Below are 57,671 nucleotides of genomic sequence, written 5' to 3' on the forward strand. Positions count from 1 at the left end.
CGTCGTGACGACCGTCCGTCCTCGGGTGGTGGGTTCAACCGTGACGACCGTCCGCGTCGTGACGACCGGGGTGACCGTCCGTCCTACGGCGACCGTGACCGTGGTGGCCGCCCGTCGTACGGTGACCGTCCGCGTCGTGACGACCGTCCGTCCTCGGGTGGTGGGTTCAACCGTGACGACCGTCCGCGTCGTGACGACCGGGGTGACCGTCCGTCCTACGGCGACCGCGACCGCGGCAGCCGCCCGTCGTACGGCGACCGCCCCTCCGGTGGCGGGTACCAGGGCGGTGGCGACCGTGGTGGCCGCCCGTCCTACGGCGACCGTCCGCGTCGCGACGACCGGGGCGGCCGTCCGTCCTACGGCGACCGTGACCGCGGTGGCGACCGGGGCGGCCGCTACGAGGGGCGCCGTGACGACCGCCGCGACGGTGGGTACGAGGAGCGCCGGGGCAACTACGAGCCCGTCAAGCGGCTGCCGATCCCGGAGGACGTCACCGGCTTCGAGATCGACGCGGATGTGCGCCAGGACCTGAAGAGCCTGCCGAAGACCCTCGCGGACGATGTCGCCCGCAACCTGGTGATGGTCGCCCGCCTGCTCGACACCGAGCCGGAGGAGGCCTACAACTACTCGCGGGTCGCGCTGCGGCTGGCGTCGCGGGTCGCGTCGGTCCGTGAGGCGGCGGGCTTCGCCTCGTACATGACGCAGCGGTACGCCGAGGCGCTGACCGAGTTCCGTGCCGCGCGCCGGATGACCGGTCGGGCCGACCTGTGGCCGGTGATGGCGGACTGCGAGCGCGGTCTCGGCCGTCCGGAGCGGGCCCTGGCGATGGCCGGCGAGCCCGAGGTGAAGCAGCTGGACAAGGCCGGTCAGGTCGAGATGCGCCTGGTGGCGGCGGGTGCCCGCAGCGACCTGGAGCAGTTCGACGCGGCCGTCGTGACGCTGCAGAGCCCCGAGCTGGCCTCCAACACCGTGCAGCCGTGGACCGCCCGCCTGCGGTACGCCTACGCCGAGGCGCTGATCGCGGCCGGCCGTGCCGACGAGGGCCGTGACTGGTTCGCCAAGGCCGCCGAGGCGGACACCGACGGTGTCACCAACGCGTCCGAGCGGCTCGCGGAGATCGACGGCCTGGAGTTCGTCGACACCCTCGACCCGGAGCTGGCCGAGGAGGAGCAGGCCGGCGAGCCGGCGGCGAAGCCGAAGGCGATCGCTCCGGACGAGGTCGGCGACGACCGCGTGATCTACGAGAGCGACGAGGACGTCGAGGAGTACTACGACGAGGACGACCTCGAAATCGACGAGGACGACGTCGAGGACGACGACCCGGCCCGCCCCGCGCGTGCCGAGGACGGCGACCGCCGCTAGCAACGAACGCCGAAGGCCCCACCGCGAACCCCGCGGTGGGGCCTTCGGCGTTCCTCAGCCCAGTTCCAGGCTGCGCAGCACCAGGCCGGTGGCCGGCTTGGGGCCGAACGACGTCGACTTGCGCGGCATGGTGACGCCCTGCTCGGCGAGCCGGCGGACCACGCGTTCGGCCACCGGGTGGAGCAGCACGGCGGTGCCGCCGGAGCGGGCCGCCTCGCGCTCGGCGCCCTCGGCGGAGTGCAGGTAGCCGATGTCGTCGGGGCCGTCGGGGATCTGCCAGGTGTGGTCCAGCAGGGTGGCGTGCAGTACGGTGGCGTCGAGGTGGCGCCACTCCTCCGGGCGGTCGGTCCGGACGGTGGCGGCCAGCAGGGCCTCGTCCGGGTCGCCGGCGAGCCAGAAGGCGCCGGTGCCGCCGGTCAGCAGGAAGGCGTTGCCGCCGTGCCGCTTGGCCTCGGCGAGGGCCTCCAGGGCGTTGTCCAGCGGTCCGGGCACCTCCTTGACCTGCCAGTGCTCGGCGAGTGCGGCGAGCGCCTCGGAGACCGGCAGGCGGTACAGCACCCGGTGGATGGCCCGGACCTGGAGGGGGTAGCGGGCGGTGTCGACGAGCAGGACGAGGCCGCGGTCCCAGGGGCTGCGGGGCAGGTGGCGGTGCTCGCGCTGGAGGCGCAGGTACATCTCCCACCGGTGGTGGCCGTCCGCGATCAGGGCGCGGCAGGTGCTCAGGTCGCGGGTGACGGCGGCCAGGTCGGTCGGGGAGGTGACGGCCCACAGGCGGTGGTCGGTGCCGTCCGAGGTGGTGGTGGACAGCAGGGGCTCGCCCCCGACGGCCCGTTCGACGACCTCGGCGGCGCCGCCGTTGCCGCGGTAGGTGAGCAGCAGCGGTTCGAGGTTGGCCTTGGTGGTGCGCATCAGGCCGACCCGGTCGGCGACCGGCCGGGGCATCACGTCCTCGTGGGGGAGGACCACGCCGCCCTCGCGGCCGCTGACGGCGAGGGCGCCGATCAGTCCGCGTTGCAGCACACCGCCGCCGGGGGCGCCCGGTTCGTGGGTGCGCTGCTCGTAGACGTACAGGGCGGGGAACGGGTCCGCGGCGAGGATGCCCTCGCGCTGCCACTGGGCGAGCAGCCGGGCGGCGTGCCGGTAGCGGGTGTCGCGGTCCGGGCGGTCGCCGCTGTCGTCGGGCTCGGGCCTGGGGAGGATCAGCCGGACGATGTTGTGGGGGTCGCCGGTCTCCAGGTCGAGCCGCCGGTTGGGGTCGACGACGTCGTAGGGCGGCGAGGTGACCGCGGCCAGCGTGCCCACCCGGTCGGGGACGTACCGCAGACCGCGGAAGGGGAACAGGGAGAGGCCTGCGGTGGCGACGTGCCCGGGGTCCCCGGGGCCGCCGGACGCGGGGTCGGCGCCGCTTTCGGCACTGGGTGCACTCATTGGGGGCATGTTAGTCGGGGTATGGGTGTTGGGTGATCAAAAGCGCTCGGTGCCGCTCTGCCGGATCGAGCCGGAGCTCCGGGAACGAGGTACGGCATGAGTGGTGGGCAGGAGCGGCCGACCGGTGAGGGATCGGACGGACCGGTCGAGGTGCCGACGAGCGGGGAGCCCGGCGGCGACGTGTACGACTGGTTCCGGCGGGGCGTGCGGCTGCTGGAGGAACGGCACCCGGCGGCGGCCGTCCAGCTGCTGGCGCGGGCCGCGCAGAGCGAGCCGCACTCGCTGAGCATCCGCGAGGCGCTGGCCAGGGCGGAGTTCGACGCGGGCTCCTACCGGGCGGCGCTGGAGAACTTCCGGACGGTGGCGCTGGCCGATCCCTCCGACGACTACGCTCAGTTCGGCTGGGGCGTCGCCGCGGCCCGGCTGGGTGACTTCGAGGGTTCCGTCGAGCACCTGGCGCTGGCCGTCGCGATGCGGCCGGACAACGCGCACTACCGCGCGGCGCTCCGGCAGTCCCGGGCCACGCTGGCGGCCAGGGCCGGGGCGTACGGGCCGCTGCAGCCGGGTGCGCCCGGGTACCTGGCGCCGCCGGAGGAGTAGCCGGCCGCAGGCGCGGGACGGCGCCGGCAGGCGGTGCGGCCGGGGACCCGGGCGCACCGGGCGGACGATCAGACGGACAACAGGGAGAGCACGCATGACCGACACGGCAGCCGGTACCGCACGGACCGCACCCGGGGGCAGTGACCGCGCGTTGACCGAGGCGTACGACGTCGCGCTGCTCGACCTGGACGGGGTGGTCTACGCGGGCCCGCACGCCGTGGACCACGCGGTGGACTCGCTGGCGGCCGCGCGGGGGGCCGGGATGCGCCTGGCGTACGTGACCAACAACGCGTCCCGGCCGCCGCGGGTGGTGGCGGAGCACCTGACCGAGCTGGGCGCGCCGGCCGAGGCCACCGACGTGATCAACTCGGCGCAGGCCGCCGCCCGGCTGATCGCCGACAAGGTGCCGGCCGGGGCGAAGGTGCTGGTGGTGGGCGGTGCCGGGCTGGTCGAGGCGCTGGCCGAGCACGGGCTGGTCGCCGTCCGCTCGCTGGACGAGGAGCCGCTGGCGGTCGTCCAGGGCTACGACCCCTCGGTGGGGTGGCAGCAGCTGGCCGAGGCCTCGTACGCGGTGGCGGAGGGGCTGCCCTGGGTCGCCTCCAACACCGACCTGACGGTGCCGACCGCGCGCGGCATCGCACCCGGCAACGGCACGTTGGTCGCGGCCGTCCGGACCGCGACCGGCGTCGAGCCCGAGGTCGCGGGCAAGCCGCTGCCGCCGATGCACCGGGAGACCGTGCTGCGGACGGGCGCCAGGCGGCCGCTGGTGGTCGGCGACCGCCTGGACACCGACATCGAGGGCGCCCACAACGGCGGGGTGGACAGCCTGCTGGTCTTCACCGGGGTCACCACGCCCGCGCAACTGCTGACCGCCGGGCCCGAGCACCGGCCCACCTACCTCGCCGCCGACCTGCGCGGCCTGCTCGTCGCGCACCCGGAGGTCGCGGCCGGGGACGACGGCGCCCACACCTGCGGCGGCTGGACGGCCCGGTCCGCGGACGGCGTGCTGGAACTCTCCGGCGGGGGTGCCGACCGCTACGACGGGCTGCGGGCGCTGTGCGGCGCCGCCTGGACGGCGCTGGACCGCGACGGTGCGCCCACGGACGGTCGCAAGGCCCTCGCCGAGCTGGGCTTCTGAGCCGGCGGCCGTCCCCGCCCCGGCGTTGACGGCCGATCGCGCGTTCTGCCAGGTTGGGTCGGACCAACGAGGGGGAGCCATGTCGCGCACCGTACTGACCAAGGGCGGGAACGCCCCGCTGACCGGAACGACGGTCAGCGTGACCGTCAGTGCGACCGGCGTCCCGGTGGACGTCTCGGCGCTGCTGGTGGCCCCCACCGGGAAGGTCCGGGACGACCGTGACCTGGTGTTCTTCAACAATCCGAGCCGGGACGGGGTCTCGGTCGCCGGGCCGGTGGTCACCGTGGAGCCGGGCTCGGTGCCGGCCGGCGTCGAGTCGGTGGTCGTGGTGGCGAGCGTCGACGTGGACCGCCCGGGGGTGGTGTTCGACGCCGCCGGGACACCGCGGACGGTGGTGGCCTGCGGCGGCGCCGAGCTGGAGTTCTCGCCGCCGGCCCTGACCGGGGGCGAGACCATCGTGGTGCTGGTCGAGTTGTACCGGCGGGGTGCCGCGTGGAAGGTCCGCGCGGTCGGGCAGGGGTACGCGGGCGGGCTGGCCGCGCTGGCCACCGACTTCGGGGTGGACGTGGGGGAGCCCGCACCCGCGCAGCCGTCCGCCCAGGCCCAGCCGTCCGCGCAGGCCCGGCAGCCCGTCGCGCCGCCGCCCGCCGCACCGCCCGTGCCTCCCGCGTACGGCCAGCAGCAGACCCCGGCGTACCCGCCGCCGCCCGGGTACGCCGCACCGCCCGCGCCCGCGCCCGGTCACGGTCAGCCGCCCGCGTACGGTCAGGCCCCGGGTTACGGTCAGCCGCCCGCGTACGGTCAGCCCCCTGCGTACGGTCAGCCGCCCGCGTACGGCCAGGCGCCCGGCCACGGCCAGCCCGCCGCGTACGGCCAGGCGCCGGGCTACCCGCCGCCGGCCGGCCCCGCGCCGGCGATCAGCCTGGAGAAGGTGCGTTCGGCCGCGCCCGCGCTGCTGCAGAAGTACGAGTCGGCCGGGGTGTCGCTGGCGAAGCGCGGCCTGACGGGCCAGCGGGTCGCGGTGTACCTGGTGCTCGACTACTCGATGAGCATGAAGGGCTACTACAGCGACGGCAGCGTCCAGCACCTGGCCGAGCAGGTGCTGAGCCTGGCGGCCCACCTGGACGACGACGGCAGCGTGCCGCTGGTGCTGTTCTCCAACAAGGTCGAGCTGGTCACCGACATCGACCTGGCCGGTCACCACGGCCGGATCGACGAGGCCCGCCGATCGGTGCGGATGGGCGGGACCAGCTACGCGCCCGCGATGCAGGCCGTCATCGACCTGCACCAGCGCCGCGGGGGCGGGATGCCCGCTCTGGTGATCTTCCAGACGGACGGCGACCCGTACGACCGCCGGCCGACCCAGAAGCTGCTGAAGTCGGCGTCCACGCTGCCGCTGTTCTGGCAGTTCGTCGGCTTCGGCGAGCGCGAGGACCTGACCTTCCTGGCGGGTCTGGACGACCTGAAGGACCGGGCGATCGACAACGCGGACTTCGTGGCCGTCGGCCCGCAGCCCCGGGCCTGGCCCGACGAGGCGCTCTACGACGCCCTGATGGCGGAGTTCCCGCGCTGGTCGGCGGAGGCCAGGGCGCGCGGCATCCTGCGCTGAACCGGGCGGCCGGGGACCGCCGGCCCGCCTACAGCAGGGAGCGCAGGCGGAGCAGGTCGCGGAAGCCTGCCTCCAGCTTGACCCGGCCGGAGGCCCAGGCGGAGGCGAAGTTGAGCCCGCCGCCCACCATCGCGACCAGGTCGTCGCCGGCCATCGCGAGCCGGATCTCGGCCTTGACGGCCGGGGCGCCGGGGGCATGGGTGATGTCGTGGATCGAACCGTCCCGCAGCCGGCCCGAGAAGGTCAGGTCGAGGTCGGTGATCCAGCAGCTCAGCGAGCGGTCCAGCGCGGCGGCCTTGCGGACGCCGCCCTCGGCACGGGACATGTTCCGGCTGAGCTGCTCCAGGGCCTCGCGGCACTCCTCGATGCTGGCCATGGTCTGGGCGGCTCCCGTCGGCTGGTGGTCGGCGTTCCACGCTATCGCAGCGGCCGGTGGGCCGATCGGACCGCAGGGGGCCCGGAAGGTGCAGCGGGCTCGGGGTGCCAGGAGGTAGCGTCGTGGGACAGGTGGTGGGCACTGGGCCGGGCCGCCGCGGAGCTGGGCGCCGGTGGGTGCCGAAGGAGGCGGGCGGATGCTGCGGGACGCGGTGCGGGGTGTGGTGGCGGTCGCGGCGACGATCGCCGAGGAGACCGGGAAGCGCGTGCTGACCACCGCGACCGGTCTGCTGGAGCGCGGCGGGGTCGACGTGGCGGCGGTGGAGCGGCGGATCGCCGAGCAGTTCCCGCCGTCCGGGCGGTCCCTGCAGAGTCTCGCCGAGGAGGCCGTGACGGTCGGCCGGGCGGGTGTGGACATGGCCGTCGGCGTCGCCCGGGCCGAGGCGGAGCGGGTCTTCGAGCGGGTCGGCGACCAGGTCGTCAAGATCGGCGTGGTGCTGAGCTTCCTGGAGAGCCAGCTGCGCAGCTCCGACGAGGAGGAGGAGCCCGCGGCGGACTCCCGGGCCGACCAGCCGCCGACCCGGCCCGCGCCGCGCGCCGAGGGGCTGTTCGAGGCGGGCTGGGACGACGAGGAGTGGGGCAGCCGGGCCGAGGCCGACGCCGAGGAGGTACCGGCGGACGCCTGGGCCGTACCGGAGGACGAGCCGGCGCCGGGAGAGCCGTCCGCGGGCGCGGGAACGGCCCCCCGGGAGCAGGCCCCCGCGAAGCGGGCTGCCGCCAGGAAGGCCCCGGCGAAGAAGGCCCCGGGGGAGAAGGCTCCGGGGAAGAAGGCTCCGGCCGCGAAGCGCACCGCGAAGGCTCCCACGCCCAAGGACGCCATGCCGAAGAAGGCCGGCGCGAAGAAGGCCGCTGCGGCCAAGAAGACCGTGGCGAAGAAGACCGTCGCCCGCAAGACCGTGGTTGCGGGCGCCGAGGCGCCGAAGCCGGCCGCCGCCCGCAAGACCGCCACCCGCAAGACGGTGGTGCGCAAGACCACCGTCGCCAGGCCCGAGTCGGAGCGGGGCACCGATGACTGACCCCGTCGCCCCGGCCTTGGCCCTGCCCCCGCTCCCGGCCCTCGACCCGACCGGTCACCCCGCCGTGGACGAGGCGCTCGGTCGGCTGGAGGCGCTGGACGGGGTGGAGACCGGGGCACACGCCGCGGTGTACGAAGATGTTCACCAGCGGCTGTCGGACACCCTGGCAGCGCTCGACCGCGAACGGCCATGAGTCGCGGCGGCGACAGCAGTGACGAGCAGTGGGAGCTGAAGTACCAGTGGCAGTGGCACGACGCCGACTCGACGCGGAGCTGGTCCGCCGCAACCTGGCGCGTTCGCGGGAGCACGCGAGCGAGCTGATCGCGGCCGGCCGGGTGACGGTCGGCGGCACCACCGCGACCAAGCCGGCCACCCAGGTCGAGACCGCGGCCGCGGTCGTGGTGGCGAAGGACGACAGCGACCCCGACTACGTCTCGCGCGGCGGCCACAAGCTGGCCGGCGCGTTCGCCGCGTTCGTCCCGCAGGGCCTGGTCGTCGAGGGGCGGCGGGCGCTGGACGCCGGCGCCTCCACCGGCGGTTTCACCGACGTGCTGCTGCGGACGGGCGCCGCGCACGTGCTGGCCGTGGACGTCGGTTACGGGCAGCTCGCCTGGTCGCTGCAGAGCGACGAGCGGGTCACCGTGATGGACCGCACCAACGTCCGCGAGCTGAACCTGGAGCAGATCGGCGGGGTGCCGGTCGACCTGGTCGTGGGCGACCTGTCGTTCATCTCGCTGGGCCTGGTGCTGCCGGCGCTGGCCGGCTGCTGCGCCGAGGACGCCGACCTGGTGCTGATGGTCAAGCCGCAGTTCGAGATCGGCAAGGACCGGCTCGGCAGCGGCGGCGTCGTGCGCAGCCCGGAGCTGCGGGCCGAGACGATCCGTCAGGTCGCCGGGCAGGCGGCCGAGTGCGGGCTCGGGGTACGGGCCGTGACGGCCAGTCCGCTGCCGGGGCCGTCCGGCAACGTGGAGTACTTCCTGTGGCTGCGCCGCGACGCGCCGCCGCTGGATCCGGCCGAGGCGGACCGGGCCGTCGCGGAGGGCCCCCGATAGTAGGGTGCCTGACAGGCGTCCGAACGCCGCGAGCACGACCGCGGCCGGGACCGGCTCAAGGGCGAGCGGCAGACGTGAGGGAGAGGGGCACCGGGCATGAGTGGCGGACGTACGGTCTTTCTGATCGCGCACACCGGGCGGGAGGCTGCGCTGCGCAGCGTCGAGGGCCTGGTGCACGGCCTGCTGAAGGCCGGGATCAGAATCCGGCTGCTCGCCTCGGAGGCGGTCGACCTCGACCTGCCGGAGGGCGTCGAGCGGGTGACCGGGGGCCCGGAGGCGGCGGCGGGTTGCGAGCTGATCCTGGTCGCCGGCGGTGACGGCACGCTGCTGCGCGGCGCGGAGCTGGCCCGCGAGTCGGGGCTGCCGATGCTGGGCATCAACCTCGGCCGGGTGGGCTTCCTCGCGGAGGCGGAGCGGGACGACCTCGCGGTGGTGGTCGACCGGGTGGTCGACACCGAGTACGAGGTCGAGGAGCGGATGACCATCGACGTCCTGGTGCGCACCAACGGCGATGTGGTGCACGAGGACTGGGCGCTGAACGAGGCCTCGATCGAGAAGGCGGCCCGGGAGCGGATGCTGGAGGTGGTCACCGAGGTGGACGGCCGCCCGGTGTCGAACTTCGGCTGCGACGGGGTGGTCTGCGCGACGCCGACCGGGTCGACCGCGTACGCGTTCTCCGGCGGCGGCCCGGTGGTGTGGCCGGAGGTGGAGGCGCTGCTGATGGTGCCGATCAGCGCCCATGCGCTGTTCGCCCGGCCGCTGGTGACCTCGCCGGCCTCGGTGCTGGCCGTGGAGGTGCAGCCGAAGACCCCGCACGGGGTGCTGTGGTGCGACGGCCGCCGCTCGGTGGAGCTGCCGGCCGGGGCGCGGGTGGAGGTCCGCCGGGGCCGGACCCCGGTCCGGCTGGCCAGACTGCACCGGGCGCCGTTCACGGACCGGCTGGTGGCCAAGTTCGCGCTGCCGGTGACCGGTTGGCGGGGGCGCGCGCAGACGCCCTGACGGCGGGGGAGCGGTCTCAGGCCGCCGAGGGGGTGTTCTCGGTGGTGCCGCCGTACCCGCCCCGGACGGCCCGCGCCGCCGCCTCGGCGAGCCGGGCGACGGCCTCGGGGGCGGCCGCGGGCGGGAGGGTCAGCGGGATCCGCAGGTAGTTCTCGAAGGCGCCGTCCACGCCGAACCGGGCCCCGGCCGCGACCCGGACACCGGTCTGTTCGCCGGCCCGGGCGAGGGCGCCGCCGGAGACCCCGTCGGTGGCCAGCCAGAGCGCCAGGCCGCCCGGTGGCATCGCGAACCGCCAGCCGGGCAGCTGCCGGCGGAGCTCGTCGGCGAGGGCGTGGGCGCTGGAGCGCAGCCGTTCGTGCTGGTGCGCGCGGACCTCGGCGAGGGGGTCGCCGAGCAGTTCGGCGGCGATCAGCTGTTCCAGCACCGGGGTGCCGATGTCACTGAAGGCCCGCTCGGCCGCCAACTGCCGTACCAGGGTGGGTGTGGCGCGCAGCCAGCCGATCCGCAGCCCGCCCCAGATCACCTTGCCGGCCGAGCCGACGGTGACCACCTGGGCCGAGCGGTCGAGCGCGGCGAGCGGTCGGGGGAGCGCGGACTCCGGTGTGCCCCAGCCCAGTTCGGCGGGGGTCTCGTCGACCAGCAGGACCGTTCCGGCGGCCCTGGCGTGCCCGAGCAGGGCGCGGCGCTGCTCCTCGTCGACGAGCGCGCCGGTCGGGTTGTGGAAGTCGGGGATGACGTAGGCGATCCGGGGCGCGGCGCCGCGCAGGACGCGCTGCCACTCGGCGAGGTCCCAGCGGGCCGGGCCCTGCGGCCCGTCGGGGCGGGCCAGGGCGACCGGCACCAGGCGGGCTCCGGCGCGGCGCAGCGACTGAAGGCTGTGCGCGTAGCTGGGGGCGTCGACGGCGGCCCGGTCGCCGCGTCCGAGCAGTGCGCGCTGTGCCAGGTGCAGGGCGCCCATCGCGCCGGTGGTGATCAGGATCTGGTCCGGCACGGTCGGCAGGCCGCGGGCGGTGTAGCGGCGGGCGACGGCCTCGCGCAGGACGGGGACGCCGGTGGGGTAGTGGCCGTGGCCGGCGGCGTAGGCGGGCAGCTGTTCGAGGGCGCGGGCGGCGGCCTCGCCGAGGAAGGGCTGCGGCGCGGGCAGGGCGGCGACGCCCAGGTCGACGACGTCGCCGCGCTGGTCCGGCTGGACGGGGTGCAGGGCGTCGCCGGGCGGCCGGGCGCCCTCGGGCAGGGTGGTCCAGCTGCCGGCGCCGCGGCGGCTGCGCAGGTAGCCGTCGGCCCGCAGGGCCTCGTAGGCGGTGGCCACCGTGGTGCGGCTGAGGGCGAGCTCGGCGGCCAGTTCGCGTTCGGCGGGCAGCCGGGCGCCGACCGGCAGCCGTCCCTCGGCGACCAGTGCGCGGACCTGGCCGGCCAGGGTCCGGTACGCGGGGCGGCGTCCGGGCGCCGCGGGCAGCTCGGCGGTGCGCAGCAGCCGGGCCAGGGCGGCGGGAGTGACCGTGCTGTGCCACTGCGTCATGGGGCTCACCAGTCCACTTGCTTCGGATTGGACCTGTCGCCGGTCCGATTGGACTTCCATCATGGGTCCAGTCCGAGTATCGCAGCAAGGGAGACCCGATGGCCGCCACCTACACCCCAGCCCGGTTCGCCGACGCGCTCCCGCGGCGGCTCGGCCAGCTGCTGGCCGGGCTGGTGCTCTACGGGTCGAGCATGGCCCTGATGCTGCGGGCCTCGCTCGGCGCCAACCCGTGGGACGTGCTGCACCAGGGCCTGGCCCGCCACCTCGGCCTGAGCGTCGGCGCCTGGGTGACCATCATGGGCGGCCTCGTCCTGCTGCTGTGGATACCGCTGCGCCAGCGCCCGGGCGTGGGCACGATCGGCAACGTCCTGGTGCTCGGCGCGGCGATGGACCTCACCCTCGGCGTCGTCGACGCCCCGACCGGCTGGCCCGCCCGGATCCTGCTGCTGGCCGGCGGCATCGTGCTGAACGGACTGGCCACCGGCCTCTACATCGGCGCCCGGCTCGGCCCCGGCCCGCGCGACGGCCTGATGACCGGCCTGCACCGCCGCACCGGCCGTTCGCTGCGCCTGATCCGCACCGGGATCGAACTGGTGGTGCTGCTGGTCGGCATCCTGCTCGGCGGCACCTTCGGCATCGGAACGGTGGCGTACGCGCTGGCCATCGGCCCGCTGGCGCAGTTCTTCCTGCGCTGGTGCACGGTCCCGGCCGCCGACGCGGCGACTGTGCCCGAAGCCGCCCGGAAGGGATGAACTTGGGCATCCGGGGCCGCCGCTCGTCGCGCGGTGTGGGCGGAACCTCGTAAGGTCGTCTCCGTGTTGGACGAGATGCGGATACGGGATCTTGGTGTCATCGATGACGCCGTGGTCGAACTGGCGCCGGGCTTCACCGCGGTGACGGGTGAGACCGGAGCGGGCAAGACCATGGTGGTCACCAGCCTCGGCCTGCTGCTCGGCGGCCGGGCCGACCCGGCGCTGGTGCGCCGCGGGGCCGAGCGGGCCGTCGTCGAGGGCCGGATGACCCTGCCCGGGGACTCCCCGGTGCTGGCCCGCGCCCTGGAGGCCGGCGCCGAGCTGGACGACGGCGAGCTGCTGCTCAGCCGTACGGTCTCCGCCGAAGGACGCTCCCGGGCGCACGTCGGCGGACGCTCCGTCCCGGTCGGCCTGCTGGCCGAGCTCGGCGAGGACCTGGTCGCCGTCCACGGACAGACCGACCAGCAGCGGCTGCTGCGCCCCTCCCGGCAGCGCGGCGCCCTGGACCGGTACGCGGGCGAGCACGTCGCCGAGCCGCTGGCCCGGTACCGCGAGACCTACCGCCGGCTGCGGGAGGTCTCCGCGACGCTGGAGGAGCTGACCACCAGGGCCCGCGAGCGCGCCCAGGAGGCCGACCTGCTCCGGTTCGGCCTGGAGGAGGTCGCCGCCGCCGAACCGCTCGCCGGCGAGGACGAGGAGCTGTCCGCCGAGGCCGAACGGCTCGGCCACGCCGACTCGCTCTCCTCGGCCGCGACCCTCGCGCACGCCGCCCTGGCCGGCGACCCCGCCGACCCGGAGGGCGTCGACGCCGGCACCCTCGTCGCCCAGGCCCGCCGGGCCGTGGAGGCCGTCCGTCAGCACGACGAGCGGCTGGCGGCCCTCGCCGACCGGCTGAACGAGGTCGGCTACCTGCTCGCCGACGTGGCCGGCGACCTCGCCGGCTACGCGGACGACCTGGACGCCGACCCGGTCCGGCTGGCCGCCGTCGAGGACCGCCGCGCGGTCCTCGCCCAGCTGCTGCGCAAGTACGCCGGACCGGAGGGCAGCCTCGCCGAGGTCCTGGCCTGGGCCGAGGCCGGCGCCGTCCGGCTGCTGGAGCTCGACGGCGACGACGAGCGGATCGACGAGCTCGGCGCCCAGGAGACCGCGCTGCGCGCCGAGTTGGCCGAACTCGCCGCCGAGGTGTCGGCCGCCCGGTACGCGGCCGCCGACAAGTTCGCCGCCGCGGTCTCCGCCGAACTGGCCGAACTCGCCATGCCGCACGCCCGGGTGACCTTCGCGATCGGCCAGGTCGACGACCTCTCCGGGATCGAGGTCGGCGGGCGCACCGTCGCCTACGGCGCGCACGGCGTGGACGAGGTCGAGGTCCTCCTCGCCCCCCACCCGGGGGCCCAGCCCCGCCCGATCGCCAAGGGCGCCTCCGGAGGCGAGCTCTCCCGGGTGATGCTCGCCGTCGAGGTGGTCTTCGCCGGCGCGGACCCGGTGCCCACCTACCTCTTCGACGAGGTCGACGCCGGCGTCGGCGGCAAGGCCGCGGTCGAGATCGGCCGCCGGCTGGCCAAACTCGCCCGCAGCGCACAGGTCGTGGTGGTGACCCACCTCCCGCAGGTCGCCGCCTTCGCCGACCGCCACCTGGTGGTCGAGAAGACCAACGACGGCACCGTCACCCGCAGCGGCGTCAAGCTGCTCACCGACGAGGAGCGGGTCCGCGAGCTGTCCCGGATGCTGGCCGGGCTGGAGGACTCCGAACTCGGCCGCGCCCACGCCGAGGAACTGCTCGCCGCCGCCCGCGCCCCCCGCACCGGCTGACCCCGCGGACCCCGGCCCGGTCACCACCCCCGACCAGGGCCGGGGCCTCCACCACACCTCGGGCGCAGCACATCCGCGACGCGCCCGCAGGCCCGCCCGACTGTCCAAGAACCCGCCCGACCTGGCATGGTGGCGGCTGGACATTGGCTTTCCAGTCCCGAGCGCCGAGCCGAGGGCAACCCCAGCGGCAGCGCGAGTCGAGAGATCGAGCCGGAGCGAGACGACGTGGACCATTCCGCCACCCGGGGCACCGCCGCCGCCCAGGAATCGGGGCAGCTGCACGTGGTGCTCGTCCTGTCAGCCAGCACGGGCGGCATCGGAGCGCACGTCCGCTCCCTCGCCCAGGGCCTGGTCGCGCACGGCGTCGGCGTGACGGTCTGCGCCCCCGCCGGCACCGACGAACTCTTCGGGTTCTCCCGGGCCGGCGCCCGCTACCACCAGGTCGAGATCACCCCGACGTCCGGCGCCCGCAGCGACGCCGCCGCGATCGGCGAACTGCGGCGCGCCTTCACCGGCGCCGACGTCGTGCACGCCCACGGCATGCGGGCCGGACTCCTCGCCGACCTCGCGCTGCGCACCGCCGGCCGGTTCCCCGGGCTGCGCCCGCAGACCCCGCTGGTGGTCACCTCGCACCACGCGATGCTCGCCACCGGCATGGAGCGCCGGCTCCAGCGGCTGATGGAACGCCGGGTGGTCCGGGCCGCCGACCTCGTCCTCGGCGCCTCCTCCGACCTGGTCGCCCGGGCCCGGGAGCTCGGCGCCACCGACGCCCGGCTGGGCCCGATCGCCGCCCCGCCGATCCCGCCCGGCAGCCTGGACCGCGAGGAGGCCCGGGCCGCACTGCTCGGCGACCGCCCGGACTGCCCGGTGGTGCTCGCGGTCGGCCGCCTGGTACCGCAGAAGTCCTTCGGCCTGCTGCTGGAAGCGGCCCGCCGGCTCACCGACCCGCGGCCGCTGGTCGTGATCGCCGGCGACGGCCCCGAGGCCCAGCCGCTGCGCGAGCGGATCGCCGCCGAACGGCTGCCGGCCGAGCTGCTCGGCTACCGCACCGACGTGTCCGACCTGCTGGCCGGCGCCGACGTGGTGGCGGTCAGCAGCCGCTGGGAGGCCCGCTCGCTGGTCGTCCAGGAGGCGATGCGGGCGGGCGTGCCCGTGGTCTCCACCGCGGTCGGCGGCATCCCCGAACTGGTCGGCGACGCCGCCCTGCTGGTCCCGCACGGCGACCCGCAGGCCCTCGCCGAGGCCCTGCGCGAGCTGCTCGCCGAGCCCAAGCGCCGGGCCGAACTGGCCGAGGCGGGCCGCCAGCAGGCCGCCACCTGGCCGGACGAGGCGGCCACCGTCGCCCAGGTGCTCTCCACCTACGACGAGCTGGTGCAGGGGCGCTCCTAGGGCTCGCCGGAGGGAGATGCCCCGGGGCTTTCGGGGGCGGCTCAGCGAGCGGGCTGGTCGGCCCGGTCGGTGGTGCGGGCGTCGGGCTGCGGGGAGATGTAGGCGCCGGCGCAGGCCGTCAGCCGCAGGGCGGTGTCGATCAGCGGCACGTGGCTGAAGGCCTGCGGGAAGTTGCCGACCTGCCGCTTCTCGCGCGGGTCCCACTCCTCGGCGAGCAGCCCGACGTCGTTGCGCAGGGACAGCAGCTTGTCGAACAGCTCCCGTGCCTCGCCGACCCGGCCGATCATCGCCAGGTCGTCGGCGAGCCAGAACGAGCAGGCCAGGAAGGCCCCTTCGTGCCCGGACAGGCCGTCCACGTTGTTGCCCTGGTCGTCGTGCGTCGGGTAGCGCAGCACGAAGCCGTCCTCGGTGGACAGCTCGCGCTGGATCGCCTCGATGGTGCCGATCACCCGCTTGTCGTCCGGCGGGAGGAAGCCGACCTGGGGGATGAGCAGCAGTGAGGCGTCCAGCTCCTTGCCGCCGTAGTACTGGGTGAAGGTGTTGCGCTCCGGGTCGTAGCCCTTCTCGCAGACCTCGCGGTGGATCTCGTCGCGCAGCGCCGTCCAGCGCTCCAGCGGGCCCTCGGCGGGGCTCTGCTCGATCAGCTTGATGGTCCGGTCGACGGCGACCCAGGCCATCACCTTGGAGTGCACGAAGTGCCGGCGCGGGCCGCGGACCTCCCAGATGCCCTCGTCCGGCTCGCGCCAGTGCTGCTCCAGGTAGGTGATCAGCTTCAGCTGGAGCTGGTGGGCGTGGTCGTTGCGGACCAGGCCGGTCATGTGGGCCAGGTGCAGGGCTTCCACGACCTCGCCGTAGACGTCCAGCTGGAGCTGGCCAGCGGCGCCGTTGCCGACCCGGACGGGGGTGGAGTCCTCGTAGCCGGGCAGCCAGTCGAGTTCGGACTCGGTCAGCTCGCGTTCGCCGGCGATGCCGTACATGATCTGCAGGTTCTCCGGGTCGCCGGCCACCGCGCGCAGCAGCCACTCGCGCCAGGCCCGGGCCTCCTCGCGGTAGCCGGTGCGCAGCAGCGAGGAGAGGGTGATGGCGGCGTCGCGGAGCCAGGTGTAGCGGTAGTCCCAGTTGCGCTCCCCGCCGAGGTCCTCGGGCAGCGAGGTGGTGGGCGCGGCGACGATGCCGCCGGTGGGGGCGTAGGTGAGCCCCTTGAGGGTGATCAACGAGCGGACCACGGCCTCGCGGTACGGGCCCTGGTAGGTGCAGTGGCCGACCCAGTCCCGCCAGAACCGCTCGGTGGCGGCCAGTGCCTCCTCCGCGTCGGGCGCGGCGGGGGCGGGCAGGTGGGAGGCCTGCCAGGTGAGGGCGAAGGCGATCCGCTGGCCCTCGTCGACGTTGAAGTCGGCGTAGGTGGTGAGGTCGCGGCCGTAGGTCTCGGCGACGCCGTCCAGCCAGACCGAGTCCGGGCCGGCGACGGCGACGGTGCGGTGGCCGCCGTCGGCCTGCTCGACCCGGTGCACCCAGGGGACGATCCGGCCGTAGCTGAACCGCATCCGCACGGCCGAGCGCATCCGGACCCGACCCTTGAGCCCCTCGACGATCCGGATCATCTGCGGCACGTCGGGGGTGCCGAGCAGGTGGCGGGGCGGCATGAAGTCGATCACCCGGACGCTGCCGCCCTGGGTGTCCCACTCGTGCTCCAGGATCAGCGAGTCGCCGCGGTAGCGGCGCCGGTCGCTGGGCAGGGCGGGGGCGGCGGCGGTGACCGGGACGGGGATCTCGCCGGTGTCGGTGACGGCGGTGTGCGGCGCGGAGGGGGTCGCGGGGTCGGTGACCGGCTCGGCCGGGCCGATCCGCCAGAAGCCGTGTTCATCGGTCCCCAGCAGGCCGGCGAAGACGGCCGGCGAGTCGAATCTGGGCAGACAGAGCCAGTCGACCGCGCCGTCCCTGCTGACGAGGGCTGCGGTCTGCATGTCTCCGATGAGGGCGTAGTCCTCGATACGGCCGGCCACGTGGGTCTCCAGTTCGCAAGATGTGCTCGGCGACGTCCGGTAGCGGGGCGCGAGTCTGCGGGGCCGGAGCGCTCTGGCGGGCACTGCTGAGGCCCCTGTGGGTGGTGGGGCTCGTGGTGCCAGCGTGGGCCTGTGGTGGGGCCCGGTGGGGCGAGCGGTGAACTGGTACGGGAGGTTCCGGTCGCGCATCGGGGACCGAGAGGCGTCGTCCCGACCCCCTCGCCCTCCGCGTGCTCTGCTGTCGGCGATGCGTCCGTGCAGAATACGACGATCGGCCCTGTCGGGGCACGCGCAGTTGCAGCGGTCCGCCCGCGCCCACACCAACAGATCAACTGTGGCGCGGCCCGGGGGAGGGGAAAACCACCCGGTCCGGCCATCCCGGAATGATCCTTCCGGGCCATCCCGACGACCCGTCGCGAAGGCCTCCCGGCGCCGTCCGGCGGGGTCCCGCGCAGGCGCGCCGGACCCCGGCCGAACGCGTCCCGCCCGGCTCGCTGATACCCTGGTATCCCGTGGACTGGTGGGAAAGACCACCCCGGATCCGCCGACTCGACGACCCCGCCGGGCTCACCGGCCGAGCACAGTTCCCCCGCAAAAGGGACCCGCTCCTCGCCGAATCGGTCACTGGACCGGGGCAGACCCATCCACCGAGTCACCTTCGACACGCGACCCACGGGAGCCCCCTCTTGGCACAGCCCCATTCCGGCAAGGCGTCCAGCAGCCGCGCCGTGACGACCAAGCACCTCTTCGTCACCGGGGGTGTCGCCTCATCGCTCGGCAAGGGCCTCACCGCCTCCAGCCTCGGTGCGCTGCTCAAGGCCCGCGGCCTGCGCGTGACGATGCAGAAGCTCGACCCGTACCTCAACGTGGACCCGGGCACCATGAACCCGTTCCAGCACGGTGAGGTCTTCGTCACCGACGACGGCGCCGAGACGGACCTGGACATCGGCCACTACGAGCGGTTCCTGGACACCAACCTGCACGGCTCGGCCAACGTCACCACCGGCCAGGTGTACTCGACGGTCATCGCCAAGGAGCGCCGCGGCGAGTACCTCGGCGACACCGTCCAGGTCATCCCGCACATCACCAACGAGATCAAGTCCCGGATCCGCCGGATGGCGACCGAGGACGTCGACGTGGTGATCACCGAGGTCGGCGGCACCGTCGGCGACATCGAGTCGCTGCCCTTCCTGGAGGCCGTGCGCCAGGTCCGCCACGAGGTCGGCCGGGACAACGTCTTCTTCGTGCACGTCTCCCTGCTGCCCTACATCGGCCCCTCGGGCGAGCTGAAGACCAAGCCGACCCAGCACTCGGTCGCCGCGCTGCGCAACATCGGCATCCAGCCCGACGCCATCGTGCTGCGCGCCGACCGCGAGGTCCCGCAGGCCATCAAGCGCAAGATCTCGCTGATGTGCGACGTGGACGAGGAGGCCGTGGTCGCGGCCATCGACGCCAAGTCGATCTACGACATCCCCAAGGTGCTGCACGGCGAGGGCCTGGACGCCTACGTGGTGCGCCGCCTCGACCTGGCCTTCCGCGACGTGGACTGGACCGTCTGGGACGACCTGCTGCGCCGGGTCCACGAGCCCCAGCACATCCTCAAGGTCGCGCTGGTCGGCAAGTACATCGACCTGCCCGACGCCTACCTGTCGGTGACCGAGGCGCTGCGCGCGGGCGGCTTCGCCAACAACGCGCGGGTCGAGATCAAGTGGGTCGCCTCGGACGACTGCCTGACGCCCGAGGGCGCCCAGGAGCAGCTCGGCGACGTGGACGCGATCTGCATCCCCGGCGGCTTCGGCGACCGCGGTGTCGACGGCAAGGTCGCCGCGATCACCTTCGCCCGGGAGAACAAGGTCCCGCTGCTCGGCCTGTGCCTGGGTCTGCAGTGCGTGGTCATCGAGGCGGCCCGCAACCTGGCCGGCCTGCCGGAGGCCAACTCCACCGAGTTCGACGCGGCCGCCAAGTACCCGGTCATCTCCACCATGGCCGAGCAGCTGGCGATCGTGGACGGCAAGGGCGACCTGGGCGGCACCATGCGCCTGGGCCTCTACCCGGCCAAGCTCGCCGAGGGCTCGATCGTGCGCGAGGTGTACGGCGGCGAGCAGTACGTGGACGAGCGCCACCGCCACCGCTACGAGGTCAACAACGCCTACCGGGCGGACCTGGAGAAGACCGGCCTGCAGTTCTCCGGCCTGTCCCCCAAGGGAGACCTGGTCGAGTACGTCGAGTACCCGCGCGAGGTGCACCCCTACCTGGTCGCCACCCAGGCGCACCCGGAGCTGAAGTCCCGCCCGACCCGTCCGCACCCGCTGTTCGCGGGCCTGGTCGCGGCGGCCATCAAGATCAAGACGGACGCGCCGTAACGGCACGCGCTCCGCGAGGACGGCGGTCACCCGGGAAGGCCCGGGTGACCGCCGTTCGGCGTGCCCGCCGGGCGGGGGCACCGCGCAGGCGCGAGGCTGGGGGGCGAGCAGGGCCGATTGCGGCCCCCCACCCGCCTGTCGTCCACCCCCACGGCGGCTCGATGGCCTAGATTGTGTCGTACTGACGAAAAGGGGAGTCGCGATGACCGACGTGCAGCAGGCCGAGGTGCTCCAGCAGATCCGGGACCTGGAGGAGCAGTGGCCGGTGCGGACCACCGAGACGCCGTTCCAGGGACGGGTCACCGGTGTGCGGACCGACGAGGTGCTGATGCCGGACGGCAGCTACGCCCGCCGCGACTACCAGACCCACCCGGGCTCGGTCTCCGTGCTCGCGCTGGACGACCTGGGCCGGGTGCTGATCCTGCGCCAGTACCGGCACCCGGTGCGCCAGCGGCTCTGGGAGCTGCCGGCCGGGCTGCTGGACGTCCCGGGGGAGAACCCGCTGCACGCCGCGCAGCGCGAGCTGTACGAGGAGGCGCACTGCACCGCGGGGCAGTGGCGGGTCCTGGTGGACTTCTACACCTCGCCCGGCGGCACCGACGAGGCGCTGCGGCTCTTCCTCGCCACCGACCTGGCCGAGGCCGAGGGCGAGCGCTACGCCGCGCACGGCGAGGAGCTGGAGATCGAGACCGCCCGGGTGCCGGTCGACGAGCTGGTCCGGCTGATCCTGGCCGGCGGGCTGCACAACCCCACCCTGATCACCGGCACGCTCGCCCTGCACGCCGCCCTCACCGGCCCCGGCCTGGACTCCCTGCGGCCCGCCGACTCGCCCTGGCCGGCGCGGCCCTTCGACGCCTCCTGAGCCCGCGGGGGCCCGGCGCTGTTGATCCGGGCAGGTGACCTGCCGGTTGGTAGTACCGGATGTCAGCTCGGCACCGGGGTGCGCTCGAACTACGCTTCGCGGACAGGGCCCCGAGGATCGGGCCGGGTCTGCTGGGCGACTGGTCGGGAGTGGCGCAGGTGGCGAGGAAGACGGCGACGATGGAGGCACCGCTGCCCGGGTCCGCGGAGCACGACCGGCTGCCCGCGGGGGCGGAGCCGTTCGTCGGACGCCGCACGGAGCTCGCCGCGCTGGCCACCGCCGCGGCCCGGCCGGTCCCCGGGCGCGGCCGCCTGCTGGTCCTGGCCGGCCGCCCCGGGTCGGGGCGCACCTCGCTCGCCGTGCGCTACGCCCGCTCGGTGGCCGGGGACTACCCCGACGGGCTGCTGTTCGCCCGGATGTCCGCCCCCGACGGCAGCCTGGTGCCGCCCGGCCGGGCGGCCCGCCGACTGCTGGAGCAGCTCGCGGCGGTGCCCGAGGGGCTGCTGCCGGCCGACCCCGAGGCCGAGGACCCGGCCTGCGCGGCGCTGCGCGGGGCGCTGTCCGGACGCAAGCTGCTGGTGCTGCTGGACGACGTCCGCGAGGCCGGCCAGCTGCTGCCGCTGCTCGTCGACGAACCCGGCTGCCTGGTGCTGGCCACCACCTCCGGGCCGCTCACCGGGATCGACGCGATCGACCCGGTGATCCTCGGCGGCCTCGACCAGCCGTCCGCCGTCGAACTGCTCGGCTCGTTGATCGGCGGCACCCGGATCAGCTGCGACCCGGTCGGGGCGGCCGACCTCGCCGAGGCCTGCACGGCCCGGCCCGCCGCGCTGCGGCTGGTCGCCGGCCGGCTGCGGGCCGACCCCCGGGCCGCGGTCACCGACGTGGCGGCCGAACTCGCACCCGCGGCGCCCCGGCAGGCCCCGCAGGCCCCCAAGTCGCGCGGCGCCACCAAGCCCAGGGGCCGCGGCGGCGCGCCCGACCGGCGGCAGGCCAGGGAACTGCTGCCCGTCGAGCCGGTGCCGGTGCCCGACACCGACCCGCTGGTCGCCGCCTTCGAACTGCTCTACAGGGCGCTGCCCGCGCCGTCCGCCCGGATGCTGCGGATGCTCACCCTGGCGCCCGCCCAGAGCGCCGACCTGCGGACCGCGTCCGCCCTGGTGGGCTGCCCGGCGCCGGAGGCCGGGACGCTGCTGGAGCGCCTCGCCGAGCAGGAGCTGCTGGAACGGGAGCCGGCCGCCGCCGACGGCACGGCACGCTACCGGGTGCCGGGCCGGCTGTACCCGCGGCTGGTGGAGCTGCGCACCGAGCGCGACCGCCCGGCCGAGATCGAGCTGGCCCGGGCCCGGCTGCTGGAGCGCCTCGTCCGGCTGGTCGACTCCGCCCGGCTGCTGCTGGACCGCTCCGCCGGCGAGAACCCCGACCCGCTGCCCGGCCCGCTGCGGCTGCGCACCGCGGCCCAGGCGGCCGGCTGGCTGACGGGGGAGCGCGACCAGCTGATGGTCGCCGTCCGGGACGCGATCGGGCAGGGCGACCTGGACGGTTCGGCGGGCCGGCTGGTGACGGCCCTGCTGCGGGCCCTGCCGCTGACCGGCGGCACCGCGCCGGCCGACCTGCACCAGCTGCACGAGCTGGTGCTGCGGGTGGCGGAGCGGCAGGAGGCGCCGCGCCGGGCCGCCGCGGCCCTGCTGAACCTGGGCGACCTGCAGGCCGCCGCAGGCCACTGGGAGCAGGCCGAGGACCGGTACCGGGCCGCCCTGGAGCGGGCCCGGACGGCGGGGGACGAACCCGCCTGCGCCCGTGCGCTGGAGGGCACGGGCGGCTGCCACCGGGCCCTCGGGGACCCGGTCCGGGCCGGGGACTGGTACGGCCGGGCGCTCGCCCTGCGGCAGAGCCTGGGCGACCACCGGGCCGAGGCGCGGCTGCTGGCCCGGATCGCCGAGGCGCACACCGCGCAGCGCCGCTACGACGAGGCCGACCGGGAGTACCGGGCGGCCGTCGCGGCCCTGCGCCGGGTCGGCGACGACGGCGGCGCGGCGGCGCTCTCGCAGGCCCTGGAGCGGCTGCGCAGGCTGGTCGACGGTGAGGGGAATCACCCGGTTTCGGAGTAGTGTCTGAAGTGAGGGTTTCACCCCTCTTTGACACCTAGATCGTGATGCAAGCCTACGAAACTGCCAATGTGTCCGGCAGATTTATTCAGTTTGGAAGGCTGACGGATCCGCTGGGCTTCATTACACTCGACAGCAGTCGCGCAGCGATCCGTGCCCCGGCATGTCCCGGAGGCTTCCCCGTGCGCGCCGCCCGCCGGTCTTCCCCGGCCGGGACCCCCAGGTAAGAGGGACGTGTTTAGCCGTGAAGGTCGGCATCCCCCGCGAGGTCAAGAACCACGAGTACCGCGTGGCCATCACGCCTGCCGGCGTGCATGAGCTGGTCCGCAACGGCCACGAGGTCTTCATCGAGGACAACGCCGGTGTCGGCTCCTCGATCCCGAACGAGGAGTACGTGGCGGCCGGCGCCACCATCCTCCCCACCGCCGACGAGGTGTGGGCCACCGCCGACCTGCTGCTCAAGGTCAAGGAGCCCATCGCGCAGGAGTACCACCGCCTGCGCAAGGGCCAGACCCTCTTCACCTACCTCCACCTGGCGGCCGACCGGGCCGGCACCGACGCGCTCGTCGCCTCCGGCACCACCGCCATCGCGTACGAGACCGTGCAGCTCGCCAACGGCGCCCTGCCGCTGCTCGCCCCGATGTCCGAGGTCGCGGGCCGGCTGGCCCCGCAGGTCGGCTCGTACCACCTGATGCGTCCGGCCGGCGGCCGCGGCACCCTGCCCGGCGGCGTGCCCGGCACCCACCCGGCGAAGGCCGTCGTCATCGGCGGTGGCGTCTCCGGCTGGCACGCGGCCACCATCGCCATCGGCATGGGCTACGACGTGACCCTGCTGGACCGCGACATCAACAAGCTGCGCGAGGCCGACAAGATCTTCGGCACGAAGATCAAGGCCATCTCCTCCAACTCCTTCGAGCTGGAGAAGGCCGTCCTGGACGCCGACCTGGTGATCGGCGCCGTGCTGATCCCGGGCGCCAAGGCCCCGAAGCTGGTCACCAACGAGCTGGTCTCCCGGATGAAGCCGGGCTCCGTGCTCGTCGACATCGCGATCGACCAGGGCGGCTGCTTCGAGGACTCCCGCGCCACCACGCACGCCGAGCCGACCTTCCAGGTCCACAACTCGGTCTTCTACTGCGTGGCGAACATGCCGGGCGCCGTCCCGAACACCTCCACCTACGCGCTCACCAACGCGACGATGCCGTACATCGTCGAGCTGGCCAACCGCGGTTGGAAGGAGGCGCTGCGCCGCGACGCGTCGCTGGCCAAGGGCCTCAACGTGCACGAGGGCCAGATCACCTACGGCGCCGTCGCCGAGGCCTTCGGCCTGGAGTCGGTCTCGCTGGACAGCGTGCTCGCCTGACCCCGCGCCCGCACGAACGCCCCCGGCCCGCTCCCCTCGGGCCGGGGGCGTTCGGCATGCCCGCGGCCGGGCACCCGCCGACCGGTGCCCCCGGCGGAGTGCCCCGGGCGGAGTGCCCGCGGCGGGGGAACGGACAGGGGCGGGCCGCCGGGCGGGTGACGGTGCGGTGACCTGGGGATGTCAATTTATGTGCAACATGTCACCCGCCCTGTGGACGACGGCTTCTGACTCACCCTTCCGGGAGCGTCGACGTCCGCAGAAACGTTAGGGTCACAAGCCCCGCCATCCCTTGACAGGGACCGGGTGGTGGGCCGACACATCGGGCCCACTACCGTGGATTGTGTTGCTGCGAACGCCCGAAACGGCCTAGAGTCGCAAACCGTCGGCTAGCTGCCACGCTGACGAATCGACATAGAGTCCTGGACACCCAAGGAGGTAAGACGACTTGTGAATGAGTCGACATTTGCTCCCGGGGGTGGTCAGCCAGGACTGGCGGAGCACGCTGCCGGACAGTCGAACGAGGAGCTCACCGCCCGGCAGGCCGCGGTGGGCACGGTGGAGGTCGGCTCGGTAGCGGTCCGCACCTTCGAGGCGCGCCAGCACGCCGCCGCGGCCCCCGCCGACCTCGACGCGGAGTTCGCCGCCTACGGTCTGGCCTACAACGAGCTCGGCTACGGCCCGTACGACGACCCGGACGCCGAGTACGAGCCGGACCCGGAGTACGCCGCCACCCTGGCCCCCGACGCCGCCCGCCAGCGCCGCGAGCGGGTCGGCCCGACCGGCCGCCCGCTGCCGTACTTCCCGATCCCCGCGCCGCTGGCCGAGCACGGCCCCGCGCAGATCATCGCGATGTGCAACCAGAAGGGCGGGGTCGGCAAGACCACCTCGACCATCAACCTGGGCGCCGCGCTCGCCGAGTACGGCCGCCGGGTCCTGCTGGTCGACTTCGACCCGCAGGGCGCGCTCTCGGTCGGACTGGGCGTCAACCCGATGGAGCTCGACGTCACGGTCTACAACCTGCTCATGGAGCGGGGCCTGACGGCCGATGAGGTGCTGCTGAAGACCGCCGTCCCCGGCATGGACCTGCTGCCCTCCAACATCGACCTGTCGGCCGCCGAGGTGCAGCTGGTCAGCGAGGTGGCCCGGGAGTCGGCGCTGGCGCGGGCGCTCAAGCCGCTGCTGCCCGACTACGACTACGTCATCATCGACTGCCAGCCCTCACTCGGCCTGCTGACGGTCAATGCCCTGACGGCGGCTCACAGCGTCATCGTCCCGCTGGAGTGCGAGTTCTTCGCGCTGCGCGGCGTCGCGCTGCTCACCGAGACCATCGAGAAGGTCTGCGAGCGGCTCAACCCCGACCTGCGCCTGGACGGCATCCTGGCCACCATGTACGACTCCCGAACCGTGCACAGCCGCGAGGTGCTGGCCCGGGTCGTGGAGGCCTTCGGCGAGCACGTCTTCCACACCGTCATCGGCCGGACCGTACGGTTCCCCGAGACCACCGTGGCCGGCGAGCCGATCACCACGTACGCCACCAACTCGGTCGGCGCCGCCGCCTACCGTCAGCTCGCCAGGGAGGTGCTCGACCGGTGCCGCCCCGTCGAGTGAGTCTCCCGGGGGCCGACGAGCTGTTCCGGGCCACCGGGGGGATGGCCCTGTCGCCCTCCCTCAGGTCGGCCGAGGCGTCGGCGGCCCGAGCGGAGACCGCCCGAGCGGCCGAGGCGGCCAGGAAGGCCGACTTGGCGCCCGGCACGGCCGAGGTGCCCGCCGCCCGCCCGGAGCCGCACGGCGGCCCCGCCGAGGCCGCCCAGGGGGCCGTCCGGCACGCCGGGACCGAGGAGCAGGCCGCCGACCCGACCAGGCGGCCCCGTCAGCGCGGCCGGGGCGCCCGCCGGCCCACCGGCCGGGAGCGCCACGACGAGAAGATCACGGTGTACGTCTCCGCCGAGGAACTGATGGACCTGGAGCACGCCCGCCTGGTGCTGCGCGGCGAGCACGGCCTCGCGGTCGACCGCGGCCGGGTGGTCCGGGAGGCCATCTCGGTGGTCCTCGCCGACCTCGAACAGCGCGGCGAGGCCAGCATCCTGGTCCGGCGGCTGCGCGGGCGCTGACGCCCGCCCTCCGCGTGTCGCGGGCCCCGGCGCCCGGCGCGGACCGCGCCCGGGCCAAGATGGACCCCCATGTCCAGCAGTGCCGAAACTCCGGTCACCACCGCCCCCGCGCCCGCCGAGGCCGACGGGCGCGGTGGCTTCCGGGTGCGGCTGGACAACTTCGAGGGACCGTTCGACCTGCTGCTGGGCCTGATCGCCAAGCACAAGCTGGACGTCACCGAGGTCTCGCTGTCCACCGTCACCGACGAGTTCGTCGCCCACATCAGGGCGATGGGCCCGGACTGGGACCTGGACGCGGCCACCGAGTTCCTGGTGGTCGCGGCCACCCTGCTCGACCTCAAGGCCGCCCGGCTGCTGCCCGCGGCCGAGATCGAGGACGAGGAGGACCTCGCCCTGCTGGAGGCCAGGGACCTGCTCTTCGCCCGGCTGTTGCAGTACCGCGCCTACAAGCAGGCCGCCGCCGTCCTCGCCGAGCGCTGGGCCGCCGAACTGCGGCAGCGGCCGCGCACCGCCGGCCTCGAACCCCGGCACGCCGCCCTGCTGCCCGAGGTGGTGCTGGCCGTCGGCCCGGAGCGGTTCGCGCAGCTCGCGGCCCGGGCGATGACGCCCCGGCCGGAGCCCGCGGTCTACGTCGACCACATCCACACCCCGCCGGTCAGCGTCCGCGAGCAGGCCGCCGTCCTGGTGGACCGGCTCACCGCGCTCGGCACGGCCGGCTTCGACCGGCTGGTCGCGGACGCCGGGACCACCCTCGTCGTGGTCGCCCGGTTCCTCGCGCTGCTGGAGCTCTACCGGGAACGGGTGGTCGACTTCCAGCAGCCCGAGGCGCTGGGCGAGCTCGTGGTCCGCTGGATCGCGGAGACCGACCGCCGGGTCGAGGTGACGGACGAGTTCGACCGCCCGCCCGGTGAGCCGGACGGCGCTGCGAAGGACGGTGGACAGCGGTGAGCGACCAACGGCCGGGGCGGCCGCGGCGGGCCCTGGGACTGCCCGGACAGGCCCGCCCCGAGGAGTGGCAGGAGTCCGCCCACCCGGCCGGGGAACCGGACGCCCCCGTCGCCGTCCCCGCCGCCCCGCCGGCTGCGGCCCTGCCGGTCGCCGTCCCCGCCCCGGTCGCCGTCCCCGCCCCGGTCGCCGCCCCCGCCGCGCCGCCCGTCCCCGTCCCCGCCCGGCAGACGGCCCTGGAGGTGCCGGCGCAGGCCGTGGCGCCCGCCGGGCCACCGGAGCCCGCCGGGGCCCCCGAAGGCCCCCAGGTGCCGCTGCGAGCCGCGCTGGAGGCCATCCTGATGATCGCCGAGGAGCCCGTGCCGGCGCCGCACCTGGCCGCCGTCCTGGAACGCCCCGGCGCCGAGGTGGCCGCCGCCCTGCGCGAGCTGTCCGCCGAGTACACCGACCAGGGCCGCGGCTTCGACCTGCGCCAGGTGGCCGGCGGCTGGCGCTTCTACAGCCGGGCGGACTGCGCGCCGGCCGTCGACCGCTTCGTCCTGGACGGCCAGCAGGCCCGGCTCACCCAGGCCGCACTGGAGACGCTCGCGGTCGTCGCCTACCGGCAACCGGTGTCGCGCGGGAGGGTCTCGGCGGTACGCGGTGTGAACTGTGACGGCGTGATGCGTACCCTGGTACAGCGAGGACTGGTGGAAGACGCCGGGTCCGAGCCCGAAACAGGTGCGATCCTGTATCGGACGACGAACTACTTCCTGGAACGGATGGGGCTGCGCGGCTTGCACGAGCTGCCGGAGCTCGCGCCCTTTCTGCCCGAGGTCGACGACGTGGAAGCGGAGTCCCTCGAAGGCACGGTGATCGCGGAGGCGGTCGCAGCCGCGCGAGCGGCGGGCGACCGCGACGAGGCGGGTCGGGAAGTGCGGTGAGGTCGGCCGGCACGACTTGCACATCCCACGACGGAACACGACGTACGGACATTTGATGCGTAGCAGTGGCAACGGCAGGAACAGCAGCGGCGGCGGCCAGGGCCGCAGCGGTGGCCAGGGGCGGGGCGGCCAGGGCGGACAGGGCCAGGGCGGGAGCCGGGGCGGCGGCTCGTACGGGGGCTCGTCCTCCGGCGGCTCTCGCGGCGGCTCGGGCGGCTCGGGCGGCTCGTCGTACGGTGGCGGCGGTCGCGGCGGGGCCGGTGGCTCCGGTGGCCGCGGCGGCTCGGGCGGCGGCTTCTCCCGCGACCGGCGGGACGACCGCCGCGACGACCGGCGGGACGACCGGCGGGACGACAACCGCTACCCCGACCGCCCGCTGCGCCCCGAGGAGCGCCGCTACGACCGCCCCGAGTTCGGCGGCGGCCCGAACGCGACGCCCAGCCGCGGCGGCTACACCGCCCGGCGCCCGGCGCCCGCACCCAAGCCGCGCCGCGAGGGCCAGGGCGCGCCCGGCGACCCGCGCCGGCAGCCGCAGCGCTCGCGCGAGCTCCAGGCTCGCATCGAGGACGCCGTGCTGGCCCGGCACGACAAGCCGGCCGTCAAGCTGCCCAAGACCTTCGGCGAGCCCGAGGGCGAGCGCCTGCAGAAGGTGCTGGCCCGCGCGGGCATCGGCAGCCGCCGCGCCTGCGAGGAGCTGATCGAGCAGGGCCGGGTGCAGGTCAACGGCAAGCAGGTCACCGAGCAGGGCAAGCGGGTCGACGCCGAGAACGACGAGATCAAGGTGGACGGCCTCACCGTCGCCACCCAGTCGTTCCTGTTCTTCGCGCTCAACAAGCCGGCCGGCGTGGTCTCCACCATGGAGGACCCGGACGGCCGCCAGTGCCTCGGCGACTACGTGACCAACCGGGAGACCCGGCTGTTCCACGTCGGCCGCCTGGACACCGAGACCGAGGGCATCATCCTGCTCACCAACCACGGCGAGCTGGCCCACCGCCTCACCCACCCCAAGTACGGCGTGACCAAGACCTACCTGGCCGCCATCCAGGGGCCGATCCCGCGCGACCTGGGCCGCCGCCTGTCCGAGGGCGTCGAGCTGGAGGACGGCTTCGCCCGCGCCGACAGCTTCAAGGTGATCTCCAACATCGGCAAGAACTACCTGGTCGAGGTGACCCTCCACGAGGGCCGCAAGCACATCGTCCGCCGGATGCTCTCCGAGGTCGGCTACCCGGTCGAGAAGCTGGTCCGCACCCACTTCGGTCCGATCGCCCTCGGCGACCAGAAATCGGGCTGGCTGCGCCGCCTGACCAACCCCGAGGTCGGCCGGCTGATGAACGAGGTCGGCCTGTAGCCGTCCCGCAGTCGTCCCCGGGCCCCTCCGCCGCTGGTGGAGGGGCCCGCGGTCTTTGCCGAGGCTTGGTGTGAGCCTCACCGCACGGCCTTGTCAGCGTGCGGACCCGTGGCGCAGGATGGCCACGAAAACTCGCCTCTCAGAATGGCGGAACTGCGCCACGGTCCGAAGCCGTGGCCGGGTGGGGGAAGGAGCCGCATGCTCGACGCATTCGGAGTGCTCGGCCTGGGACGACCGGACGGGCAGGTGTACGCGGAGCTGGTCACGACGCCGCAGTCCACCGCGGGGGAACTGGCCGACCAGTGCGGCCTGACGCTCCGGCAGAGCCAGGACGCGCTCGACCGGTTGGCCGACCAGGGGATGGCCACCCGCGCTCCGGTGGACCGCGACCGCTACCTGGCGGTCGCCCCGGACGTCGCGATCGGCACGCTGATCGGCCACCGCGAGGCCCAGCTGCGCAGCGCCCGAGCCGAGATGCACCGGCTGATGGACGCCTTCCGCGAGGCCTCCCGCTACACCGACCCGGCGCACTCGGTGGAGGTGCTGACCGGCGGCGAGGCCATCGCCCAGCGGCTGGAGCACCTGATCGAGACCAGCCACTACCAGGTCCGCGGCTTCGACTGCCCGCCGTACATCCAGGACCCGGTGGCCAACCTGCCGCGCCAGCGGGTCAAGCTGCGGTCCGGGATCCGCTTCCGGACGGTCTTCGACAAGGAGGCCGTCGCCTGGCCCGGCCGGCTGGAGAAGGAGATCCTGGTCGGCGTCGAGGACGGCGAGGAGGCCCGGGTCCGGCCCGCCCTGCCGATGAAGATGATGATGTCCGACGACCGGATGGCGATCATCCCGATCAGCGTCGGCGACGCCGTCCTGGACGCCGCGTACGTGATCCACCCCTCCGCGCTGCTCCAGGCGCTGGACGCGCTCTTCGAGGCGGAGTGGGAGCGGGCGGTGCCACTGCAGACCGCGATCGGGAGCGGCGACGGCACCGACGGCCCGGACGCCGACCACCTCAAGCTGCTCGGCCTGCTCGCCGCCGGACTCACCGACGAGTCGATCGCCCGCTCGCTCGGCTGGAGCGCCCGGACCACCCAGCGCAGGCTGCAGGGGCTCATGCGGGAACTCGGCGCCACCACGCGCTTCCAGGCCGGTATGGCGGCCCGCGAGCGCGGCTGGCTGTAGGGCCGGCCGGCCGTGGGCCCCGGCCCCGGCCCCGGATCCCGCCTGCCCCCGGCCTCCCGACGGCCCCTCGCCTCCCGACGGCCCGGCGACGACGGACCCGGCGGCGGCGCGCCCGCCGGGCCGGGCCCGGGAGCCGTCAGCTCCAGGGCAGCAGGGTGGCCCACCGGCCGTCCGGGCCGCGTTCGACCTTCTCCAGGCCGACCACCGCGGTGCGGTTGAGGCGGCCGTAGATGTGCGGGAACAGCACCCCGGGCGTGGCGCCGGGCGGCGGCCCGCCGGTGGCGGCCTCCCACTTGACCATCGGCTCGACCAGCGTCTCCTCGATCAGCAGGGCCATCAGCGGCCCCGGCGTGTCCCGGAAGAAGCTGTTGGCCACGGCCAGCAGGGTCGGCTCGTCGGCCGAGCAGTGGATGAAGCCGTCGGTGAGCAGCGAGGCTGCGGCGTACGGTCGGCCGGGGTCGCGCAGCCAGTCGTCCAGGGGGGCGAGATGGTAGATCATGCCTCTTTTGTACCGGATTGGCACCGGAGTTGACGGAACGGATCCTGCCGACCGCCCGCGGCGGGCCCGCTCACAGGCCCGTTCACAGGCCCGCCACCTTGGCCGTTCCCGACACCTCGTAGACCAGGGTGACGGTGCGCCGCCCGCCCGGCGGCAGGGGCACCTGCCAGCGGACCACGCCCTCGGCGTCCAGCTCGTCCGGCGCCGGCACGCAGGCCTCCTTGCGCAGCCGTACCTCGACCGCCGACACCTCGGAGACCGGGATCCGCTCGCGGACCGCCACCACCTGCTCGTCGTGCTCCTCCGGGCCGGAGAACCGCGACAGGTACAGCCGGACCGTCCGGGTGAGCACCGTGCGCTGGGTCAGCCCGGCCGACCCCCGGCTCTCCTCGGTCTCCCGGACCACCCGGTAGCCGTCCGAACTGCCGAAGGCGAGCTCGGTGGCCGCGCCCGGCGCGGTGAAGGTCAGCTCGCCGCGTCCGGTGAAACCGCTGCCGCGGACCAGGTCGACCGGGCCGGCCAGCAGCGCGTGCCCGGAGCCGTTGCTGAACCGCACCACCTGGGTGACCAGCGGGGACAGCTCGGGCGCGCAGGCGTACTCGCTGCTCGCCGGCGTGGTGAAGGCGGTCAGTGGGATCCGGTGGGCCCGGCCGTCGCTCGGCACCGACGCCGGGTGCGGCGCGCGCAGCACCCGGACCTCGCCGCCGTCGTCCACGCCCGGCAGCCCGCCCTCCGGCAGGGCCGGACCGGTGCTGCCGACCGCCTCCTCGCGCAGCTCCACCTCGACCGTCCGGCGTTCCTCCGCGGAGCGTTCCCGCAGCGAGAGCCGGTCCTCGGCCAGCCCCGGCGGGTCGGTGGCCAGCGCCGAGCGGGCGGTGGAGAACGACAGCCGGGCGCCCGACCAGTCCTCGCCGGTGCGCTGCCACACCACCGCCTCGCTCTCCAGACGCAGCTCGCCGCCGGCCAGGGTGGCCCGGTAGGCGGGCCGCCACAGCGCACACGGGGTCAGGTGGCCGACCCGCAGCACGGCCGGGCCGGCGGCGTCGGCCGCCACCGTCACCTCCAGGTGGGCGAGCAGTTCGGCGGGCTCCTCCTCGGACTCGTCCAGCGCCCGCAGCGCCTCGGCGAGCTCGTCCGACAGGGCGGCGAGCCGGGCGCGGTTGGCGCGCAGCCGCTCGCCGTACTCCTCGCGCTCGGCGTCCACCCGGTCCAGCTCGCGGGTCCAGCGGGCCCGCTCGACCTCGCCGCGGCCCGCGCCCTCGCCGATCTCCCGCAGCAGGTCGGTGGCGAGCTGCCCGAGCAGCGCGATCCTGGCCTCCAGGCGGTCCCGCTGGCGGGCTTCGGCGAGCTGTTCCACCGTCAGCGCGTGGATCCGGTGCCGCAGCGGGGAGTCGTCGGCCTCGGGCGGCAGCGGGGCGCGCGGCGTCCAGGTGCGGACCAGGCGCAGGTCGAGCACCTTGGCGGACCGCCCGGTGGCCGGGTCCGCGGTCAGGTCGGCGTGCAGGGTGCGGTCGACGGCCAGCGCGGTGACCGGGCCGAGCCGCAGCCGCTGCACCCCGGCGGCCAGGTCGACCACGGCGGTGCGTTCGACCTGGGCCCGGTCCTCCAGGCAGGTGACGGCGGTGACGGGCAGTGGGATCGCGGCGGCTGGTGCGGCTGGTGCGGCTGGTGCGGCTGGTGGGGTGGGTGCGGTGGGGTCGGTCGGTGCGATGGTAGGGCTGGTGGTGGGGTCGGTGGGGCTGGTGGTGGTGCTGGGGCCGGTGGGGTCGGTGGTCATGGGGTCAGCTCCTGCGGTTGCCGTCGACCAGGGCCTTGCCGGCCGGGATGCGGATCTCGTAGCCGCCGTCGAACGCGACGGTGCCGCCGGCGGGCAGCTCCGCCCGCCAGGCCCGGGTGGACGCCGCCGGGTAGCCCGACAACGGATCGGGGGCGACCCACCCGGGGTGCTCCTCGATCCGGACGTCCGAGTCCGAGGTGACCGGGATGCGCTCGTACGTCACCACCACGGCCGGCCGGGCCAGCCGGCTGGCCAGCTCGATGTGCACGCGATGGTCCAGGACCGTCGTGTTGTTGAGCATGCCGGCGGTGGACTCGCGCATGTCGACCCGGCGGGCCACCCGGATCCCTTCCGCCGGCCCGAGGCCCACCCGCCGCCGGTCGCCGGGCGCCAGCGTCGGCAGGGCCGCGGTGACCAGGTGCTCGCCGTCGACCGACACGTCCACCGGCCCGGCCAGCAGCGCCTGATCGGTCTCGTTGGCGAGCAGCAGGGTGGTGTACACGGTCTCCTCGACCGAGGGCACGCAGACGTGCTCGGTGGTCACGCCCACCGGCAGCTCGGTGACCGCGACGGTGTGCCAGGTGCCGTCCGACGGGATGTCGGCCGGGGCCGCCGCGTCGAAGCGGTGGTCGAAGGAACCGGCCGACTCGCGCGGACGCACCGCACGGCCCGGCAGCGGCAGACCGGCCACCTGCTCGGCGATCCGGCGCTGCTCGGCGGCCAGCGGGTCACCGCCCTGCCGGGGCAGCAGCCGGCCGCGCCGGGCGGGCTCGTCCGGACCGGCCAGGATCAGCGCCGCGTAGTCGAGCAGCTCGGCGGGCGGCTGCGGCGGCCCCTGCGGCTCGGGCGGTGCCGGGGCGGCCGCGTACGCCATCGGGGCCGCCGCCTGCGCGAACGGGGCCGGGGCGGCGGCCGAGCGCTTGCGGGCGACGTCCGGCGAGGGCGCGCCGCCGAAGCCGCCACCGCGGGCGACCGGGGCCATGGACGGCGACGGCGCCCCGCCCGGCGCGGGGGCGCCCAGCATGCCGCCGTACCCCTGCGGCGCGGCGGGCGCCGGCGGCGGCATCGGGGCGATCGGGGCGGGCGGCGGTGCGAACACCGGGACGGCGGGCGGCGGCAGCGGCCACCCGCGCTCCGGCGCGGCGTCCGGGGCCGCGCCGGCGGCGTCGTACCCCGTGAACAGGTCGGACAGGCCCGCGGGCGGCTCCCGCCAGCCGGACGGTGCCGGAGCGGGCTGACGCCGGCCGATCCGGACCGAACGCAGCTTGGGCAGCTCGGTGCGGCGCCGGAGGTCGGCGGTGGAGAGCGCGAGCCGGACGCCCGTCCAGTCCTCGCCCGACCGCTGGGCGACCGCGGCGCGCAGCACCAGCTGCCCGGTCCGCTCGCCGTCGCGGTGGCTCAGCCGGTAGGTGGGGACCCAGACCGCGCCCGGCACGCCGTACTCGATCTCGATCTCGATCTCGCCGGTGTTGCCGGGGTTGCCGGTGACGCCGGGTTCGTCGTGGTCGCGGTCGCCGTCGACGATGGTGAGCAGTGCGGTCGCGCCGGTGGCCACCGGGTGGGCGGGGGCCGCGTTCGAGGCCCGGTCCAGCTCGTCCAGGGCCACCGCCAGCGCGTGTTCGGCCAGCCGGAGTTCCTCGGTCAGCTCGGCGGACCGCTCGTGCAGGCGGGTCAGCCGCTCGTCGACGAAGTCCGCCAGCGCCAGCCAGGCGTCCGAGGGCGTCCGACGGTGCGGCTCCTCGACCGGACGCGGCGGCGGGACGGCGCGCAGCGCGGAGACCTCGGCGACCGAGTCCAGCCGGCGGGCGTACCGCTCCTGGACGGCGTCCCGCTCGTCCCGGGCGCGCTCCACCCGGCGGTGCAGCTCCGGGAGCTCGGACGGGTCGCGCAGCTCGGCCTCCACCGCGAGGCGGGCCTCCGTCACCCGGGCGCCGCCGGGGCCGATCACCCTGGCCCGCAGTGAGCCGGCGTCCAGCGAGCGCGGCAGGCCCGGCAACCGGACCCGGCCGTCCGGCGGCACCACCCCCCGGGCCCTCCTGCGGCAGAGCGCACCCGTGGCGTAGACCGTGACGGATTCGATCTCGGATTCCCAGCCACCCGCTGTCTGGCCTGTCACCCTGCTGCCCCCTTCGTGCCGGCTGCCCGGTCGCCCAGTCTGCCCCGACCCTGCCCGGCTGTCCGTGGATTTCCGTGGCGCGTCGGGTGAGTGGACGGCCGGGGTGAACGGATGGTTCCGCTGGGTCCGCGCGCGGGTGCGGCGGGGATGGGTGCGGGTGTGGGTGCGGTTGTGACGCGTGAGTGCGGGTGCGGGTGCGGCGGCGTACGGCCCGGTACGAGAGGATGGGGGCCCACCACGCCACCGGTACACAGGAGACCCGCCCCGATGCGCACCGCCGCCGTTGTCGGCACCGGACTGATCGGCACCTCCGCCGCCCTCGCCCTCACCGGGCGCGGGGTGAGCGTCCACCTGGAGGACGCCGACCCGGACGCGGCCCGCACGGCGGCCTCGCTCGGCGCCGGCACCACCGAGCCGCCCGAGGCAGCGGTCGACCTGGCGATCATCGCGGTGCCGCCGGCGCTGGTCGGCAAGGTGCTCGCCGACTGCCAGCGCCGCGGCCTCGCCCGCTGGTACACCGACGTCGCCAGCGTGAAGGCCGGCCCGCGGGCCGAGATCGTCGCGCTGGGCTGCGACACCTCCCGCTACCTCGGCAGCCACCCGATGGCCGGCCGGGAGACGTCCGGCCCGCTGGCCGCCCGGGCCGACCTGTTCGAGGGCCGTCCCTGGGTGCTCACCCCGACCGAGGACACCGACACCGGCACGCTCAACGCGGTGCTGGAACTGGTCACGCTCTGCGGCGCCATGCCGATCGTGATGGACGCCGCCGCCCACGACCGGGCCGTCGCCCTCGTCTCGCACGCCCCGCAGCTGGTCTCCTCGCTGGTCGCGGCGCGGCTGGAGCACGCCGACGAGACCGCCGTCCGGCTCTCCGGCCAGGGCGTGCGGGACGTCACCCGGATCGCCGCCTCCAACCCCGCGATGTGGGTGGACATCCTCTCCGCCAACGCCGGCATGGTCGCCGACATCCTGGAGGAGGTCGCCGCGGACCTCGGCGAGACCGTCACCGCGCTGCGCGCCCTGCAAGCCTCCGACGAGGGCGAACGGCAGGCGGGCGCGGGCGGGATCGAGGCGGTGATGCGGCGCGGCAACACCGGCCAGGCCCGGATCCCCGGCAAGCACGGCGCCCCGCCGACCCGGTACGAGAGCGTCACCGTCGTCCTGGGCGACCAGCCCGGCGAGCTGGGCCGGCTGTTCGGCGAGGTCGGCCTGCTGGGGGTCAACATCGAGGACGTCACCATCGAGCACTCCACCGGCCAGCAGGTCGGCCACGTCCAGCTCGCGGTCGCCGCGTCGGCCGTGAAGCCGCTCACGACGGGGCTGCGCGAGCGCGGCTGGAGCGTCCGGGACTGAGGGCGCGGGGCGCGCGTCCGGCGTCCGGTACGGCTGTGGGGCGCGACCGGTGCGGCTGCGGGCCGTGTGTCCGGTGCGGCTGCCGGCCACCGGCGCGGGGTGGCCGGACCGCCCCCGCCGGGTGGCCGGACCGCCCCCGCGGGGCTTGGGCCGATCGGGTGGCGGACCGGGCGGCGGGAGAGTGCCCGGCGGTCGTCTAACCTTGGGGTAGTCACCCGGTTGTCTGTTTGGAGAGAGGTTCGCCCCGTGGACACTGCCGACCGAGCGCACGCCCCGGTCGTCGTCGCCATCGACGGACCCTCCGGCTCCGGCAAGTCGACCGTCTCCCGCGCGGTCGCCGCCCGGCTGGGACTGAGCTTCCTGGACACCGGCGCGATGTACCGCGCGATGACCTGGTGGATGCTCAGCAACGACGTGGACGTCGACGACCCGGACGCGGTCGCCATCGCCTGCGGCAAGCCGGTGATCGTCTCCGGTACGGACGCGGCCGGCCCGACCATAACGGTCGACGGCCAGGACGTCTCCGGCCCGATCCGCGGACCGGAGGTGACCGCACGGGTCTCCGCCGTCTCCGCGGTCCCGGCCGTCCGGGCCCGCCTGGTCGAGCTCCAGCGCGGCTGCGCCGAGGTCGCCGAGCGCGGCATCGTCGCCGAGGGCCGGGACATGGGCACCGTGGTGTTCCCGACCGCCACCGTGAAGATCTTCCTGACCGCGTCCGAGACGGCCCGCGCCCAGCGCCGGGCCGCCGAACTGCGCGCCAAGGGCGTGGACGAGGCCACCATCACCGCGATGGCCGCCGACCTGGCCCGCCGCGACGCCGCCGACTCCTCCCGGGCGACCGCCCCACTGGCCCAGGCCGCCGACGCGGTCCTGGTGGACACCAGCGAGCTCACCCTGGAGCAGGTGATCGACCGGATCGCCGCGCTGGTCGAGGACCGGGCCGGCCGGCTCTCCGCCGTCTGACCTGCCGGGTTCGACCCTCGCGCGGTGGGTTCATCCGGACGGCCCGGACGGCCCATCCGCACCATTGGAACCATCCGCACCACCCCGCGCGGGCATCGGCTCGCGCCCACAGACCTGCGGTAACCGACCGCACCATGCAGGACTCGCGCTGCCCGCCAGGGCAGGTACGCACGGCACGCCCCTGGGAAGGGCCGTGCCGGGAAATGGGAAAACGAAGATGAGCAACGACATCGCGACCGGTTCGGCCGGCTCGGCCGCCTCCTCCGGCTCTCACGGCGAGCTGGACTCCGCCGAGTACGCCGAGTTCATGGCGCTCGCCGCCGAGGAGGGTTTCGACTCCGAGGAGATCGACGCCGACCTGGACGCATCCTCCGGCGGTCCGCTGCCCGTGCTGGCCGTCGTCGGCCGCCCGAACGTCGGCAAGTCGACCCTGGTCAACCGCATCATCGGCCGCCGCGAGGCGGTCGTCGAGGACCGTCCGGGCGTGACCCGCGACCGCGTCACCTACGAGGCCACCTGGAACGGCCGCCGCTTCAAGCTGGTCGACACCGGCGGCTGGGAGCTCGACGTCCTCGGCCTCGACGCCATGGTCGCCGCCCAGGCCGAGCTCGGCATCGAGACCGCCGACGCCGTGCTCTTCGTGGTGGACGCCACCGTCGGCGCGACCGACACCGACGAAGCCCTGATCAAGATCATCCGCAAGGCCGGCAAGCCCACCGTGCTCTGCGCCAACAAGGTCGACGGCCAGTCCACCGAAGCCGAGGCCGCCTACCTGTGGTCGCTCGGCCTCGGCGAGCCGTACCCCGTCTCGGCCCTGCACGGCCGCGGCTCCGGCGACCTGCTGGACGCCGTCCTGGCCGCCCTCCCGGAGGCCCCGCCGCAGACCTTCGGGACCGCCACGCTCGGCGGCCCGCGCCGCGTCGCACTGATCGGCCGCCCGAACGTCGGCAAGTCCAGCCTGCTCAACAAGGTCGCCGGCGAGGAGCGGGTGGTCGTCAACCCGCTGGCCGGCACCACCCGCGACCCGGTCGACGAGCTCATCGAGCTCGGCGGCAAGACCTGGAAGTTCGTCGACACCGCCGGCATCCGCCGCCGCGTCCACCTCACCGCCGGTGCCGACTTCTACGCCTCGCTGCGTACCTCCTCGGCGCTGGAGAAGGCCGAGGTCGCGGTCGTCCTGATCGACGCCAGCGAGACGCTGGCCGAGCAGGACACCCGGATCATCTCGATGGCCGTCGAGGCCGGGCGCGCCGTCGTCGTCGCGTACAACAAGTGGGACCAGCTCGACGAGGAGCGCCGCTACTACCTGGAGCGCGAGATCGAGCGCGACCTCGTCCAGGTCCAGTGGGCGCCGCGGGTCAACGTCTCCGCGCTGACCGGCCGGCACATGGAGAAGCTCGTCCCGGCGATCGAGACCGCGCTCGCGGGCTGGGAGACCCGGATCCCGACCTCCCGGCTGAACGCCTTCCTGGGCGAGCTGGTCGCCTCGCACCCGCACCCCATCCGGGGTGGCAAGCAGCCGCGCATCCTGTTCGGCACCCAGGCCGGCACCCGGCCGCCGCGCTTCGTGCTCTTCGCCTCCGGCTTCCTGGAGGCCGGCTACCGGCGGTTCGTCGAGCGCCGGCTCCGGGAGGAGTTCGGGTTCGTGGGCACGCCGATCTCGATCTCGGTCCGGGTGCGGGAGAAGCGCAACCGCAAGAAGTGACGTGAGCCGCCGCCTCGGCTGACCGGCCTTGTTCTCGGGCCGGAGCCGGAGCCGGGGCCGGAGCTAGGGGCCGCGGCTGAGACCGGGGCTGGACCTGGGCGGGAGCCGGGGCCGGCTGCGGATCGCGGGAACGGCGAAGGCCGGGCAGTCGGGTGACTGCCCGGCCTTCGCCGTGTCTGGAGCGAGCGAGCAGGCAGACGAGCGGTCGGGCGAGCGGTCGAGCAGGCGAGCCGGCGGGCTCAGCTCTGGGCGGGGCCGCGGCCCGGGGGCAGCGAGAGCATCGAGCGATGCCGGCCGCCGGCGCCCGGGGCGCCGGCCCCGGCAGCTGATCCGGGGGCGGTGGCGAAAGAGGACTCGGAGGGGGCGAGGTAGCCCGCGGCCACCCAGCCCTGACCGCTGGCCGGCCCGGTTGTCGCGTACTGGCCGGCGGTGGCGGCGTGGCCCTGGCCGAGGGCGCTGGTGCCCTCGTTGGCGCTGTTGCCGGTGGTGTGGCTGTTGTTGTGGCCGCTGGTGTGGCTGCTGTTCCCGCCGGGATTGTGGCTGGGGCTGTGGCCGTGGGTCTGCCCGGGCCCGCCGCCGCGGCCGTACTGGTGGGCGGCGGACTGCTGGGACGGCATGAACTGCGGAGTCCCGGCCTGCCCGGCGAAGGTGTGGAAGCTCTGGTGCTGCGGATACGGCATCAACTCGTGCCGTACGCTTGCCGGTTCGCGAACCGCGAACCCGGTGAAGCGCATGCTCTCCTCGTCCGAACGGTCTCCCGGGAGCGCGCGGAACAGCCTGCGGTATTCGGAGTACAGCGCGTCGTAGATCGGGGTGGCCGGGGACGGGTGCTCCGCGTCGTACGACGGGCGCATGCTCGGGATCGAGCGGCTGGCGGAAGGACGGCTGGGCGAGGCGACGTCGTAGCTGTACACGTAGGGGCCAACGAGTGAGCTGCGCGGGGGATGCGGGGGTGACGGCTGCTGTCGCGCGCCGCAGGGTGGTGTTCGGCTGGCCGCGACGGCGGGCGGGGACCGGTATGCGCCCCCTGGATGGGCATATGTGGGCGTGTATTGGGGCGTGCGCGGCTGGGTACGTCTGTGCGCCGCCGGGATGGGGACCGCTGTGCGCGCCGCCGGCGGTTCGGGGGTGTGTGGTCTCGGACGGGGGCGCCCGCTCAGGCCCGAGCGCCCCCGACCGGTCCCGGGTGCGCCGCCCGTCCGCTGTCGGGGCGGCGGGCGGCGCACGGCACGGGGGGTTCGGCGCAGGGGGCTCGGGGCTCGGGGCTCGGGGCACGTGGCGGATTCGGTGCGCGGGGTGCGCGGTCCGGTCAGGTGCCCGCCAGGGGGAGCATGCCGGCGACCAGGCGGCCCTGGCCGGCCGCCCGGTCGAGGGCGAAGCGCAGCAGGTCCTCCCGGGGCTGGCGGCCGATGGTGTCGGCCGGCACCGCGTACATGATCACCTCGGACTGCTTGGCCGCGGCGGCCCGCCAGGCGTCGGTGACCTGGAGCGGCTGGTGGGCCTGCCACCAGGCGGCGCTGCCGCCGGCCGCAGACGGCTGGAGGATCGCGTGCAGCTGACCGATCGCCATCAGCACCGACCAGCCGGCCAGCGGGCGGGCCGGGGCCTGGTTGACGTTGGAGATCTGCTGGAAGCCGTGCTCGGTGAGCAGTGACAGGAACTGGTCGTCGGCGGAGGTGCTGCCCGGCCGGCCGACCGGGCCGGTCGGCTCGACCACCAGGGCGGCGTGTCCGGTGTCGCCGCACAGCACCAGCCCACAGGTCACACCGAGGACGGCCGGCTGAGCCCCGGCCGGTGCCGGGGTCGGGATCGGAGCTGGGGCCGGCGCTGGGACCTGGGCCGCCGGGGCGTCCGGTGAGGGGGCGCTGCCCTGCGCCTGGCTGATGCTGCGGACCGCTCCGAGCAACTGCTCCTCGGCGACCGGTACGACCTGGGAGGGGATGCAGCGGGAGTGGGCGAAGGCGAGCACCGCCGTCTCGTCGCCGACGAAGAGCACTGTGCTGGTGGGTTCCTGGAGGGAGTCACCGGGCTGTCGGCAGGAGGTGCAGTCGTAGACGTCGGGTGCGTGGGCGCCACCCAGTAGGCGGTCGGCTTCGTCGTCGCCGATCTCGGCTCGTACGTCGTCGCTCACGTTGAGCATGCGCGGCACGAAGGCTCCTCTGTTGGTCTGGGGCGTGGCGTGGTCCGGACGCGGCGTGGGTGCGCGCCCGGCCGCCATTACCAACGGGCCCCTGTGGCAGGGGTCACGGGTGGGCTCGACTCCGACGGGATTTGCCGAGGATTTGACTGCTGCAGGTGGTCGAGTGGTCACGACGTGTCGATGCTGTGGCCGAGCTCACGGCGTCGAAATGGTGCCGCAGGTCACATCGGGCCGAAGTTTGGCCTTAGCAAATACGGATATATCGGGCATTTGGCATGGATGTGCTTGATCAATACCGCCGGTAACACCTGATTGACCTGGGATGACCCGAAAACGTTTGGTCCCCCTCTTATCCGCCTCGTAGCTTCTTTCCCAGTGCAACGAGCACTACCCGGGTTCACCCCCAGGTGCCAGAGCGGCCGGCTGACCTCCGGTGACGCGCGGCACCGACCGCAGCGCAGGCCCCGTACGAAACGGGCGCCGCGCACACCGGTCGGGAGGGTGGCCGGGGCGGCGCGGCACGTCGGACACGTGCACGGCCGCCTTGCGGACGCGGCAAGCGAACCACGCCCTTCGAGGGCCTGGTTCCGCATGCCCGCCCGGGGCTGTCGAGAGGAACCTCATGACCTTCCGTAACGAGACTGCCGCTGCCACCACCACTGCCACCAAGCGCAACCGCGTGCGGATGGCCGTTCTGGGCAGCGTCGTCGTTGCCCTTCCGGTGGCCGGCCTCGTCACGGCCACCTCGGCCTCCGCCGCGTCGGTGGCCACCTGGGACAAGGTCGCGCAGTGCGAGTCCACGGGTAACTGGAGCATCAACACCGGCAACGGCTTCTACGGCGGCCTGCAGTTCACCTCCAGCACCTGGGCCGCCTACGGCGGCACCTCCTACGCCCCGCAGGCCAACCTGGCCACCAAGGCGCAGCAGATCGCCGTCGCCGAGAAGGTGCTGGCCTCCCAGGGCCCCGGCGCCTGGCCCGTGTGCTCCGTGAAGGCCGGTCTGACCAAGGGCGGCGAGGCCCCGCAGGTCGACACCGGCGCCGCGGCCACCACCAAGACCGAGACCGCCCCGAAGGCCGCCGCCCCGAAGCCGGCCGCCCCGAAGGCTGCTGCGCCGAAGGCCGACTCCGAGCGCGCCAACCGCTCCACCGAGCGCCAGCCGCTCGCCGCCGAGGCTCCCGCCAAGGCCGCCGAGGCTCCGAAGGCCGCCGCGCCCGCCGCCCCGGCCGAGCAGACCAACGGTGGCACCTACACCGTCAAGAGCGGCGACACCCTGAGCGACATCGCCGCCGCCAAGGGCCTCGACTGGAAGACCCTGTACAAGAACAACGCCGCCGTCATCGGTGGCGACGCCGACCTGATCCTCCCGGGCCAGGTCCTGTCCGTCTGACGGACGGTGTGAGGCGGACGGTGTGACCGGGCACCACCCGGTTGCCTGTTCTCCGGTTACCTGTTCCCCGATTTCCGGTTCTCCGGTTCTCCTGGTCCGATCGGCGCCATTCATTGGTACCTCTTGGACCATGGGAATCCCTCGAACCTCCCGGATCCGGTAGCTCGTTGGTTCGTCGGCTCGTTGGCTCGATGGGAACCTGACCTCCCATCGAACCCGTGTGAAGGCCGTCGGCCGTCACCCCCTCGCCGGGGGTGCGGCCGGCGGCCTTCGCCGTACCGGGAGATGGGCGGACCGGGTGGGTGAGAAGGGCGGGACGGGTGGGATCGGCGGGACGGCTGGGGACCCGGACGGCCGAGCCGGGCCCACGCGCCGAAGGCGCCGTCCCGGCCCGCCGCCTACCGTCGGTGGATGGGCATACGTGCGCTGAACCGGGTGCTGGCGATCGCCGCCGCCCCACTGCTGTCCGTTCTCCCCCTGGCGCCGGAGACCATCGCGGCCTCGGGTGCACGGCGGACCCCGGACCAGATCTGGGACGCGATCGCCCGCTGCGAGAGCGGTGGTGACTGGCACGCCGACACCGGCAACGGCTACTACGGCGGCCTCCAGATCTGGCCACCCACCTGGGAGGACGCTGACGGGCTGCGCTTCGCCACCAGGCCCGACCTGGCCACCCGTCGCGAACAGATCACCGTCGGCGAGACGATCCTGAGCCGACAGGGCTGGGCGGCCTGGTCCGGCTGCGCCGAGAGCCTCGGCCTGTCGCGCGCGCCGACCCGGAGCGGCTAGGTCCTGACCGTCACTGACTCCCTCGCCGTCCTCCGGAGCCTGTGGACTCCCCGGAGCCGGTGCGAGGATGGGGGTGTGCCCGGCGAACTGTTCCCCCGCGAACGCTCCGACCCGGCCCCCGGGGCCGTCCTGCTGCCCGACTGGCTCACCCACGCCGAGCAACTCGAACTCGTCGCCGCCTGCCGTGAGTGGGCGCGTCCGCCGGCCGGCCTGCGGACCGTCCGGCTTCCCACCGGCGGCCAGATGTCCGTGCGCACCGTCTGCCTGGGCTGGCACTGGTACCCGTACGGCTACGCCAGGACCGTGGTGGACGGCGACGGCGTGCCGGTGAAGCCGTTCCCGCCGCTGCTGGGCCGCCTCGCCGTCCGGGCCGTCGCTGCCGCCTACGGCCCGGACGGCCTCGACGGCATCGCCGGGGCCGAGGCGTACGAGCCCGACGTGGCCCTGGTCAACCACTACGCGGAGGGGGCGCGGATGGGCCTGCACCGGGACCGCGAGGAGCGGGTGGACGCCCCGGTGGTCTCGTTCTCGCTCGGGGACGGTTGTGTGTTCCGACTTGGGAACACCGAGACCCGGACCCGTCCGTGGACCGACCTGGAACTGCACAGCGGCGACCTGCTGGTCTTCGGCGGCCCGTCCCGCTTCGCCTATCACGGGGTGGTCCGCACCCTCGCCGGGACCGCTGACCCCGCGCTGGGGATGACCGGCCGATTGAACATCACCGTGCGGCAGTCCGGACTGGAATGATCCCAACCTCTCACCCTGTCCGTACGTCCCCCTGCCACCGGCCGCCCTCCTTCCCCTCCACGTCTCCGCCCCTCCACGCCTCCCGATCGCCGCCGACTACCTCCGGTCGCCCGCCCCGGGCGGCGGGAATTCCGGAGCGGCGAGCAGACTTCTGGGTAGACGAAGGCGGCGGGACCGGGTGGAGTGTGCCTCTCGGACCGGCCGTCGGCCGGAGAGGAACAGACCATGGGAACGCCCGTCGACCAACTCGTCGATCTCCTCGACCTGGAGCAGATCGAGCTCAACATCTTCCGGGGCCGCAGCCCCGAGGAGGCCCTGCAGCGGACGTTCGGTGGCCAGGTGGCCGGGCAGGCCCTGGTCGCAGCAGGGCGCACGGTCGAGGACGGGCGCCCCGTCCACTCCCTGCACGCCTACTTCCTGCGGCCCGGCGTCCCCGGCGTCCCGATCGTCTACCAGGTGGACCGGATTCGCGACGGCCGCTCCTTCACCACCCGCCGGGTGCTCGGCATCCAGCAGGGCCGCTCGATCTTCGCCCTCACCGCCGACTTTCACCTGCCCGAGCAGGGCGGCATCGAGCACCAGGACCCGATGCCCGACGTCCCCGCCCCGGAGGACCTTCCCAGCGCGCTGGAGGAGGTCGGGTCCAAGCTCGGCGAGCTGCCCCCGTTCATCAGCCGCCGCCAGCCGTTCGACATCCGGTACGTCGACCGGCTGCGATGGTCCAAGGAGGAACTGGTCGGCGTCGAGGCGCGCAGCGGCGTCTGGCTCCGGACCAACGGCGCACTGCCGGACGACCCGCTGATCCACGTCTGCGCACTCACCTACGCGAGCGACATGACCCTGCTCGACGCCGTCCGCGCGCCGGTCGAGCCGTTGTGGGGCGAGCGGAACTTCGACATGGCCTCGCTCGACCACGCGATGTGGTTCCACCGCCCGTTCCGGGCCGACGACTGGCTGCTGTACAAGCAGGAGTCACCGATCGCGCACGGCGCGCGCGGCCTGGCCCGCGGCGAGATCTACGACCGGAGCGGCCGGCTGGTCGTCTCCGTCGTGCAGGAGGGGCTGTTCCGTCCCCTCGCCGCCGACCGCCGCTGACCGACCCCGCCCCGCGGCAGGGGTGGGCCCGCACCTGCTGTTCCGACGTCCGGTTTCACACACCCAGGGAGGGGATGGTCCGATGACCGCCGCCGAGGAATGGAAGCACTGGACGGAGGCCCGCACCGCCTCCGTCAGCGCACCGCACGGACCGCTCGCACTCACCGGCACGCACTGGCTGGAGCCCGAGCCGGCCAGGATCACCGGCCTGCCCGGCCTCTGGTCGGCCGCTGACGGCCTGGTCCGCGTCAGCGCCACGGCGGCGGACGGCATCCGGCTGGAGACACCGGGGCACGACCCGCAGGACGGCCTGCTGGACGGCGAGCACACGCTGCGCCCCGACACCGACCCGGTGCCCCAGCCGGCCACCCTCGGCGACGTCCGGCTCGTCCCGATCGAGCGGGAGGGCGAACTGGCGCTGCGGGTCTTCGACCCGGCGTCCCCCGCCCGGACCGCCTTCGCGGGGATCACCGTCTACCCGTACGCGCCCGAGTGGGCCGTCCCGGCGGTCTTCACCCCGTTCGAGGACGACCGCGCCGTGGTCGTCCCCAACGCGGACGGCAGGGAACGCCCCCTGGAGGTCACCGGCCGGATCGCCTTCCGCCTCGCGGGGGAGGACCACACCCTCACCGTCAGCCGCTCCGGCGAACGCCTCACCGGCGTGATCGCCGACGCCACCAGCGGCCACCAGACCTACCGCTTCCGCTTCATCACCCTCCCGGCGCCCGGCACGCACGGCCGTACGGTGCTCGACCTCAACCACGCCTACCTGCCGCCGTGCGCCTTCGCCGACCACTTCGTCTGCCCCTTCCCGCCGCCGGGCAACCGGCTGACGGTGGCGGTGGAGGCGGGGGAGAAGCAGGTGCTGTCGAGGTGACCCCGGTGGGGGAGCGGGATGGGCGGTGGACGAACATGAGTCTCCGTGTCGACTGATCAACCGGCCACCGCCGCCGAGAATCCGCCTACTGCCGCCGCTGCTTCTGCTGCTGCCGCTGCCGTGCCTGCTCCCGCTCCCGTCGTTCCGGAACCCGTACCCGGGCGGCCCTCGCCGGGCGGCCGCTCCGGGCGACTGGCGGCTGCCGCCCGCAACACTCTCGCCGACATCGGACCGCTCCGCGACAACCCCGACTACCGTCGGGTCTGGGCCGGGCAGTCCGTCTCGGCGATCGGGCAGCAGATGACGGCCGTCGCCGTCTCCGTGCAGGTCTACGACCTGACCGGGTCGAGCTTCGCCACCGGGCTGGTCGGCCTGTTCTCGCTCGGCCCGCTCATCGCCTTCGGCCTCTACGGCGGCGCCGTCGCCGACCGGGTCGACCGGCGCAAGCTCGGACTGATCGGCTCAGCCGGCCTCGCCGCGGTCTCCGCGGTGCTGGCCGTCCAAGCCCTGCTCGGCCTCGGCGCGGTCGCCCTGCTGTACGCCGCCGTCGCGGTGCAGTCGGGCTTCTTCGCGCTCAGCTCCCCGGCCCGGTCGTCGATGATCCCGCGCCTGGTACCACGTCACCATCTGCCCGCCGCCAACGCGCTCAACACCATCAGCATGAACCTGGGCATGACCGTCGGCCCGATGCTCGGCGGCATCCTGATCGGCGCGTACGGCGTCCGGTCCGCGTACCTGGTCGACACCGTGGCGTTCGGCGCCACCCTCTACGCGATGTGGCGGCTGCCCACCATGCGGCCGCTCGGTGACGCCGGCCGGCGGGCCTCCGTCCTCGACGGCCTGCGCTTCCTGCAAAAGCAGCCCAACCTGCGCACCAGCTTCCTCGCCGACCTCGCCGCCATGATCTTCGGCCTGCCCAGGGCACTCTTCCCCGCCATCGCGGTCGGCTTCTACGGCGGCGGGCCCGGAACCGTCGGCCTCCTGGTAGCCGCGCCGGCCGTGGGAGCACTCGCGGGGGCGCTGTTCTCCGGCTGGATCGGGAAGGTGCACCGGCACGGGGCGGCGGTGCTGGCCGCGGTGTGCGCGTGGGGGCTGTCCATCGCGGCGTTCGGGCTGGTGCGGGACCTGTGGCTCGGACTGCTGCTGCTCGCGGCGGCGGGCTGCGCGGACACCGTCAGCATGATCTTCCGCAACACCATGATGCAGGTAGCCGCGCCCGACGAGATGCGCGGCCGCCTCCAGGGCATCTTCATCGTCGTCGTCGCCGGCGGCCCCCGCCTCGGCGACTTCGAATCCGGCACGGTCGCCGCCCTCACCACCCCCACCATCTCCGTGATCACGGGCGGCCTCGCCTGCGTCGCCGCCGTCCTCCTCCTCGCCGCCCGCCGCCCCGCCTTCCTCCGCTACGACGCCCGCCACCCCACACCCTGACCTGCACCTCCCCCCGACACCACCCCGCCCCGCCACCCCCGGAAACCTGGCAGCGAGCACCCCTCCACGTGCTGTATTGTTTTCCACGTCGCCGGGAGACCGGAGACAAGGTCGAAGAGCCGAAGATCACCACACGGTGACCGGAAGCGATCAGACCACGGGACGTGGCGCAGCTTGGTAGCGCACTTGACTGGGGGTCAAGGGGTCGCAGGTTCAAATCCTGTCGTCCCGACAGTGATGTCGGAAGGCCGTTGGCCGGGAGTAATCCCAGGTCAGCGGCCTTTTTGTTGATGGCCCGACAGGTGGGGCGCGGCGCTGGGGTAGACGGTCCGTGATCTTGCCAGGGACCAGCCGGGGACCAGCGAGTCGGCGAAGCCAGGACCCGCCGCGGCTCACCATGGTCCTGGGAGCGCACGCGCATTGGGGCTTTCGGATCTTGCCGCATCAGCGTGCACCGTTGGGCGCCCGACGGGTGCGCCGCCGACGCAGGCCCCAGGCCGCCAGCCCGGTGACCAGCTCTCCTTGGGTTCAGGAGCTTTGCGTGGTTGATCGCGTTTGCCCCGGGCGAACGGCAAGTGCGGCGCCGGTACCACTTGCGCCGCAGGGTGGCCATTTGCACTGGCAATTGGCCAGCTTGGCGACTTGCCCGGTCGGCCTTGGAATCAGCGCTGTCGCCGGCCAGCCCCGGGCTTGCGGGCAATACCGGGTAGGTGCGTGCCGATTGCCGAGGCGCGCGCCGTCAGTTGCCCTCTCGGAGTCAGCACGCCAAAGGCGTACGCTGACTCTCTGTCAGGAGCGGCGACAAAAGGTCGGCTGGGGGCGGATTGATGCTGACGTGGATCGAGGCCGTGGTTGCTGGGGCGGGCGGTGGACTGATCGCCGAAGCGGTCGTCACCTACGGACGTCTGCGCAGCTGGCAAGAGGCACGACATGCGGCACGGGCGACCGAGGACCCGCTCCCGCCGCTCGGTAGGTTCGTCGATCCACTGGCAGACTCGCTCGCCGCACTCGTGCGCGTGGCGCTGGGAGGCGCGGCCGGGTGGCTGCTCCATACCGAGGTCACCGGCATCTACGCGGCGGTGACTGTGGGAGCCTCCGCCCCTGCACTGTTGGCCCAGATCGGTCGGGCGACCACGCCGACCCAAGCTGTCCGCAGGCCTGGCGAAGCGGTGCCGGACGCGCCTCCGGCCCCAGCGGACCACGGAGGGGCGCCTCCCGTTCCGAGGGAGGCGTCGTGATGGCCGCAGACTCGGTCGCCCGGCGCTCCTGGCGCTCGTTCACCGGCGGCACGGTCGCCCACCGTCCCCTGGCAGGGGCCCGCGCCCGCGAGGGGTACACGCTGCGGCAGCGGCTCTGGGCCTCGTTCATCGGAGCGGACCTGCCCGCCGGACCGCTCGTCGCCGGGTCTGTCTCCCCGGGGGAACCGGCTGGAAACCGGAATCCGGATTCTAAGGCTGCGCGCGATCGGTCACGCTCCCGGCCGATTGCTCCGGGTTGGTTTTCTCTCCCGCAGCTTCCGCAGGCCGGCGGCCTGGCCGCTGCGGGAGGAGACACCCTGCTGTTGGAGGCAGCCTCCCCGGATGGCACCGCCCGGTTCCTCGTGCGCAGCCATGGAAACTTCCCCCCTGGGTACAGCCTGGAACTCGTCGTGCACGGAGTTGAGGGCACCGTGCCACAGATGACGGTAGTCGAGTACTCGAGCCTGGTCGGTCCTGAGCAGGTGTTGCTCGTACCCGTGGTTCGGGGGCGTTTCGGACCTGCCGCCTCGTACGTCCGGCTCCCGGGCTTCGGCGGGGAGGGATGGAGGGCCTCCGTGACGGCTCCGGTGGGTCCGGACAGTACGTGGGACGGCGCGACGGTCGCACTGTCGGTCGGCGCAGCGCTCAATGATGCGACCCGTGATACCTGGCGCCAGGTACGGGCGCTGATCACGGATGTCGGTCTTCGTCGCGTCATCGACCAGGAGTTGCGGTGACCGGGGCAGGGGGACCGGGGCAGCGCGCGAGTACCCGGGATCCAGCCCCCTCGGACGCTGTGGCGACGCGCCGAACCAGCGGGCGCTGGCGGGGGGCCCGTGTCGGCTCCACGGCTCGGAGCACGGTCGAGGGTGTGCTGGAGCGGGCATCCGGCCCGCAGGCCGCAGTCCGGGAGCTGCTCGGCGAGTCGGCGTTGTGGTGGAACTGCTGCAGCGAGGGGGTTCGGGACGATCCGGTATGGCTCGCCGGTCGTGGCTGCGAAGAACTGCACGCCTGGCTCGGGGCGACCGCATCGGACCAAGAGCACGCTGCTGTGATGCGAGCCGATCACCCCCTCCTCCTGGCCAGGGCGCTCGTCGCGGCCAAAGGCGGCGCCGAGGAGCACGACGTCGCACTCCTGCAACTGCTCAGGGCATGGGAGGGCGGCGGGCTGCTGTGCTCCGAGGTCGCTCCCGGACCCGCACGGCCGTCCGGCAAGGAACTCGCCGAACTCTCACCCCGTCTCGCCGGCGGAATCGACGGCCTCCTGCAACGGAGCCAGCAACTGCGCAATGCTGCGACTCCGGGCGGGCCGTCGTCCGCTGCCGAGGGACTTCTGGTGATCGCCGCGCTCATGATGGCGGGCATCGCACCGCGCAAGCGCGCTGTGGTCCGGGTCCCGGTGGTCTTCAGTCGCTCATCCGGACGGAGTGGAGAGGCCCCGTCCGCCGAGGGCGTCACCGGCGTTCTGGAACTGCGCGAGTTCCCTCCGGGACCGGCGGGACTGTATCCCGACCCTCGAACGATGGACGGGGTGCGCAGCCAGAACGGCCAGTTCGCCGCAGCGCTGGGCGACGCTTGGCGTCTGGCGGGTTCACAACGCGAAGGCCGCTGCGTGGTGTGGCGGATCGTTCTGTCCGACGAACCCACGGCTCCGGACCGGATCGAGGGACCCTCGCTCGGTGTGGCCTTCGCACTCGGACTCCGGGCCCTGCTCCGGCACCGGCCGGGTGTGGGCTGGCTCCGCGACGTCTTCTACGGACTGCGCCCGCGCACCGCGCTCACCGGTGCCCTTGATGCGGACGGTCATTTGCTCAGGGTCGCCGGTTTGGACGCCAAGCTGCTCGCCGCGCGCCGCAAGGGCCTTCGCCTGGTGGCGCCTGAGGCGAACCGGCTCGAGGTCTTAGGCGCCGCTCCCCGTCCCGGTGATGTGAGGTTCGCTGCCACCCTGCGCGAAGCCGACCGGTACGCCCGGCAGTTCCGTACCGGTCGCATCGCCGTCTCGGCGCTCGTCCTCGCTGCCGTTACGGCCGGGGTGTTCGCCCTCCACCAGCGCGACCTGGCACAAGTAGGTCGGCAAAGCGCCCTGGTCAGCCAGGTCTCGGCCCGAGCGGATCAGCTCCGCGCCACTGACCCCTCGCTCGCGGCCAGGGTAGACATCGAGGCGTACCGCCTCAGCCCCACCGGGGATCACTACGCGCGCTTGCTCGAAGACGCGAACAAGCCGCTGTCCACCGTTCTGAGCGACTTTCCCGGCAGCGTCCTTGCAATGACGTTCAGCCCCGACGGCCGTACTCTCGCCGCCGTGGGCTCCGACGGAGCCAAGGGTGTCCTGGGCTTGTGGGACATGGCGAACCCGGCGCACCCCACGCTGTTCGGCGAGGCTGTCCGGGTCCGCAACGGGGTTAGCCAAGTCAGGTTCAGCCCTGACGGACGGACTCTCGCGACCGCCGGCGTCAACACCGTCGACACGGTGCAGTTGTGGGACGTGACGGACCGGGCGCGTCCCCACGGACTCGGCGAGCCCCTCGCCGGCACTCCGATGGGCCCGCTGCAGTTCAGCCCTGACGGACGCATCCTCGCCACCGGCAGCAGGAAGGTCGAGGACGAGCAGCTGTGGGACGTGACCGACCCCACGCACCCGGCGCCGCTGGGTCCGCCCCTCCGGCATACCTCGGCGGTGAACACGGTGGCGTTCAGCCCTGACAGCCGCACCCTCGCCACCTCCTCCGTGGAGGACGGGGTACGCCTGTGGAACGTCGCGGACCCCGCCCGTACTGTGCCGCTCGACAAGATCTGGACCAGTGCCAGCTCGCTGACGTTCGGGCCGGACGGCCGCACGCTTGCCGCCTCCGATCACGGAAGCGTGCGCCTGCTGAACGTGGCCGATCCAGCCCACGTGGTCGCGGTGGGCAGAGCACTGACAGGCTCCGCCAGCGTTGGCTCCATAGCGTTCAGCCCGGACGGACACATCCTCGCCACCACCTTTGCGGACCACACCGTGGGGCTGTGGAACACCGCCGACCCCGCACGTTCCACGTCCCTCGCCCCGCCCCTGGCCGGCCACACCGCCGCCATCTACTCCGTGGCGTTCGGCCCTGACGGGCACACCGTTGCTACCGCATCCGAGGACCGCACCGTACGGCTGTGGCACCTGCCCACCGCCCTGCTGACCGGCCACACCGACATCGTCACGGAAACGCTGTTCGGCGCAGGAGGGCGCCTTCTCGCCACCGCCTCCACCGACCTCACCGTACGGTTGTGGAACACCGCGGACCCGGCCAGCCCCACTCCTCTCGGCCGAATCCAGGACTCCGACAGCACCATCACATCCATGGCCCTCAGCACCGACGGACGTGCTCTCGCCACCAGTGTCTACGGCGACAAGCGCGTGACCCTCTGGAATCTGGCAGAACCCGCCCGTCCCACCGGGGCCGCCCGGATCACGAACTTCTCCGCTGGCGTCAGCACGGTGGCGTTCAGCCCCGACGGACGCATTCTCGCCACTGCGACCTCCACCGGCATCAGCGGCGGCGACAACAGTGTGAGGCTGTGGGACGTGTCGGACCTGACCGGTGTCCGCCTGCGCGGCCAGCTGCCGACCGGCGCCGTGACTGTGGGCGGTACGATCGCGTTCAGCCCCGATGGACGTACCCTCGCCGTCTCCGGCCGCTACGTTAACGACACGACGCAGTTGTGGGACGTGACCGATCCGGACCGTCCGGCCCGATCCGGACCGCCCCTCAACGGGGGCTCTATCTCGCTGGCGTTCAGCCCGGACGGCCGGACCCTTGTCACCACCACTTCCACGGGCGTCACCGACGGTACGGTCCGGTTGTGGAACGTCTCCGACCATTCCCGCCCCGCCCTGCTCGGCCAACCGCTCAGCGGCTACACCAGCCCTGTCAGAGCAATGGCCTTCAGCCCCGACGGGCATGTCCTCGCCACCGCCGGAACCAGCGTGCGCCTGTGGCGCGTCACAGACCCGGCCCACCCGACCGCGATCGGCCAACCCATGGCCATCGCCGCTGCGGAGCTCACCTCCCTGGCGTTCACCCCGGACGGCAGCACCCTCGCCACCGCTGGCTACGACCACACGGTGCGGCTGTCGGCGCTGGGAGCGGCCCAGTCCGTCCGACAGATCTGCACGAGCACCAACACCCCGACTCGCCCGCAGTGGCAGCAGCATCTCCCCATGCTCCCCTACCACGACGCCTGCGGCTGACGGCGAATCCCGCAGGACAACGATCAGCTACCCATCCCCTGGCACATCGTCCCGGGCGCCGAGAACCACCACCGCCCCCATCCAGGGAGCAATCAGGGAAATCTTTTGCCAGTCACATCCCCAAAGGCCGACCACTGGTGAAAGCCCTGGCCACCCATAGGTGAAACAGGCCCGCCGACCCCGACCGAAGCGTCCCAGCCGAAGCTTGGTCCAGAAGGTTGGAGAGGGGCAGTTCTTCGGTATGCGTGGTTCTGCGGGCTGGTCCTGACCATGCTGCCGCTCGCTCCGTTGTTCGGGGTCTCGACGGCGACAGTGCGCCGCATCGTCCAGCGCCTGGGCCCGAAGGCGGCTCGGGGTGGCCCCAGGGCGGTCCGCGTTCGACTTCACACGAGGTCGCCAGCCTGCCAGCCCGGGGGGACCTTGGGCAGCCCGATCAGGGCATCGATGTTCAGGTGCTCGGCGAGCAGGGCTTTGAGGTTGCGGCCGTCGATGAGGCGGATGCGGCCGTTGCGGTGGGCGAAGTCGTAGCTGGCCTTGCCGAACCATGAGGTGGTGACGAGGATGCCGTAGCCGGCGTCCTTGTCGTGCATGACGCCGGCCAGGGCCCGGACGGTCTCCACCGGGACCGCGTTCTTGGAGCGCTTGGCCTGGATGGCGAAGACGCTGGAGCCCGTGGGGTCGTTCAGGGTGGCGACGGCGTCCACGCCGTCGTCGCGGGATCCCTGGGTGCGCCAGGTCTCGTAGCCCATGGCTTCGAAGAGCTCGCGCACCAGGCGTTCGAAGTCGTAGGGGTTCATCTGGAGCAGGTCGGGCCGACTGTCCAGGGTGGCGACCACGGCGGTGTCGGTGATGATGCGGTAGCGGGACAGGTCTGCCTCGACGATGGGCGTGACCGGTTCCAGGTCGTGGGGATGCTTGGAGACAGTGGCACCGAGCCGGTGGAGGCACTGCTGCGGGTCGAGCCTCGGCTCGTCCAGGACCAGTTCGGCGAAGTCCTTGCGCTGGGCGATGACACTGACGACGCACGCCCGCACGGCCTGGCCGGTCGCCGGATCCGTGGCGTTTACACGGCCGTTGAGGATGACGCTCTCCACGAACGCGGCCGGCGTGGCGGAGAACGCCTCGTCCAGTGCGCGCAGGGCCAGGCGGGCCACCAGCCGGGCGTAGGCCTCGTGGACCTCGGCCTGTTTGGCGGGTTGGGGGACGACCTCGGCCCGCTGCGCGACGTAGCGGTAGGAGGCCACCGCGGGGACGATCTCGTGGTTCGGGAGCTCGATGTCGACGAGGAGCTGCTGGGCCTCGGGGACGTAGACCGCGTTGGCTGCCGTTCGGCAGCCCGGGGGAACGGGGGAGCGCCGCAGCAGGTCCTCGACCATCTCCGCGACGCTCTCGGGGCCCTCGTGAGTGAAGGCCTGTTCGACGTGCGGGTGCCACAGCTCGAGGCCCTCGGGGCGTAGGAGTAGGACACTCTCCAGCTCCTCACGGCGCCGGTTGCACTCGGCGGTGCCCGCCTCAGCCTGGGCTTTGAGCCGGGCCGTCTCCGCTTGCCGGGCTTGCCGTTGGGCTTCCCTCTCGGCTTGGGCGTCCTCGCGCTTCCTCGCCTCCTCCGCCCGGCGACGAGCCGTCTGCCGCTTGGCCAACTCGGCTTCCACACGGGCGGCTTCCTTCGCGCGGGCGGCCTCCTCACGTTGGAGGTGCTTCTCGCCAGCGGCCAGAAGCCGGGCGTGTTCGACGGCGGGGTCCACCTTCCGCTTCCTGGGGCGGGGTGGAGCCGTCGGTGCGGAGGAACCGGTCGGCTGTTGTTGCCCTCGCTGCGCCTCCGCGGCTCGTGCCTGCTGCTTCAGGCGGTACGCCTCGGCGAGGACTTCCGACACAGTCTTTCGGCGTGCCACCCAGTCCACCCCCTGGTCCACGGCAGCGCGGACCCGCGTAGGGGTCCGCGCTGCCTGCGCGATATGCCAGCAGCCCTACCCGGCTGGGGCCGCCGGAAATCCGCCGCGCGGTCCGAGCGGAGGCCGGACCAAACGGCGCGGGGGCGCAACGTGTGGCCACCGCTGAGGAGATGGAGCGCTCATTCGGGCGGCAACTGGGAGGGGCTACCGTCGTGCGTGCGCACCGGCCGGTTGCAGAGTTCGAGGACGGCGTCCAGCGGCACGGTGATTCCAGAGGCTCGGAGGCTGCCATGGATGTTGCGTGCCATCTGCTCGCGGCGCAGCAACCGGACCCAGGGTTCCGCATCTTCTTCATTGTCTGCCACAAGTCCACTTCTACAGCAGGGTGGTTGGCGATGACAGGCTCACGGCTGCGGGCAGCCGGTGGCCGGAGGATTCCCGGAGGCCGCCGTTGAAGCCGCTTACTGGACGAGACGCAGATGGCGCACTGGCGCCTCTGCCGGTGCCGGATGGGCGGGTGCTGCCGTCTGCGAGATGTGCCGGTCCGCCGACAGGTGCCTGCTGAGGGTTCGGCCGGCGTTCTCGATGGAGCTCTTGTCCGGGTGAAGGTAGCGCTGGGTTGTGGTGATGTGCCCGTGCCCGGCGATCTTCTGGAGGACATGAATGGGGACGCCGGCGTCGGCGAGCCACGTGAGGCCGGTGTGCCGGAGGTCGTGCCGGCGCAGGTACTCGTAGCCGAGGCTGACGACGACTTCGTCCCAGTGGGTGGCGTCGCGAAGGATGGCGGTGGTGATCCGGCCGCCGCGCGGTCCGGTGAAGAGTCGGGCCATGGGGTCGTTGCCGACCACGTTCATGCGCCAGTTCACGAGGTCGCGGATCTCTTCGATGATGGGGACGGTGCGCCGTCGCTTGCCTTTGGTGCCCTTGTCGATGAGGCCGCCGGGGCCGGTGGTGGTCTGGCGGCACAGGTCCCAGGTCCAGTCGAAGCGGTTGATGTCCTTGACGCGGACGCCGGAGACTTCGCCGATGCGGGCGGCGGTGCAGGCGGCGAAGCGGACGATGTCGCCCCAGCCGCGGTAGTGGTTGTGGGAGCGTTCGACCAGGGCGTTGGCAAGTTCGTCGAGGGCGTCCCAGTCGGCGAGGGCGAGCGAGCGGGGATCGTCGAGTTCGTCCTCGGCTTTCTTGTAGAGGCGTTGCCAGCCGCTCATGCGTGAGGGGTTGAAGTCGATGAGGCCGTCGCGGACAGCTTGCTCCATGACGCGTACGAGCGGGGCGAGGCTGTTCTTGACGGAGGAGACGGTGAGTCCGTCGGCGATCCACGAGTGGAGGGCCCGGTCGGTGATGCCGTTGGTGATGTTGACGACGGGTATGTGGCCGAGGACCGGGACGACGCGGAGATTCCACCCAGCGGTGTAGGGGTCGAGGGTGGTTGTCTCCAGGCCGCGCATCGCCAAGTCCCAGTTCTCGTCGCCGTACTCGGCGAGGGTCATGGTGAGGGTCCTGGGGGTGATGCCGCGCCCTGCGGCCCGTTCCATGCGGGAGATCCAGGCCTCGGCTTCCTCCTCCGTGGAGACGGAGGAGGAAGCCGACTTGCGGCCGCCGCCGTTGGGGTCTGTCCAGCGCACGCGGGCGCGGTAGCGGAACTCCGCGCGGCGGTCGGGGCGGTGTTCGATGTCGGTGGTGAGCTTGACACCCATGGGGATGAGCTGGGTGTGATCGGACATTCAGGCTGCCTTGGATGGGTCGGTGCGCTTCTGGGCGAGCCACACCTGCGTGTCGGGGATGCTGTAGAGGTAGAGCCGGGGCGCGATCTGCACAAAGGGCGGCCCCTGCGGAGGAGTGGCGGAGCGCCAGCGCCGCAGGGTCGACGGATCGACCTTCAGCAGGACCGCGAGTTCCTCGGTCGAGTACCACCCGCTGTGCAGAAGGTCGAACTCCGATGCAGCTTCGATCTCGTGTGCGATGACGGCGGGGGAGTCCGGGGTCGGAGCGGGAAGCCGGCTCGCGGCGGAAACGTGGTGTCGGACGTGCATGGTCTCCCTCTGGCGGGGTGGTGGAGCCGCTTGGGCTCGGCCGGACACGCCTACAGTCACCTGGCCACCCGAGACGGCGGAACAGGGTTTGGCGTGCTGAATTGGGCAGACCGTACGTGCGCGGTGGTCTTCAAGGCGTGTCGAGATCCTGGTGGCATGCTGCGCGCATTGCCACCTCACGTCTGCCGGCATCCGCCGAGACCGAATAGGCCGCTGGTGTCTGTCCAGGTCACCGGGAAGGAGTCGCTTCTCTGGGGTAGTCGTGGTTGCGACAACGGCGCAGGTCGCAGATGGCGCTCTTGACGGGTGAATCGCGGCTGAAGAGCGCGCAACGGTTCGGACGGACACACGACCGGTGAGCAGCTGCTACGGACATAGCAGTCATAAGGGAGCGCGGAACCGGCTGCGGTGCGGGTGTGGACGGACGCGGTATTGGTGGGCAACGCGCTGGCCAACTGAGTTGAAGCAGAGCGCTCTGCCAGGTGGGGAGCCTGTCCCTACGTAGGTGACCCTGCGTCAGCTGATTCGCGTCAAGGGCGCCATCTGCGGTGCGCATGGCTCGTGACCTGCACGAATATGGCCACGCATGTACCGCACATGTGGCGGATGAGGCGCACCGAGACGGGCGGCGCCGGAGGTGGACGGCGGGACGAAAAGGCCCGCTCCGGGACAGGGTGCGGACATGACGACGACAGGCGACACTCCCGTCCTGCCCGACCCGCGGGTCCAGCCGACCATGACCGTGCCGGAAGCTGGCCGGCTCTTCGGCCTCCAGAAGGCCGCGAGCTACAACGCGGCCCGGCGCGGCGACATCCCGACGATCTCGGTCGGCCGGCGCCTGCTGGTTCCTACCGCCAAGCTGCGCGCCCTGCTCGGCATCGACGTGGTCGCCCCCACCGACGTGGCGGCCTGAAGCGCCCGGCGTCCGATCACTCATCTGCCGGACTGCGGCCCCGGCACACCACCCTGGTAGGAGACCACCGGCATGTCCTGGTTCGCTGTTGGAGACAGCACCGACGACCACTTCAAGACCCTCGCAGCGGGTAACGCGGCCCTTGGGCTGTGGGTCCGCTGCGGCGCCTACGCCAGCGCCC

General features: G+C 73.6%; 47 protein-coding genes and 1 tRNA gene (1 of these 48 only partly in view). 35 read left to right on the forward strand and 13 right to left on the reverse strand.

Annotated elements, in window-relative coordinates:
* Window positions 1–516 precede the first annotated feature (516 nt).
* Window positions 517–1,362: a hypothetical protein gene (locus tag ACIOFR_RS33525; RefSeq protein ID WP_401003222.1), complete on the forward strand. Its 846-nt coding sequence runs from the start codon at window positions 517–519 to the stop codon at window positions 1,360–1,362.
* Between the two features lie 54 nt (window positions 1,363–1,416).
* Here ACIOFR_RS33525 and ACIOFR_RS33530 read toward each other — a convergent pair whose 3' ends face one another.
* Window positions 1,417–2,790 (reverse strand): DUF1015 family protein, encoded by a 1,374-nt coding sequence (locus ACIOFR_RS33530; protein WP_401003139.1) that lies wholly within the window; start codon window positions 2,788–2,790, stop codon window positions 1,417–1,419.
* Window positions 2,791–2,886: 96 nt separating this feature from the next.
* On the opposite strand from ACIOFR_RS33530, the gene ACIOFR_RS33535 reads away from it, so the two are divergent.
* The 3 genes from ACIOFR_RS33535 (at window position 2,887) to ACIOFR_RS33545 (ending at window position 6,137) form a co-directional block, all read left to right on the forward strand.
* The gene (locus ACIOFR_RS33535; protein ID WP_401003141.1) at window positions 2,887–3,390 is read left to right on the forward strand and encodes a tetratricopeptide repeat protein; all 504 of its coding nucleotides are present in this window, start codon (window positions 2,887–2,889) and stop codon (window positions 3,388–3,390) included.
* 94 nt (window positions 3,391–3,484) lie between these two features.
* Complete coding sequence (locus tag ACIOFR_RS33540) at window positions 3,485–4,528, forward strand: HAD-IIA family hydrolase (RefSeq protein ID WP_401003142.1); 1,044 nt, start codon at window positions 3,485–3,487, stop codon at window positions 4,526–4,528.
* A gap of 79 nt (window positions 4,529–4,607) precedes the next feature.
* Window positions 4,608–6,137 carry a VWA domain-containing protein gene (locus ACIOFR_RS33545; protein ID WP_401003144.1) on the forward strand — a complete coding sequence of 510 codons (1,530 nt, stop codon included), beginning with the start codon at window positions 4,608–4,610 and terminating at the stop codon, window positions 6,135–6,137.
* Window positions 6,138–6,165: 28 nt separating this feature from the next.
* Here the strand turns inward: ACIOFR_RS33545 and ACIOFR_RS33550 are convergent, their stop codons facing one another.
* A complete protein-coding gene (locus ACIOFR_RS33550; protein ID WP_401003146.1) occupies window positions 6,166–6,513 on the reverse strand; it encodes a sterol-binding protein in 348 nt (115 codons plus the stop codon).
* Between the two features lie 196 nt (window positions 6,514–6,709).
* Between ACIOFR_RS33550 and ACIOFR_RS33555 the strand changes: the two genes are divergently transcribed.
* From ACIOFR_RS33555 to ACIOFR_RS33570, 4 genes are all read left to right on the forward strand, one after another.
* The gene (locus tag ACIOFR_RS33555; RefSeq protein ID WP_401003148.1) at window positions 6,710–7,588 is read left to right on the forward strand and encodes a hypothetical protein; all 879 of its coding nucleotides are present in this window, start codon (window positions 6,710–6,712) and stop codon (window positions 7,586–7,588) included.
* A complete protein-coding gene (locus tag ACIOFR_RS33560) occupies window positions 7,581–7,781 on the forward strand; it encodes a hypothetical protein (protein WP_401003150.1) in 201 nt (66 codons plus the stop codon). Before ACIOFR_RS33555 ends, ACIOFR_RS33560 begins: the two co-directional genes overlap by 8 nt.
* 52 nt (window positions 7,782–7,833) lie before the next feature.
* The gene (locus tag ACIOFR_RS33565; RefSeq protein WP_401003224.1) at window positions 7,834–8,640 is read left to right on the forward strand and encodes a TlyA family RNA methyltransferase; all 807 of its coding nucleotides are present in this window, start codon (window positions 7,834–7,836) and stop codon (window positions 8,638–8,640) included.
* 96 nt (window positions 8,641–8,736) lie between these two features.
* A complete protein-coding gene (locus ACIOFR_RS33570) occupies window positions 8,737–9,639 on the forward strand; it encodes an NAD kinase (protein ID WP_401003152.1) in 903 nt (300 codons plus the stop codon).
* Between the two features lie 16 nt (window positions 9,640–9,655).
* Here the strand turns inward: ACIOFR_RS33570 and ACIOFR_RS33575 are convergent, their stop codons facing one another.
* Window positions 9,656–11,158 carry a PLP-dependent aminotransferase family protein gene (locus tag ACIOFR_RS33575; protein WP_401003154.1) on the reverse strand — a complete coding sequence of 501 codons (1,503 nt, stop codon included), beginning with the start codon at window positions 11,156–11,158 and terminating at the stop codon, window positions 9,656–9,658.
* Between the two features lie 98 nt (window positions 11,159–11,256).
* Between ACIOFR_RS33575 and ACIOFR_RS33580 the strand changes: the two genes are divergently transcribed.
* The 3 genes from ACIOFR_RS33580 (at window position 11,257) to ACIOFR_RS33590 (ending at window position 15,108) form a co-directional block, all read left to right on the forward strand.
* Window positions 11,257–11,910: a YitT family protein gene (locus ACIOFR_RS33580; RefSeq protein WP_401003156.1), complete on the forward strand. Its 654-nt coding sequence runs from the start codon at window positions 11,257–11,259 to the stop codon at window positions 11,908–11,910.
* Window positions 11,911–11,985: 75 nt separating this feature from the next.
* Window positions 11,986–13,719: a DNA repair protein RecN gene (gene recN / locus ACIOFR_RS33585; RefSeq protein ID WP_401003226.1), complete on the forward strand. Its 1,734-nt coding sequence runs from the start codon at window positions 11,986–11,988 to the stop codon at window positions 13,717–13,719.
* A 225-nt stretch (window positions 13,720–13,944) separates the two neighbouring features.
* Window positions 13,945–15,108 (forward strand): glycosyltransferase, encoded by a 1,164-nt coding sequence (locus tag ACIOFR_RS33590; protein ID WP_401003158.1) that lies wholly within the window; start codon window positions 13,945–13,947, stop codon window positions 15,106–15,108.
* Between the two features lie 41 nt (window positions 15,109–15,149).
* Here the strand turns inward: ACIOFR_RS33590 and ACIOFR_RS33595 are convergent, their stop codons facing one another.
* The gene (locus ACIOFR_RS33595; RefSeq protein WP_401003160.1) at window positions 15,150–17,111 is read right to left on the reverse strand and encodes a glycoside hydrolase family 15 protein; all 1,962 of its coding nucleotides are present in this window, start codon (window positions 17,109–17,111) and stop codon (window positions 15,150–15,152) included.
* A 686-nt stretch (window positions 17,112–17,797) separates the two neighbouring features.
* Between ACIOFR_RS33595 and ACIOFR_RS33600 the strand changes: the two genes are divergently transcribed.
* The 10 genes from ACIOFR_RS33600 to ACIOFR_RS33645 all read left to right on the forward strand — a co-directional run bounded on the left by ACIOFR_RS33600 (window position 17,798) and on the right by ACIOFR_RS33645 (window position 30,310).
* The gene (locus tag ACIOFR_RS33600; RefSeq protein WP_401003162.1) at window positions 17,798–19,474 is read left to right on the forward strand and encodes a CTP synthase; all 1,677 of its coding nucleotides are present in this window, start codon (window positions 17,798–17,800) and stop codon (window positions 19,472–19,474) included.
* 202 nt (window positions 19,475–19,676) lie between these two features.
* Window positions 19,677–20,336, forward strand: coding sequence for an NUDIX domain-containing protein (locus ACIOFR_RS33605; protein ID WP_401003164.1), 660 nt, complete (start codon window positions 19,677–19,679; stop codon window positions 20,334–20,336).
* A 158-nt stretch (window positions 20,337–20,494) separates the two neighbouring features.
* Window positions 20,495–22,447 carry a tetratricopeptide repeat protein gene (locus tag ACIOFR_RS33610; protein ID WP_401003166.1) on the forward strand — a complete coding sequence of 651 codons (1,953 nt, stop codon included), beginning with the start codon at window positions 20,495–20,497 and terminating at the stop codon, window positions 22,445–22,447.
* Window positions 22,448–22,688: 241 nt separating this feature from the next.
* A complete protein-coding gene (ald, locus tag ACIOFR_RS33615) occupies window positions 22,689–23,804 on the forward strand; it encodes an alanine dehydrogenase (protein WP_401003168.1) in 1,116 nt (371 codons plus the stop codon).
* Between the two features lie 546 nt (window positions 23,805–24,350).
* A complete protein-coding gene (locus ACIOFR_RS33620; RefSeq protein WP_401003228.1) occupies window positions 24,351–25,412 on the forward strand; it encodes a ParA family protein in 1,062 nt (353 codons plus the stop codon).
* Entirely contained in the window at window positions 25,409–25,915 is a 507-nt protein-coding gene (locus ACIOFR_RS33625) for a hypothetical protein (protein WP_401003170.1), read from the forward strand. Before ACIOFR_RS33620 ends, ACIOFR_RS33625 begins: the two co-directional genes overlap by 4 nt.
* Window positions 25,916–25,984: 69 nt before the next feature.
* Window positions 25,985–26,863: a segregation and condensation protein A gene (locus ACIOFR_RS33630; protein WP_401003172.1), complete on the forward strand. Its 879-nt coding sequence runs from the start codon at window positions 25,985–25,987 to the stop codon at window positions 26,861–26,863.
* 338 nt (window positions 26,864–27,201) lie between these two features.
* Window positions 27,202–27,783 carry an SMC-Scp complex subunit ScpB gene (locus tag ACIOFR_RS33635; RefSeq protein WP_401003230.1) on the forward strand — a complete coding sequence of 194 codons (582 nt, stop codon included), beginning with the start codon at window positions 27,202–27,204 and terminating at the stop codon, window positions 27,781–27,783.
* A gap of 55 nt (window positions 27,784–27,838) precedes the next feature.
* A complete protein-coding gene (locus ACIOFR_RS33640) occupies window positions 27,839–29,131 on the forward strand; it encodes a pseudouridine synthase (RefSeq protein ID WP_401003174.1) in 1,293 nt (430 codons plus the stop codon).
* A 198-nt stretch (window positions 29,132–29,329) separates the two neighbouring features.
* Window positions 29,330–30,310 (forward strand): helix-turn-helix domain-containing protein, encoded by a 981-nt coding sequence (locus ACIOFR_RS33645; protein ID WP_401003175.1) that lies wholly within the window; start codon window positions 29,330–29,332, stop codon window positions 30,308–30,310.
* Window positions 30,311–30,446: 136 nt separating this feature from the next.
* Here ACIOFR_RS33645 and ACIOFR_RS33650 read toward each other — a convergent pair whose 3' ends face one another.
* The 3 genes from ACIOFR_RS33650 to ACIOFR_RS33660 form a co-directional block, all read right to left on the reverse strand.
* A complete protein-coding gene (locus ACIOFR_RS33650; RefSeq protein WP_401003177.1) occupies window positions 30,447–30,809 on the reverse strand; it encodes a DUF952 domain-containing protein in 363 nt (120 codons plus the stop codon).
* Between the two features lie 82 nt (window positions 30,810–30,891).
* Complete coding sequence (locus ACIOFR_RS33655) at window positions 30,892–32,586, reverse strand: mucoidy inhibitor MuiA family protein (RefSeq protein WP_401003179.1); 1,695 nt, start codon at window positions 32,584–32,586, stop codon at window positions 30,892–30,894.
* Window positions 32,587–32,590: 4 nt separating this feature from the next.
* Window positions 32,591–34,702 (reverse strand): DUF4139 domain-containing protein, encoded by a 2,112-nt coding sequence (locus ACIOFR_RS33660; RefSeq protein WP_401003181.1) that lies wholly within the window; start codon window positions 34,700–34,702, stop codon window positions 32,591–32,593.
* Between the two features lie 267 nt (window positions 34,703–34,969).
* Here ACIOFR_RS33660 and ACIOFR_RS33665 point away from each other — a divergent pair, with 267 nt between their 5' ends.
* From ACIOFR_RS33665 to der, 3 genes are all read left to right on the forward strand, one after another.
* Window positions 34,970–36,055, forward strand: coding sequence for a prephenate dehydrogenase (locus ACIOFR_RS33665; protein WP_401003183.1), 1,086 nt, complete (start codon window positions 34,970–34,972; stop codon window positions 36,053–36,055).
* 246 nt (window positions 36,056–36,301) lie between these two features.
* The gene (gene cmk, locus ACIOFR_RS33670; protein ID WP_401003185.1) at window positions 36,302–37,018 is read left to right on the forward strand and encodes a (d)CMP kinase; all 717 of its coding nucleotides are present in this window, start codon (window positions 36,302–36,304) and stop codon (window positions 37,016–37,018) included.
* A gap of 217 nt (window positions 37,019–37,235) precedes the next feature.
* Window positions 37,236–38,723, forward strand: coding sequence for a ribosome biogenesis GTPase Der (gene der, locus ACIOFR_RS33675; RefSeq protein ID WP_401003187.1), 1,488 nt, complete (start codon window positions 37,236–37,238; stop codon window positions 38,721–38,723).
* A 239-nt stretch (window positions 38,724–38,962) separates the two neighbouring features.
* Here der and ACIOFR_RS33680 read toward each other — a convergent pair whose 3' ends face one another.
* Complete coding sequence (locus tag ACIOFR_RS33680; protein ID WP_401003189.1) at window positions 38,963–39,637, reverse strand: hypothetical protein; 675 nt, start codon at window positions 39,635–39,637, stop codon at window positions 38,963–38,965.
* A 395-nt stretch (window positions 39,638–40,032) separates the two neighbouring features.
* Complete coding sequence (locus ACIOFR_RS33685) at window positions 40,033–40,872, reverse strand: hypothetical protein (protein ID WP_401003191.1); 840 nt, start codon at window positions 40,870–40,872, stop codon at window positions 40,033–40,035.
* A 613-nt stretch (window positions 40,873–41,485) separates the two neighbouring features.
* Between ACIOFR_RS33685 and ACIOFR_RS33690 the strand changes: the two genes are divergently transcribed.
* The 9 genes from ACIOFR_RS33690 to ACIOFR_RS33730 all read left to right on the forward strand — a co-directional run bounded on the left by ACIOFR_RS33690 (window position 41,486) and on the right by ACIOFR_RS33730 (window position 52,652).
* On the forward strand, window positions 41,486–42,253 hold the full coding sequence (locus ACIOFR_RS33690; protein WP_401003193.1) for a transglycosylase family protein: 768 nt from the start codon (window positions 41,486–41,488) through the stop codon (window positions 42,251–42,253).
* A 411-nt stretch (window positions 42,254–42,664) separates the two neighbouring features.
* Complete coding sequence (locus ACIOFR_RS33695; RefSeq protein WP_401003195.1) at window positions 42,665–43,042, forward strand: transglycosylase family protein; 378 nt, start codon at window positions 42,665–42,667, stop codon at window positions 43,040–43,042.
* Between the two features lie 75 nt (window positions 43,043–43,117).
* Complete coding sequence (locus ACIOFR_RS33700) at window positions 43,118–43,789, forward strand: alpha-ketoglutarate-dependent dioxygenase AlkB family protein (RefSeq protein WP_401003197.1); 672 nt, start codon at window positions 43,118–43,120, stop codon at window positions 43,787–43,789.
* Window positions 43,790–44,014: 225 nt separating this feature from the next.
* The gene (locus ACIOFR_RS33705; protein ID WP_401003199.1) at window positions 44,015–44,884 is read left to right on the forward strand and encodes an acyl-CoA thioesterase; all 870 of its coding nucleotides are present in this window, start codon (window positions 44,015–44,017) and stop codon (window positions 44,882–44,884) included.
* Between the two features lie 82 nt (window positions 44,885–44,966).
* Window positions 44,967–45,761 (forward strand): DUF1684 domain-containing protein, encoded by a 795-nt coding sequence (locus tag ACIOFR_RS33710; RefSeq protein ID WP_401003200.1) that lies wholly within the window; start codon window positions 44,967–44,969, stop codon window positions 45,759–45,761.
* Window positions 45,762–45,953: 192 nt separating this feature from the next.
* Window positions 45,954–47,192 (forward strand): MFS transporter, encoded by a 1,239-nt coding sequence (locus ACIOFR_RS33715; RefSeq protein ID WP_401003232.1) that lies wholly within the window; start codon window positions 45,954–45,956, stop codon window positions 47,190–47,192.
* Window positions 47,193–47,350: 158 nt separating this feature from the next.
* Window positions 47,351–47,424, forward strand: a tRNA-Pro gene (locus tag ACIOFR_RS33720).
* A 1,329-nt stretch (window positions 47,425–48,753) separates the two neighbouring features.
* The gene (locus tag ACIOFR_RS33725) at window positions 48,754–49,167 is read left to right on the forward strand and encodes a hypothetical protein (protein WP_401003202.1); all 414 of its coding nucleotides are present in this window, start codon (window positions 48,754–48,756) and stop codon (window positions 49,165–49,167) included.
* Window positions 49,168–49,301: 134 nt separating this feature from the next.
* The gene (locus ACIOFR_RS33730; RefSeq protein WP_401003204.1) at window positions 49,302–52,652 is read left to right on the forward strand and encodes a hypothetical protein; all 3,351 of its coding nucleotides are present in this window, start codon (window positions 49,302–49,304) and stop codon (window positions 52,650–52,652) included.
* Window positions 52,653–53,035: 383 nt separating this feature from the next.
* On the opposite strand, the gene ACIOFR_RS33735 is transcribed toward ACIOFR_RS33730, so the two are convergent.
* The 4 genes from ACIOFR_RS33735 to ACIOFR_RS33750 form a co-directional block, all read right to left on the reverse strand.
* Entirely contained in the window at window positions 53,036–54,397 is a 1,362-nt protein-coding gene (locus ACIOFR_RS33735) for a restriction endonuclease (RefSeq protein ID WP_401003206.1), read from the reverse strand.
* 326 nt (window positions 54,398–54,723) lie between these two features.
* Window positions 54,724–54,909, reverse strand: a complete 186-nt coding sequence (locus ACIOFR_RS33740; protein ID WP_401003208.1) for a hypothetical protein — start codon at window positions 54,907–54,909, stop codon at window positions 54,724–54,726.
* A 96-nt stretch (window positions 54,910–55,005) separates the two neighbouring features.
* Window positions 55,006–56,268: a tyrosine-type recombinase/integrase gene (locus tag ACIOFR_RS33745; protein WP_401003210.1), complete on the reverse strand. Its 1,263-nt coding sequence runs from the start codon at window positions 56,266–56,268 to the stop codon at window positions 55,006–55,008.
* Complete coding sequence (locus ACIOFR_RS33750) at window positions 56,269–56,577, reverse strand: helix-turn-helix domain-containing protein (protein ID WP_401003212.1); 309 nt, start codon at window positions 56,575–56,577, stop codon at window positions 56,269–56,271.
* Between the two features lie 682 nt (window positions 56,578–57,259).
* Here ACIOFR_RS33750 and ACIOFR_RS33755 point away from each other — a divergent pair.
* Window positions 57,260–57,490 carry a helix-turn-helix domain-containing protein gene (locus ACIOFR_RS33755; protein WP_401003214.1) on the forward strand — a complete coding sequence of 77 codons (231 nt, stop codon included), beginning with the start codon at window positions 57,260–57,262 and terminating at the stop codon, window positions 57,488–57,490.
* Window positions 57,491–57,562: 72 nt separating this feature from the next.
* A protein-coding gene (locus ACIOFR_RS33760; protein ID WP_401003215.1) for a hypothetical protein crosses the window boundary here: on the forward strand, window positions 57,563–57,671 show its start. It continues 1,040 nt past the right edge of the window; 109 of the gene's 1,149 nt are visible here — the first part of the coding sequence; the start codon lies at window positions 57,563–57,565; its stop codon lies off the right edge, out of view.

The sequence above is a fragment of the Kitasatospora sp. NPDC088346 genome (assembly GCF_044740765.1).
Classification (GTDB): Bacteria; Actinomycetota; Actinomycetes; order Streptomycetales; family Streptomycetaceae; genus Kitasatospora.

What these genes read in the sequence shown, in the direction of transcription:
- ACIOFR_RS33530 (WP_401003139.1), bottom strand. Translation starts at nt 2,790, where the DNA reads ATGAGTGCACCCAGTGCCGAAAGCGGCGCCGACCCCGCGTCCGGCGGC.
- ACIOFR_RS33535 (WP_401003141.1), top strand. Translation starts at nt 2,887, where the DNA reads ATGAGTGGTGGGCAGGAGCGGCCGACCGGTGAGGGATCGGACGGACCG.
- ACIOFR_RS33540 (WP_401003142.1), top strand. Translation starts at nt 3,485, where the DNA reads ATGACCGACACGGCAGCCGGTACCGCACGGACCGCACCCGGGGGCAGT.
- ACIOFR_RS33545 (WP_401003144.1), top strand. Translation starts at nt 4,608, where the DNA reads ATGTCGCGCACCGTACTGACCAAGGGCGGGAACGCCCCGCTGACCGGA.
- ACIOFR_RS33550 (WP_401003146.1), bottom strand. Translation starts at nt 6,513, where the DNA reads ATGGCCAGCATCGAGGAGTGCCGCGAGGCCCTGGAGCAGCTCAGCCGG.
- ACIOFR_RS33555 (WP_401003148.1), top strand. Translation starts at nt 6,710, where the DNA reads ATGCTGCGGGACGCGGTGCGGGGTGTGGTGGCGGTCGCGGCGACGATC.
- ACIOFR_RS33560 (WP_401003150.1), top strand. Translation starts at nt 7,581, where the DNA reads ATGACTGACCCCGTCGCCCCGGCCTTGGCCCTGCCCCCGCTCCCGGCC.
- ACIOFR_RS33570 (WP_401003152.1), top strand. Translation starts at nt 8,737, where the DNA reads ATGAGTGGCGGACGTACGGTCTTTCTGATCGCGCACACCGGGCGGGAG.
- ACIOFR_RS33575 (WP_401003154.1), bottom strand. Translation starts at nt 11,158, where the DNA reads ATGACGCAGTGGCACAGCACGGTCACTCCCGCCGCCCTGGCCCGGCTG.
- ACIOFR_RS33580 (WP_401003156.1), top strand. Translation starts at nt 11,257, where the DNA reads ATGGCCGCCACCTACACCCCAGCCCGGTTCGCCGACGCGCTCCCGCGG.
- recN (WP_401003226.1), top strand. Translation starts at nt 11,986, where the DNA reads ATGCGGATACGGGATCTTGGTGTCATCGATGACGCCGTGGTCGAACTG.
- ACIOFR_RS33605 (WP_401003164.1), top strand. Translation starts at nt 19,677, where the DNA reads ATGACCGACGTGCAGCAGGCCGAGGTGCTCCAGCAGATCCGGGACCTG.
- ACIOFR_RS33630 (WP_401003172.1), top strand. Translation starts at nt 25,985, where the DNA reads ATGTCCAGCAGTGCCGAAACTCCGGTCACCACCGCCCCCGCGCCCGCC.
- ACIOFR_RS33635 (WP_401003230.1), top strand. Translation starts at nt 27,202, where the DNA reads ATGATCGCCGAGGAGCCCGTGCCGGCGCCGCACCTGGCCGCCGTCCTG.
- ACIOFR_RS33640 (WP_401003174.1), top strand. Translation starts at nt 27,839, where the DNA reads ATGCGTAGCAGTGGCAACGGCAGGAACAGCAGCGGCGGCGGCCAGGGC.
- ACIOFR_RS33645 (WP_401003175.1), top strand. Translation starts at nt 29,330, where the DNA reads ATGCTCGACGCATTCGGAGTGCTCGGCCTGGGACGACCGGACGGGCAG.
- ACIOFR_RS33650 (WP_401003177.1), bottom strand. Translation starts at nt 30,809, where the DNA reads ATGATCTACCATCTCGCCCCCCTGGACGACTGGCTGCGCGACCCCGGC.
- ACIOFR_RS33655 (WP_401003179.1), bottom strand. Translation starts at nt 32,586, where the DNA reads ATGACCACCGACCCCACCGGCCCCAGCACCACCACCAGCCCCACCGAC.
- ACIOFR_RS33665 (WP_401003183.1), top strand. Translation starts at nt 34,970, where the DNA reads ATGCGCACCGCCGCCGTTGTCGGCACCGGACTGATCGGCACCTCCGCC.
- der (WP_401003187.1), top strand. Translation starts at nt 37,236, where the DNA reads ATGAGCAACGACATCGCGACCGGTTCGGCCGGCTCGGCCGCCTCCTCC.
- ACIOFR_RS33690 (WP_401003193.1), top strand. Translation starts at nt 41,486, where the DNA reads ATGACCTTCCGTAACGAGACTGCCGCTGCCACCACCACTGCCACCAAG.
- ACIOFR_RS33695 (WP_401003195.1), top strand. Translation starts at nt 42,665, where the DNA reads ATGGGCATACGTGCGCTGAACCGGGTGCTGGCGATCGCCGCCGCCCCA.
- ACIOFR_RS33705 (WP_401003199.1), top strand. Translation starts at nt 44,015, where the DNA reads ATGGGAACGCCCGTCGACCAACTCGTCGATCTCCTCGACCTGGAGCAG.
- ACIOFR_RS33710 (WP_401003200.1), top strand. Translation starts at nt 44,967, where the DNA reads ATGACCGCCGCCGAGGAATGGAAGCACTGGACGGAGGCCCGCACCGCC.
- ACIOFR_RS33745 (WP_401003210.1), bottom strand. Translation starts at nt 56,268, where the DNA reads ATGTCCGATCACACCCAGCTCATCCCCATGGGTGTCAAGCTCACCACC.
- ACIOFR_RS33750 (WP_401003212.1), bottom strand. Translation starts at nt 56,577, where the DNA reads ATGCACGTCCGACACCACGTTTCCGCCGCGAGCCGGCTTCCCGCTCCG.
- ACIOFR_RS33755 (WP_401003214.1), top strand. Translation starts at nt 57,260, where the DNA reads ATGACGACGACAGGCGACACTCCCGTCCTGCCCGACCCGCGGGTCCAG.